This is a genomic window from Arthrobacter sp. R1-13 (assembly GCF_054161475.1).
In genome coordinates, this window is record NZ_CP096420.1 from 2,748,849 (window position 1) to 2,805,362 (window position 56,514).

Annotated in this window: 56 protein-coding genes, 2 pseudogenes and 1 riboswitch (2 of these 59 running past the window's edge); of the genes and pseudogenes, 15 read left to right on the forward strand and 43 right to left on the reverse strand. The window is 62.1% G+C overall.

Features of this window, described 5'->3' with window-relative positions:
* Window positions 1-281: pseudogene (locus M1D88_RS12675) on the reverse strand (DNA-processing protein DprA); its annotated part reaches 199 nt to the left of the window's first position; the annotation flags it as partial.
* Between the two features lie 12 nt (window positions 282-293).
* Here M1D88_RS12675 and M1D88_RS12680 point away from each other — a divergent pair.
* The 5 genes from M1D88_RS12680 to M1D88_RS12700 all read left to right on the forward strand — a co-directional run bounded on the left by M1D88_RS12680 (window position 294) and on the right by M1D88_RS12700 (window position 4,423).
* A complete protein-coding gene (locus M1D88_RS12680; protein WP_458111188.1) occupies window positions 294-1,715 on the forward strand; it encodes a recombinase family protein in 1,422 nt (473 codons plus the stop codon).
* A 17-nt stretch (window positions 1,716-1,732) separates the two neighbouring features.
* A complete protein-coding gene (locus M1D88_RS12685) occupies window positions 1,733-1,885 on the forward strand; it encodes a hypothetical protein (RefSeq protein WP_458111189.1) in 153 nt (50 codons plus the stop codon).
* A gap of 675 nt (window positions 1,886-2,560) precedes the next feature.
* On the forward strand, window positions 2,561-3,388 hold the full coding sequence (locus M1D88_RS12690) for a hypothetical protein (RefSeq protein ID WP_458111190.1): 828 nt from the start codon (window positions 2,561-2,563) through the stop codon (window positions 3,386-3,388).
* A 49-nt stretch (window positions 3,389-3,437) separates the two neighbouring features.
* Window positions 3,438-4,118, forward strand: coding sequence for a hypothetical protein (locus tag M1D88_RS12695; protein WP_458111191.1), 681 nt, complete (start codon window positions 3,438-3,440; stop codon window positions 4,116-4,118).
* Window positions 4,119-4,183: 65 nt separating this feature from the next.
* Window positions 4,184-4,423 carry a hypothetical protein gene (locus tag M1D88_RS12700; protein ID WP_458111192.1) on the forward strand — a complete coding sequence of 80 codons (240 nt, stop codon included), beginning with the start codon at window positions 4,184-4,186 and terminating at the stop codon, window positions 4,421-4,423.
* Between the two features lie 80 nt (window positions 4,424-4,503).
* Here the strand turns inward: M1D88_RS12700 and M1D88_RS12705 are convergent, their stop codons facing one another.
* Complete coding sequence (locus tag M1D88_RS12705; RefSeq protein ID WP_458111193.1) at window positions 4,504-5,406, reverse strand: hypothetical protein; 903 nt, start codon at window positions 5,404-5,406, stop codon at window positions 4,504-4,506.
* Between the two features lie 609 nt (window positions 5,407-6,015).
* Here M1D88_RS12705 and M1D88_RS12710 point away from each other — a divergent pair.
* Window positions 6,016-6,615, forward strand: a complete 600-nt coding sequence (locus tag M1D88_RS12710) for a hypothetical protein (protein WP_458111194.1) — start codon at window positions 6,016-6,018, stop codon at window positions 6,613-6,615.
* A 162-nt stretch (window positions 6,616-6,777) separates the two neighbouring features.
* On the opposite strand, the gene M1D88_RS12715 is transcribed toward M1D88_RS12710, so the two are convergent.
* Entirely contained in the window at window positions 6,778-6,903 is a 126-nt protein-coding gene (locus M1D88_RS12715) for a hypothetical protein (protein ID WP_458111195.1), read from the reverse strand.
* On the opposite strand from M1D88_RS12715, the gene M1D88_RS12720 reads away from it, so the two are divergent.
* Complete coding sequence (locus tag M1D88_RS12720; RefSeq protein WP_458111196.1) at window positions 6,902-7,105, forward strand: hypothetical protein; 204 nt, start codon at window positions 6,902-6,904, stop codon at window positions 7,103-7,105. The two genes, M1D88_RS12715 and M1D88_RS12720, sit on opposite strands and share 2 nt — an antisense overlap.
* Before the next feature lie 549 nt (window positions 7,106-7,654).
* Here the strand turns inward: M1D88_RS12720 and M1D88_RS12725 are convergent.
* From M1D88_RS12725 to M1D88_RS12810, 18 genes and pseudogenes are all read right to left on the reverse strand, one after another.
* A complete protein-coding gene (locus M1D88_RS12725) occupies window positions 7,655-9,070 on the reverse strand; it encodes an ApeA N-terminal domain 1-containing protein (protein WP_458111197.1) in 1,416 nt (471 codons plus the stop codon).
* A gap of 95 nt (window positions 9,071-9,165) precedes the next feature.
* On the reverse strand, window positions 9,166-10,014 hold the full coding sequence (locus tag M1D88_RS12730) for a hypothetical protein (protein ID WP_458111198.1): 849 nt from the start codon (window positions 10,012-10,014) through the stop codon (window positions 9,166-9,168).
* A gap of 2 nt (window positions 10,015-10,016) precedes the next feature.
* A complete protein-coding gene (locus tag M1D88_RS12735) occupies window positions 10,017-10,478 on the reverse strand; it encodes a hypothetical protein (RefSeq protein WP_458111199.1) in 462 nt (153 codons plus the stop codon).
* 85 nt (window positions 10,479-10,563) lie between these two features.
* Window positions 10,564-11,286 (reverse strand): annotated as a pseudogene (locus M1D88_RS12740) (DNA-processing protein DprA); the annotation flags it as partial.
* Window positions 11,287-11,295: 9 nt separating this feature from the next.
* The gene (locus tag M1D88_RS12745; protein ID WP_458111200.1) at window positions 11,296-12,840 is read right to left on the reverse strand and encodes a YifB family Mg chelatase-like AAA ATPase; all 1,545 of its coding nucleotides are present in this window, start codon (window positions 12,838-12,840) and stop codon (window positions 11,296-11,298) included.
* On the reverse strand, window positions 12,841-13,197 hold the full coding sequence (locus M1D88_RS12750; protein ID WP_458111201.1) for a YraN family protein: 357 nt from the start codon (window positions 13,195-13,197) through the stop codon (window positions 12,841-12,843). It abuts the gene before it with no gap.
* A gap of 108 nt (window positions 13,198-13,305) precedes the next feature.
* On the reverse strand, window positions 13,306-13,632 hold the full coding sequence (locus tag M1D88_RS12755) for a DUF2469 domain-containing protein (RefSeq protein WP_458111202.1): 327 nt from the start codon (window positions 13,630-13,632) through the stop codon (window positions 13,306-13,308).
* A gap of 60 nt (window positions 13,633-13,692) precedes the next feature.
* Window positions 13,693-14,424, reverse strand: a complete 732-nt coding sequence (locus M1D88_RS12760) for a ribonuclease HII (protein ID WP_458111203.1) — start codon at window positions 14,422-14,424, stop codon at window positions 13,693-13,695.
* Window positions 14,424-15,311: a signal peptidase I gene (lepB, locus tag M1D88_RS12765; RefSeq protein ID WP_458111204.1), complete on the reverse strand. Its 888-nt coding sequence runs from the start codon at window positions 15,309-15,311 to the stop codon at window positions 14,424-14,426. Before lepB (M1D88_RS12765) ends, M1D88_RS12760 begins: the two co-directional genes overlap by 1 nt.
* Window positions 15,312-15,992 (reverse strand): signal peptidase I, encoded by a 681-nt coding sequence (gene lepB, locus M1D88_RS12770; protein WP_458111205.1) that lies wholly within the window; start codon window positions 15,990-15,992, stop codon window positions 15,312-15,314.
* A gap of 82 nt (window positions 15,993-16,074) precedes the next feature.
* Window positions 16,075-16,434 carry a 50S ribosomal protein L19 gene (gene rplS, locus M1D88_RS12775; RefSeq protein ID WP_458111206.1) on the reverse strand — a complete coding sequence of 120 codons (360 nt, stop codon included), beginning with the start codon at window positions 16,432-16,434 and terminating at the stop codon, window positions 16,075-16,077.
* A 226-nt stretch (window positions 16,435-16,660) separates the two neighbouring features.
* Entirely contained in the window at window positions 16,661-17,470 is an 810-nt protein-coding gene (gene trmD / locus M1D88_RS12780; RefSeq protein WP_458111207.1) for a tRNA (guanosine(37)-N1)-methyltransferase TrmD, read from the reverse strand.
* The gene (rimM, locus tag M1D88_RS12785) at window positions 17,471-18,037 is read right to left on the reverse strand and encodes a ribosome maturation factor RimM (RefSeq protein ID WP_458111208.1); all 567 of its coding nucleotides are present in this window, start codon (window positions 18,035-18,037) and stop codon (window positions 17,471-17,473) included.
* Between the two features lie 142 nt (window positions 18,038-18,179).
* A complete protein-coding gene (locus tag M1D88_RS12790) occupies window positions 18,180-18,422 on the reverse strand; it encodes an RNA-binding protein (protein ID WP_247045668.1) in 243 nt (80 codons plus the stop codon).
* Window position 18,423: 1 nt separating this feature from the next.
* Complete coding sequence (rpsP, locus tag M1D88_RS12795) at window positions 18,424-18,840, reverse strand: 30S ribosomal protein S16 (RefSeq protein ID WP_458114518.1); 417 nt, start codon at window positions 18,838-18,840, stop codon at window positions 18,424-18,426.
* Window positions 18,841-19,039: 199 nt separating this feature from the next.
* Window positions 19,040-19,477: a hypothetical protein gene (locus M1D88_RS12800; RefSeq protein ID WP_458111209.1), complete on the reverse strand. Its 438-nt coding sequence runs from the start codon at window positions 19,475-19,477 to the stop codon at window positions 19,040-19,042.
* A 117-nt stretch (window positions 19,478-19,594) separates the two neighbouring features.
* Complete coding sequence (locus M1D88_RS12805; protein WP_458111210.1) at window positions 19,595-20,470, reverse strand: VOC family protein; 876 nt, start codon at window positions 20,468-20,470, stop codon at window positions 19,595-19,597.
* A gap of 114 nt (window positions 20,471-20,584) precedes the next feature.
* Complete coding sequence (locus M1D88_RS12810) at window positions 20,585-21,667, reverse strand: amidohydrolase family protein (protein ID WP_458111211.1); 1,083 nt, start codon at window positions 21,665-21,667, stop codon at window positions 20,585-20,587.
* Window positions 21,668-21,781: 114 nt separating this feature from the next.
* Window positions 21,782-21,889, forward strand: a riboswitch (TPP riboswitch).
* Between M1D88_RS12810 and thiC the strand changes: the two genes are divergently transcribed.
* Complete coding sequence (gene thiC / locus M1D88_RS12815) at window positions 21,885-23,729, forward strand: phosphomethylpyrimidine synthase ThiC (protein ID WP_458111212.1); 1,845 nt, start codon at window positions 21,885-21,887, stop codon at window positions 23,727-23,729. Its footprint overlaps the riboswitch before it by 5 nt.
* Here the strand turns inward: thiC and M1D88_RS12820 are convergent.
* Both M1D88_RS12820 and ffh read right to left on the reverse strand, forming a co-directional pair.
* Window positions 23,698-24,432: an alpha/beta fold hydrolase gene (locus M1D88_RS12820; RefSeq protein WP_458111213.1), complete on the reverse strand. Its 735-nt coding sequence runs from the start codon at window positions 24,430-24,432 to the stop codon at window positions 23,698-23,700. The two genes, thiC and M1D88_RS12820, sit on opposite strands and share 32 nt — an antisense overlap.
* A gap of 60 nt (window positions 24,433-24,492) precedes the next feature.
* Entirely contained in the window at window positions 24,493-26,079 is a 1,587-nt protein-coding gene (ffh, locus tag M1D88_RS12825; RefSeq protein ID WP_458111214.1) for a signal recognition particle protein, read from the reverse strand.
* Window positions 26,080-26,243: 164 nt separating this feature from the next.
* Between ffh and M1D88_RS12830 the strand changes: the two genes are divergently transcribed.
* Window positions 26,244-27,638, forward strand: coding sequence for a glucose-6-phosphate dehydrogenase (locus M1D88_RS12830; protein WP_458111215.1), 1,395 nt, complete (start codon window positions 26,244-26,246; stop codon window positions 27,636-27,638).
* A 79-nt stretch (window positions 27,639-27,717) separates the two neighbouring features.
* On the opposite strand, the gene M1D88_RS12835 is transcribed toward M1D88_RS12830, so the two are convergent.
* Complete coding sequence (locus M1D88_RS12835; protein ID WP_247045651.1) at window positions 27,718-28,056, reverse strand: P-II family nitrogen regulator; 339 nt, start codon at window positions 28,054-28,056, stop codon at window positions 27,718-27,720.
* Window positions 28,053-29,414: an ammonium transporter gene (locus tag M1D88_RS12840; RefSeq protein ID WP_458111216.1), complete on the reverse strand. Its 1,362-nt coding sequence runs from the start codon at window positions 29,412-29,414 to the stop codon at window positions 28,053-28,055. The genes M1D88_RS12835 and M1D88_RS12840 overlap by 4 nt, the downstream gene beginning before the upstream one ends.
* A gap of 355 nt (window positions 29,415-29,769) precedes the next feature.
* Between M1D88_RS12840 and M1D88_RS12845 the strand changes: the two genes are divergently transcribed.
* Window positions 29,770-30,924, forward strand: a complete 1,155-nt coding sequence (locus M1D88_RS12845) for an MFS transporter (RefSeq protein ID WP_458114519.1) — start codon at window positions 29,770-29,772, stop codon at window positions 30,922-30,924.
* Window positions 30,925-30,933: 9 nt separating this feature from the next.
* Here the strand turns inward: M1D88_RS12845 and ftsY are convergent, their stop codons facing one another.
* The 7 genes from ftsY to coaD all read right to left on the reverse strand — a co-directional run bounded on the left by ftsY (window position 30,934) and on the right by coaD (window position 39,215).
* Window positions 30,934-32,148 carry a signal recognition particle-docking protein FtsY gene (gene ftsY, locus M1D88_RS12850; protein ID WP_458111217.1) on the reverse strand — a complete coding sequence of 405 codons (1,215 nt, stop codon included), beginning with the start codon at window positions 32,146-32,148 and terminating at the stop codon, window positions 30,934-30,936.
* Between the two features lie 44 nt (window positions 32,149-32,192).
* A complete protein-coding gene (smc, locus tag M1D88_RS12855; RefSeq protein ID WP_458111218.1) occupies window positions 32,193-35,858 on the reverse strand; it encodes a chromosome segregation protein SMC in 3,666 nt (1,221 codons plus the stop codon).
* 188 nt (window positions 35,859-36,046) lie between these two features.
* Complete coding sequence (gene mutM / locus M1D88_RS12860) at window positions 36,047-37,030, reverse strand: bifunctional DNA-formamidopyrimidine glycosylase/DNA-(apurinic or apyrimidinic site) lyase (protein WP_458111219.1); 984 nt, start codon at window positions 37,028-37,030, stop codon at window positions 36,047-36,049.
* Window positions 37,031-37,038: 8 nt separating this feature from the next.
* Window positions 37,039-37,758 (reverse strand): ribonuclease III, encoded by a 720-nt coding sequence (gene rnc / locus M1D88_RS12865; protein WP_458111220.1) that lies wholly within the window; start codon window positions 37,756-37,758, stop codon window positions 37,039-37,041.
* 23 nt (window positions 37,759-37,781) lie between these two features.
* Window positions 37,782-37,985, reverse strand: coding sequence for a 50S ribosomal protein L32 (gene rpmF, locus M1D88_RS12870; protein ID WP_247045637.1), 204 nt, complete (start codon window positions 37,983-37,985; stop codon window positions 37,782-37,784).
* 37 nt (window positions 37,986-38,022) lie between these two features.
* On the reverse strand, window positions 38,023-38,547 hold the full coding sequence (locus M1D88_RS12875; protein WP_458111221.1) for a YceD family protein: 525 nt from the start codon (window positions 38,545-38,547) through the stop codon (window positions 38,023-38,025).
* Between the two features lie 167 nt (window positions 38,548-38,714).
* Entirely contained in the window at window positions 38,715-39,215 is a 501-nt protein-coding gene (gene coaD, locus M1D88_RS12880; protein WP_458111222.1) for a pantetheine-phosphate adenylyltransferase, read from the reverse strand.
* 112 nt (window positions 39,216-39,327) lie between these two features.
* Here coaD and M1D88_RS12885 point away from each other — a divergent pair, with 112 nt between their 5' ends.
* Window positions 39,328-40,536 carry an aminotransferase class I/II-fold pyridoxal phosphate-dependent enzyme gene (locus M1D88_RS12885; protein ID WP_458111223.1) on the forward strand — a complete coding sequence of 403 codons (1,209 nt, stop codon included), beginning with the start codon at window positions 39,328-39,330 and terminating at the stop codon, window positions 40,534-40,536.
* On the forward strand, window positions 40,536-41,321 hold the full coding sequence (locus tag M1D88_RS12890; RefSeq protein WP_458111224.1) for a spermidine synthase: 786 nt from the start codon (window positions 40,536-40,538) through the stop codon (window positions 41,319-41,321). The genes M1D88_RS12885 and M1D88_RS12890 overlap by 1 nt, the downstream gene beginning before the upstream one ends.
* 15 nt (window positions 41,322-41,336) lie before the next feature.
* On the opposite strand, the gene rsmD is transcribed toward M1D88_RS12890, so the two are convergent.
* From rsmD to thiL, 4 genes are read right to left on the reverse strand one after another with little or no spacing between them, the layout of a single operon-like run.
* Entirely contained in the window at window positions 41,337-41,912 is a 576-nt protein-coding gene (gene rsmD / locus M1D88_RS12895) for a 16S rRNA (guanine(966)-N(2))-methyltransferase RsmD (RefSeq protein WP_458111225.1), read from the reverse strand.
* A gap of 45 nt (window positions 41,913-41,957) precedes the next feature.
* A complete protein-coding gene (locus M1D88_RS12900) occupies window positions 41,958-44,225 on the reverse strand; it encodes an ATP-dependent DNA helicase RecG (protein WP_458111226.1) in 2,268 nt (755 codons plus the stop codon).
* A complete protein-coding gene (locus tag M1D88_RS12905; RefSeq protein ID WP_458114520.1) occupies window positions 44,215-45,285 on the reverse strand; it encodes a DAK2 domain-containing protein in 1,071 nt (356 codons plus the stop codon). The genes M1D88_RS12900 and M1D88_RS12905 overlap by 11 nt, the downstream gene beginning before the upstream one ends.
* Window positions 45,286-45,307: 22 nt before the next feature.
* Window positions 45,308-46,333, reverse strand: coding sequence for a thiamine-phosphate kinase (gene thiL / locus M1D88_RS12910; RefSeq protein WP_458111227.1), 1,026 nt, complete (start codon window positions 46,331-46,333; stop codon window positions 45,308-45,310).
* Between the two features lie 78 nt (window positions 46,334-46,411).
* Here thiL and M1D88_RS12915 point away from each other — a divergent pair, with 78 nt between their 5' ends.
* Window positions 46,412-46,915, forward strand: coding sequence for a DUF3515 domain-containing protein (locus tag M1D88_RS12915; protein ID WP_458111228.1), 504 nt, complete (start codon window positions 46,412-46,414; stop codon window positions 46,913-46,915).
* A gap of 405 nt (window positions 46,916-47,320) precedes the next feature.
* Here M1D88_RS12915 and M1D88_RS12920 read toward each other — a convergent pair whose 3' ends face one another.
* The 6 genes from M1D88_RS12920 to leuC all read right to left on the reverse strand — a co-directional run bounded on the left by M1D88_RS12920 (window position 47,321) and on the right by leuC (window position 53,851).
* Window positions 47,321-48,466 carry a D-alanine--D-alanine ligase family protein gene (locus M1D88_RS12920; RefSeq protein ID WP_458114521.1) on the reverse strand — a complete coding sequence of 382 codons (1,146 nt, stop codon included), beginning with the start codon at window positions 48,464-48,466 and terminating at the stop codon, window positions 47,321-47,323.
* Window positions 48,463-49,515 carry an NAD(P)H-dependent glycerol-3-phosphate dehydrogenase gene (locus tag M1D88_RS12925; RefSeq protein WP_458111229.1) on the reverse strand — a complete coding sequence of 351 codons (1,053 nt, stop codon included), beginning with the start codon at window positions 49,513-49,515 and terminating at the stop codon, window positions 48,463-48,465. Before M1D88_RS12925 ends, M1D88_RS12920 begins: the two co-directional genes overlap by 4 nt.
* Window positions 49,512-50,339, reverse strand: a complete 828-nt coding sequence (locus tag M1D88_RS12930) for a lysophospholipid acyltransferase family protein (protein ID WP_458111230.1) — start codon at window positions 50,337-50,339, stop codon at window positions 49,512-49,514. The genes M1D88_RS12925 and M1D88_RS12930 overlap by 4 nt, the downstream gene beginning before the upstream one ends.
* Window positions 50,340-50,351: 12 nt before the next feature.
* Window positions 50,352-51,677 (reverse strand): UDP-N-acetylglucosamine 1-carboxyvinyltransferase, encoded by a 1,326-nt coding sequence (murA, locus tag M1D88_RS12935; protein WP_458111231.1) that lies wholly within the window; start codon window positions 51,675-51,677, stop codon window positions 50,352-50,354.
* Between the two features lie 108 nt (window positions 51,678-51,785).
* Window positions 51,786-52,388: a 3-isopropylmalate dehydratase small subunit gene (gene leuD / locus M1D88_RS12940; RefSeq protein WP_458111232.1), complete on the reverse strand. Its 603-nt coding sequence runs from the start codon at window positions 52,386-52,388 to the stop codon at window positions 51,786-51,788.
* Between the two features lie 8 nt (window positions 52,389-52,396).
* On the reverse strand, window positions 52,397-53,851 hold the full coding sequence (gene leuC, locus M1D88_RS12945) for a 3-isopropylmalate dehydratase large subunit (RefSeq protein WP_458111233.1): 1,455 nt from the start codon (window positions 53,849-53,851) through the stop codon (window positions 52,397-52,399).
* A 112-nt stretch (window positions 53,852-53,963) separates the two neighbouring features.
* Between leuC and M1D88_RS12950 the strand changes: the two genes are divergently transcribed.
* Both M1D88_RS12950 and M1D88_RS12955 read left to right on the forward strand, forming a co-directional pair.
* Window positions 53,964-54,683, forward strand: coding sequence for an IclR family transcriptional regulator (locus M1D88_RS12950; RefSeq protein ID WP_309105467.1), 720 nt, complete (start codon window positions 53,964-53,966; stop codon window positions 54,681-54,683).
* Window positions 54,684-54,753: 70 nt separating this feature from the next.
* Window positions 54,754-55,305, forward strand: a complete 552-nt coding sequence (locus M1D88_RS12955) for a DUF1697 domain-containing protein (protein WP_458111234.1) — start codon at window positions 54,754-54,756, stop codon at window positions 55,303-55,305.
* 21 nt (window positions 55,306-55,326) lie between these two features.
* Here M1D88_RS12955 and M1D88_RS12960 read toward each other — a convergent pair whose 3' ends face one another.
* On the reverse strand, window positions 55,327-56,514 hold the 3' portion of the coding sequence (locus tag M1D88_RS12960) for a GTPase (RefSeq protein WP_458111235.1). The gene runs 429 nt beyond the window's last position; 1,188 of the gene's 1,617 nt are visible here — the last part of the coding sequence; its start codon lies beyond the right edge, outside the window — the gene reads right to left on this strand; the stop codon is at window positions 55,327-55,329.

Genomic DNA, 56,514 nt, shown 5'->3' on the forward strand with positions numbered 1-56,514 from the left:
GCCGGTGCGCCACGCTTGTCTTCCGGCAGAGAGCTTCCGCTGGGGCCTGCCAGTTCTGCCACTTCACCGGCGTCCGTGACGCACACAGCACCACCCTCCCTCAGGAGGCGATGGCAGCCAGCAGAGTTTGCACTGTGCACAGAGCCGGGAACGGCTCCGACGACCCTCCCCAGGCTCTCGGCATGGTGGGCTGTATTAAGCGCTCCGGAGCGCCACCTCGCTTCAACCACCACAGTGACGGCGGTCAAAGCGGCGATCAGCCGGTTCCGTTGCCGAAAACGTAGAATAGATGTATGACTACTTCCGCCGCAATCTACGCCCGCCAATCCGAAGACGTCGCCGAGGGCATAGCTAATCAGAAGAAGCGGTGCGCCGCCTTGATCGAGGCACGAGGATGGACCGTAGGCGCGATCTATGAGGACAACGACACGAGCGCTGCCAAGCGTCGAGGCCCCGGCACCGCGTGGCACAAGATGCTCTCCGACCTGAACAACGGCGCCGCCGACGTCGTCGTTTCCGTTGACCTTGACCGGCTCCTCCGCTCTACCCGCGACCTAATCGAGATTACCGACACTGGCGCCCGAGTGCTCACCGTGAATGGCGAGATCGACCTCACAACCGCAGACGGCGAGTTTCGCGCAACCATGCTGGCCGGTATCGCCCGCTTCGAGGTCCGCCGCAAGAGTGAGCGCCAAAAGAGAGCCAATGAGTCCCGCACCGCGGGCGGACGCCCTGTTCCCGGACGTCGGCGCTACGGCTATGAGACGGACGGCACAACTCCCCGAGACTCTGAAGCTGTCGTGGTTCGGCGCCTGTTTACACACGTTGCGGAAGGCGGCTCTCTCCGCTCTGCCGTCGGATGGTTGAAGGCCGAAGGAGTGAGCCCCGCACCGGGAAGGGAATGGAGCGCGCGCCGCCTCGCCGACATTCTCAAGAACCCTCACTATTCCGGAAAACTGCGCCACCTTGGCGAGGTAATCGACTCCGACCTGATTGCACCGATCGTTGAACCTGAGCTCGCCGCCGAAGTAGCCGCTATCCTCAGCGACCCATCCCGGCGCACTTCCCCTGGCCCTAAGCCCCGACATTTACTCTCTGGTCTCGCCCACTGTGGCGAGTGCGGCCATGCCATGACCTATATGCGGTCCTACATTTGTAAGCCGCATCCCGGTCACGTCTCTATCCTGAAGAACATTTTGGAACCTCGCGTCCGGGACGAGATCGCGAAGGCGTTCATCGCCGGTGGGCCTGATCTATTCCCAACGCCTAGCAGCGGGGCCAACATCGGAGCTTTGATCGCCGCCCATGAGAAGAACGCCGCCGCCGTTGCCGCTACTATCGCCGACCGTGACGAAGACTTGGTTCCTGCGAAAGTAGCGCGTGAACGACTGATCGAGCTCAGAGACGCTCGTGAGGCGATCGAGGCCGAACTGGAACGCGCAAGGACTGAGAAAGGCGCAGCTTCGGCACTGCTAGAGATCGCACAAGACCTTCTCGTGAGGCCAGAGGCCACTATGGGCGAGTTCGAAGAGATGAAGCAGACCGTGCTCGATCGCTTCGATGCCCTGGACCTCGATCGGCAACGGGAGATCGTTCGTGCGCTCCTCCACATTGAGGTTCGCTCCGGGCGGGATATCCGTAGGGTCTGGATAGAGCACAAGCTCGCCACGAACCTAAACGTTGACGCTATCGACCCGGCCCACTTCGATGACTGAGATATGTGAGACCAGAAATGAGTGAGGAAGAAGTCCTCGCCGCTGTCCGCAAGCACCCGCGCTGGACCGCGAGGGGCGCCCCGCTGGACCTCCATCCGGCGTCAGCGGCCATTATGGCCGCCGAAGAAATCATTCGGGATGCACTGCTGACAGCCGATGAACCTGAGTAACTAAGGCCCTGCCAATACGGCGGGGCCTTACCTGTTTTGAATGGCTAGCGGACACCGGTACCGAGACCTTATGAACTCCTGCTCCACGTGAGCACGCAATGTGTCGCTGGCCCCCTTCTACTGTGAGTCGCAGTAGGGGAAGCCGCTGGATCGAGCAAGTTAGCCTTGGCGCTCAGCAGCGAAGGTTTTCTGAATCGTCTGCTCTCCATGTGAGCAAGCAAGGGTTCGCTGGCCCTCTCCCACTGTGCCCCCGCAGTGCGGACAAGCCCACGCCGAGAAGGTGGCGGCACGCCTGTTGCCAAAGCATTTCCCACCACGAGCAAACCTTGCTGGAGGGTGAAGAGTTGTGACGCCGTGACGCGTTCCATCACGTTCTATTTGTTTCTTAAGCAACTCTCTCTCTCAGCAGCAATAAGAACGTGACGGAACAGACCACCGCTTCGCAACTCTTCACCCAAACTGCCTCCAGACCGCTCCCGGCGCTCCACGCCAAAGCCGACCCGGCCCCTCATCCCGCACGCCCGCACTGGCGCGCGCCCGCGTCCCCTCCGCTTCCTGGCGGTCCCGGAGGGCGACGCTGGAACGTTTCCGTCCCGAGCCCCGCGCCGATCACGCAACGGGGCGGGAACGTCTCCTCTGAATTCGGACCGCCGTTAATCGAAGGACCGCCCCGCCATGCTCACCCCTGTTCAACTCGCCGCACTTCTACACCGGCGCGCCGCCGACGTCCTAGGAGATACCGACGTAATCGCCCCGCACGCCGTCGCCCGTATCCTGACCGATCATCTCGCGAGGGAGGGTTTTCGCCAGTTCTACGCGGCGTCGGACGACTTCACGCTGGTCTACCGTATCGGCGACGATGCCCCCGCCCGCGTCAGCGTTCGAGACTTCCGCGAGGAGATCCATCCGAGAGTCCTGGAGATTCTCACGTCCGCCGCAGCCGCAGACCACTCCGGCGCTCGTCGCGCACGAGCAACCGTCCAGGCACTGAACGGCCGCCAACGCGGCGCCGAATCCTGGCTCCGTACCGCCGCCCTCCACGCCCGCGAAATGCTCCCGGATCTCACAGACCAGGAGCAAGTGTCACTTGAGCGGCGAAACGTCGATGTGCAACTAAAGCGTCCCTCGGCTGATCGTCTCCACACACAGGCAGCACGCCGCCAAATCCGCAAGGCTACCGACGAAGCAGAAACCCGGGAAGTTCTCGAAGCCTGGCTCGGCGCCCTTCCAGACGGGCCACACCCACTCCCCGACGTCTGGCAGGCGTTCCAACACGCTCGCCAGAAGTCAGAGCAGAAACTCCGCTCGACCAAACCGGGCGCCCTGGCAGTCGGCCGAACAACGTTTTACCGCCTCCTGGCGGAATTTGGAGAGGTCAGAACAGGGCAGGCACGTTCCCGCGTCCTGGCAGTCCCGTACCTGCTCCGCGTTCGCTCCCTGCTAAAGCGGCGACAGTACGTTGCCGCACTCAAACTCCAGCGCGCCCACCACTCGGGGCGCTGACCACCAAACCCGGCCACCATCCGGCGGCCCAAAAAGAAAGGAACAGCACATGGCTGTAATCATTGGAAAAGCCGACGCCAACGGGAACCGCATTTATCCTGAATGGCTCATTGCTCTCACACCCGGCGCCGCAGAAGCGAAAGCGCTCTGGGAATCGGAAAAGGCAAAGCGACTGCCCGAACTGACCGCCGCCCAGCGAACGGCCATCAGAGCAGCGGGAGAGCTCGGATACTGGCAGCGCACCGGATCGGGCGACGCCTTCTACGGCAAACACCCGGAGGTCTCTACGCCAGACTTCGAGGCCGCACAATCGGCCAAAAGGGAAGCCGAGAAGGCAGTCAATGCAGAAGCGCGTCGAATTGACGCCCTCCGCAAGCACTACCTGGATCTGATGCAAGGAGAGATCGCCGACCCGGAAGAACGCAAACGTCTGATCGCAAAGTTCGCCTTGAGGAAGAACAGTGAAATCGCCTCACTTTGGGACCAACTCAACGCGGCTATGGATGCCCGCGAAGAGGCTTATGACGCGGCCGGAGCCCCAGGCCGATCTTGGGAATACGACGGCAACATCACGGACCCTTCCAACGCACTCGCACAAATGAAGCGCACGATGACGTCGTTCATTGAAGGCTTTGACACGTTCTCCATCTCCAGGATGTTGGACGGCGAGGATGTGCCTCACGAATTCACGCCCAAAGGTGACGAGATCTACACCGCCACTAAACGCTAACCAAATCGAGAGCGGTCGGGCCAATCCCGGCCGCTCTTGCTACATCACCGACCCAAAGGAACACCATGACCAATTACGACCTCGTCGCAAGCATCGTCAAGAACATCAGGCGCGAAACACAACTCCCTGAGCGCTACCAGGATCTAGACCAACAGACTCAGGAACGAATCAAACGGCAGGCCGAAGCCGCGGACACCACCCCAGAATCAATCTGGAAAGTTGTCCTGACACAACGCGCCGAGAACCTAAAAGATGACGCCAAATCAGAGGAGGCTCAGGCGATCGCCCTCGCCTCCCGGCGCTAACCCGTGGGCTGGAAGGCGTCGATATGGCGTCTTCCAGCCGACCGGCAAGGGCATCCCGGGAGTCATCGGGAGAAGAACTACTAGGCTCTACGTGCTACGGCCCCAGATGTGAACCATTGGACTAGGGTTGCCGCCGTCATAACCGCGACCTCTGCCGCCTCTTGAGTGATTACAAGCGAGGGGTCAGGATTTCCTCCATGCCTGTCCGCCTGGCCCGCCCAAAGCATCTTCATCATTGACAGCATCGTGGCACTCGCCGTGGCGTGCTCGTCCTCGCGTGCCAGTGGCAGACTCCAATTGCCGGTGTTCCGCATCTGCGAGTTGATCTTTCCCAACGTCGCGGTCGAGTCCTTGGGACAGATAACGGGCACCGCCGCATCTTCAACTGCCTTCACGGCGAGGGAGTATGCATGAGACGGGTTCGGTGCAATCCCAAAAGCGGCGGCCCAAGCACTTGCTAGCCTCGCCCCTGCTTGGCCGCTGGACTGAATGGTCTGCTCAACAGCGTTTTGGACTCCCTCGGGAACGCGTTGCACGAGCCCTAATGCGTTAGCGGTTCGGATGCCTACCTGCCACTTTGATCCGGCCTCCCTGAGTAGAACCTCAAGTTGTCCCAACACTCCGACGCCTTTTTGGATAATCGACTTTACTTCTTCCACTCCTCCGAGCTCGCGAATGGGAACTGTCGACAACAGGTAGTCCGTCAGCACGAGTTCTTGGTAGCGAAACTTCTCGATCACGGCCCTGGAAAGCCCGAGCTTTGACTTGTCAAGCATCAGGGAAATCTGAACACGCATCGCCCGCTCGACCTTGTGAACAACGTCGATGCCCGGTTGCTCATCCATGAGCACATTGCAGAGCATATGCTCAAGCCAAGCAAAGAGGGACTTCTCCATCCAATGCGGCACGTTATCAATCAGAATGTCGTAGTTGACGTCACTTTCTTCGTTATAGCCAAAGGGACGCCATGATTCTTGAGTCATGGATTCAAGATTGCCAGACTTCCAGCGTCTACCGGTCCCACGAGCCTCGTGGCGTCAGGTCGTTTCGGACGTCCAGCCAATGCTCAGGTCATTGGGAAGGCGACTATCGACCGCCGATCAAAGCAGCGCCCCCTGGGGGAGGACTCCCCCTACCCCCTGGCTCCCAGCCCGAAGAGGCATAGCGTCTCCGTGTGCGCGCGAGTCTGGGGGTTTTCACAAAAAGGTTCTTTTAGCTTTTCGTCCAATTCAAGTCCGGCAATTGGACGAGCAATCTACGGAAAATCTTGCACCTAGAAAGCCTTGGCAGTGGCCATGGCAGCACGTCAGGGACCGGTCAGAACGTGGCATGTGCGCATGCTTGGCACACAACCGCCCGCCAGCGCCTTGCATGCGAGTAGGCTACAAGCCATTCCACAGTCCCCGACGGCCACACCTTCGCGGCTATCGACCTCATCGTCGGCGTCGGACACGAGACCACGGACTACTAGCCGCTCCCAGAAGCTCCCCTATCGGTCAACGGAGGGGCTTTTTACGGTTACACGGTGCTCGACTCGCCGACTAGCACGGTGTTCATTCGAATTCAGAAAGGTTCGCGGATAGTCTCGGCTCATGGCAGGGGAAATCGCGCAAGAGGTAGCAATCATGTTGGCGCTCGGCAGTGCAGCTATCGGCGCGGGAGGCTCGATCATCTCTCAAGCTGTCGGCGGCGTAATAGCTAGCAGACGCGAGCAGAAAAAGGCCGAGGCGGACGAAAAACGCTGGCACTTGGAGAATGATGCAAGACGCCGGGACCGGCAACTCGAACACAAAATAGAACTCTTCACCAAGTTCCTATCCACCGTTGAGGGGATCGAACGATCCGAAGCATGGGGACAGTCCATGACGCGGGACGCGTATCTAGGCCACACTGAGCGCCTTGACCAGTTGAGGGACCTTGTCGAGGAGATAGGGCTGCTCGCCCCAGAGGTCTACCGTCATGCCAGGACGACTTATATGAGGGTGCGCTTGATGTTCGTCACAAAGACACACTACGTGACTCAGAAGGACGACAAGGAAGCTGAGGTATCTATAAAGAGAGCCGAAGAAGACGTTGCCTTTTGGATTGGGCAGTCCCGTCACGCTATACGTTCCTACATCAGTCACAAGCCTGTTGAATGGCCCGAGCAAGCCATTGCCGAGCGCATCGCAGAGCGAAAAAAAGAGGCATGAAGCTCTAGACGGGCAGCCCCTGCTGTCCGCCTTCGTGTCTCTGGCCCCGTGAATAAGCTAAACGCACAGGTAGAGTGCACATAACGGCGGATACTCACTTGGGGGAACCATCAATAAGCTCGTCATTCCTGTGGCCGCGGCCGCCCTGCTGCTCACCGGTTGCTACGGCGGCACGTCAGCCTCGCCGTCCACAAAAAGTCCGAGCCCCACGCCGACCGCCAACAAGTACACACAGACGTGGACGAAGACGTACTCAAAGACAACGTGCACTGACTGGCTGAAGGTCATGACGGCAGCCCAGCAGTTCGCCGCCGCCGCCGACATTCTTACCAGCGGCCGGAACAAGATCGACAACGGCACGGGAATGCCTACGGACACGCTTATAAGTGACTTTCAGGCGGCAACTACTGACTACTGCAAGATCCCGAGCATGACGATTACGGACGCCACCTACGCCGTATACATGGACGGAAAGAAGTACCGGCCTTGATCGATCCTCTTTCACGTGCTTTAGCTGAGATTCGACTCCTTCGAGAACTCCACTCTTTGCAGCCTGATCGCCGCTTGTAGCCTCAGCCTGCTCGGCCGGCTCCCTTGACAGTGAGAACGGGCTTTTTGTAGCAGACAGTTTTCCCCCGGTGTTCACCGTTCTCGGCTACAAAAGAAACTGATTCCAACGTCAGGAGTGCCTTCGTGGCACCTCCAATTTCCTTCAGTTGTTCAGCGACTTGATTCGCCGCCAGGTCATGCGCCCAAGACCAAGACACAGACTCAAACGTAAAATTACCGGGCTCCGAGCAGTCGCCGAGGCTGAAAGAGATCTCCGTACGGGGATAACATTTCGGTGGACGAGTGTGGAGAACCATGTACCGACGCAGTGACTGAGGTCCGTCCAAGATGATTTCCACGCCTTCAGGGACACCGCGAAGGCGCTCTTCCAAGTCAGTCACCGTCCATTTTGAACGGAAACTGTCGCTCTGTTGTCCACCGCTCAAGTTTCCCCCTATCGAGTAGGACGGCAGCACCGCCGAGTAAACGCCTATTCTGCCACCAGGATGTCGTCCTGTTCCTGGGGGCGCGAACCAAATTTGCCGTCAGCGTCGACGTAGATGTTCATGTCGACTATCTGCCTCTTGAACTGGACGAACTTCCAGTCCTCGCCGTAGGCCTTGATCAAGGACATAGTCGGATCCATGATTCTCAGCGCAAGCAGCCGCACAAGTAGAAGCGCAACTTTCCCGGCGACGTATGTCTTTTCTGGGGAAGGCATTGGTCCCCGTTTGGCGTGCTTGACGTCGTTGTAGTTAGCCGCGATAGCCTTGGCCAGCGCCATAGGCGAGGCCGCAATATCGGACCAATCGAGCTTGACGGTTGCAAGGCACCGAAAGACGAAGGTGGCAGTTGTTGGGCGTTTCCCATTCAGCGAATCACCCTCGCCTTCTACTGCGCCGATGATGTGACCTGCAGCTTCCAAACTCACAGAGGCGTTCACAATGTGGTCTTCGACGTAGGATTCCGGTCGCCGTAGCGTTCCACTAGCGGGTTGAACGACACGCTCCCACTCGTCGAACGCAGCCATCCAGCGCTCCAGGCCCTCAACTCCAACTATTGACGCTGTCGCTAGTGGATGCTTCAGTTCTCCAGGACGGGATCGCCAGTAGTCCGATACGGTATTCTCGGACACCATCTCAAAAAACGGCACGTCGACAACTTTGCCGGTGAGAACCTTCGAATTGAACCTCGAGTCCCGTATTTCATGCCGCCTAAACACGACCGGCTGACCGTACATGAGCGTCAATAGCGCGATCATCTTACGCTGTTCCTCGAAGTGGTCCGCGCATGGGCGAGACGATTCGTACCTGGTCGTAAGACAGACCCACTCCCTTACGCGAAAACCAGGCTCCTCCTGGTCCGTCGTCCAATTAGTGCTCAACTCGAACGTGACGTCGCCGTGACGCCATGTCAGAGCGGGTGGCGACTCCACCTCTACGTTGATCTTCTGAACGCGGTTGTTCTCGTCTTGCATAAAGGAGTATGAGGTGGCACCCATGTTGGTCCACTCGGTGAGCCCGTCGATATGCGAGCGAAGTTCTGTGACTTCTAGTGCGTCCTCGAAGTCGCCGTCGCGATCTTTGAAGACCACTTCTTGCGGCGTCACCTTCACCGTCGAAAATCCATGGCCCCCAAAGTTAAGCGAAGAGCCTGATGTGCGACAACCGTACAAGGTGAATCGCCCGCTCCCAGTCAGCAACTGTAGGTTGGACGGAGGCCGACCATCACGAACCCAGCCCTTGACCGACGCGAACTGCGGCGTGTTGTTGAGAAAAGGGACCAATAGGTCGATCCCTTTGAGCTCCTCAAAGGTCAGCATCCCTGTCACGTAAGGCGTGTCCTCGACGTTGTCGACAATGAGACCTGGCAGGGTGTCACCCATCGTGAAATGATTCTTGTTCACTTTGCTCCCTTAGATTGAGTCGACCCAAAGTGCCAGCCCTCTACAGCGATCCGCCGTGCCGCCAATGAATCGGCGAGCGCATCGCCCGTTTTCCGTCACCGCAAGAGGCTGGGAGGCATTCTTCGTTGCAAGTTCGAAAGGCGCTCTTCCACACTGTTCAGAAGCACCATTCCCTCTTCCATCTGTCCGCGTGGTACCGACTCCTGATGAGCAACCATGTTGCGAACTGTTATGACTTTTCGAATGTCGGACGAGAGCGCGCGATCGATGATACCGGTTCTCGCCAAGTTCGCCATCAGCACTCCGATCGGCTGATAAGCGAACGACTGCTGACCCGTCTCCTGCGGAAGCATCCTGGCTAATTTGCGGAGACTCTCCTCCACCTTCCCCCATTCGGACAGGAACATTCCTCGCCGCTCGGCGTCATTCGCCCTTCTCTCGCTTGGCGCTGTGTCGTTGAATCGTGCACCTGCGAATTCGTTCTCCACCGTCAGCATCAACCGCTCTCGATAACGTCGGGCACCTGCAATGGATCGGGTCTGCAAAATGATTGCAGCGAAGGCCGTAGCCATCCCTACGACGACTCCAATCACGCCGATGATATCCGGGGCACCAAACGACTGTCCCTGCCCATTGATCCGCACGACCTGGATAAAGGCTGTGATTATGAGAGCAAGGATGCCTATGGAAGCAGCGGCAGTAATTTGCTGGCGGCGTCGCCGTCCACGATCGAACGAGCCAGCCAACTCAAGAAGTGGACGACGTCCACCGGCCGAATAATATGCTCGAACAACGTCTGCGGCGGTAATAACTTCACCGCTCGATGTGCGGACGGCATCGCTCACAATTTCTTTACGCCGCTCTGCGAGGAGCTCGTCTAGCGCACGGGAGGCTGCCTCCGTCAAAATCGCTTCAGTCTCCGAGCCCGTACCATTCGTATTCATCGTCAGCGCTCCTTGTTGAATTCGATGGCCTCGGTAACGATCGTGAGGCATAGTGCGGCTGTCCCGGATACGCAAAAAACGACCAGCCAGCCAGTACTGGTGAGGAACCATGGCTCAGACTGCACCATCAAGTTGCTACTGACTCCGATAAGTACAGCCAAAAGGTACATCAGGGCCTTAGCTACAATGAACCAGCGCGAACGGGCGGGCGGGGCCAGGCCTTTGCTCCGAACTACTTGCTCTGCGATGGCTACCTGGCCAGTCGTGAACTGAGGCACGGTGGACGAATCTGCTCGATGCGCTAACTCGCGTCGGCTGGCTTCATTCAAGAGTTCGGTTGCATAAGACTTGATCGCAGAATCGAAAACGTCCCTTGCCGCTCCGGAAAGAGCGGCAGCGCCACTGACTTCGACTCGCACCTCATCAGCGGACTGAGTCACCTGACCGACTGCTGCGTTCGCCATTACACCCCCGTCGGTAACACTTGATCGTCAGGGGCAACTATATCCCGAATCGAAATCGCCGGTTTGATACATATAATTTGATCTTCTGGTGGAGAAAACGGTACCTGGTGGGGGCGGAGCCGGGCGGAACCTCGGCAAGCACAGCACCTTGATTGGCTACGGCCCTCAGCAGGTCCTCGTTGCCCGATGGATAGAACCGGTCAACGCCTCCGGCCATCACCGCAATGGTGGGAATGGCTGCTGTTCCTCCGCTAAGTGCGGCCCGATGAGCATGGGCGTCGATACCGTATGCCCCGCCTGACACGATGGTGAAACCCCGTTGGGCCAAAGAATAGGCGAGTTCGCCGGTCACGGATGCTCCATAGCTCGTGCTGTCACGGGAACCCACTAGGGCGACGGACTTTGCGGTTGGAGGCAGCGGTTGTTCCAGACCCCGCCACCAAAGACACAACGGCTGATGAATACCCAGATCCTCCAATTGCCTCGGCCAGAGATCATCACCGGGAATGATCAAGCGTCCTCCCAGACGTTGCATGGTAGCAATGTCCCGTTCCGGTGCCAGATCCGGTATCCGAGGGGCCCAGCGTTTCAGGGCAGCTCCCAGCCCTGGCCATTGGCTTCCGCCGCCGCTGTCCGCCAATACCGTTGTGATATCGCGCTCAAGTTCCGGCCCTGCTCCTATCTGGCCAGTGGCAATCAGCAGGGCATCTGTTGCCCCAACTAGGCTTACCAGTGCCATACCAGCCGCATCCTGAGGCTCCATCAGCCTGGACAGTGCCGCCCTGGCTGATCGCTCATTGTCTGTCATGATTTCCTCTCACGCCGCAGCCGGCGTGGCTGCCTGCCGCAAAGCGAGTGCCTGTCCGATGTCATTGGAATCGGGACTGCCGCGTTCTCCGAGATCGGCAAGAGTCCACGCCAAACGGAGAACCCTGTCGTAACCCCTTGCAGTCAAGACACCGCGTTCCAGCGAATGGTCCAGAATCCGCGTTGTGGGCGCAGGCAACCGCAGGATTCCCCGCAGAACGCGGCCCGGCACCTGCGAATTTGTCTCCATCCCAAAGGGCAGGAGCCGCTCCGACTGCCTGTTCCGGGCAGCCCCAACGCGCGCGGCAATGGTCCTGGTGTCTTCTTCTCCTCCGGACTGCCCGAAGTCTGCCAAGGAGACCCGTTCGACCTCCAGTTGGATGTCCACGCGGTCAAGGAGCGGACCTGACATCCTCGCCACATAGCGGCGCCTCATCATCGGCGTGCACGTACAGTCCAGCCCTTTCCCCGAGGCCTTACCGCAGGGGCAGGGATTGGAAGCCAGCACCAACTGGAAACGGGCGGGGTAGGCGGCGGTTCCTGCGGAACGGTGGATGACGAGTTCACCGCTCTCGAGCGGCTGCCGCAGCGCATCCAGGACGCGGCGCTCGTACTCCGGCGCTTCGTCAAGGAAAAGCACTCCGCGATGCGCCCGTGAGGCCGCCCCGGGCCGGGGCAGGCCGGACCCTCCGCCTATGATTGCAGCCGACGTGGCACTGTGATGTGGATTCTCGAACGGCGGCCTGCGGACAAGCTGCACTGAAGCTGAGGGCAGAGAGCACAGCGAGTGGATCGCGGTCACCTCCATCGCCTCCGTGTCCCCGAGATCGGGAAGAAGCCCGGGAAGCCGCTCTGCAAGCATGGTTTTGCCTGCGCCCGGCGGGCCTGTCAGGAGTAAATGGTGAGCGCCTGCCGCGGCGACCTCCAGCGCACGCCGCGCATCCCCTTGTCCGGATACGTCACTCATGTCAGGCACCGGCCGGGCAGCATCCTCGGGGTCGCACGGCTCCTCGTCCGCCGGTTCGAAGTCCAAGGCAAGTTCCTGGGGATCAGCCCCGTAATCGAAGGCAAGACGTGCAAGAGTTCTGTACCCTCTGACACGTGCCCCGGGCACGAGCTCGGCTTCGGCCGCATTTGCCTGCGCCACCACGATATCCGGATAGCCCGCCTGGACAGCGGCCATCACGGCAGGCAGGATTCCGCGAACAGGCCGCAGCCGGCCATCGAGACCCAACTCGGAAATGAACACAGTCCGCTCAGTGCTCTTGATGTCATTGGCTGCCCTGAGGACAGACATTGTGATTGCGAGGTCGAAGCCCGAGCCGCGCTTGGGCAACGAGGCGGGGATCAGATTGGCCGTGATCTTCCGCCTGCTGAGCGGAATACCGGAATTCTGCGCGGCCGAGCGGATCCGCTCCTTAGCCTCGTTAAGGCTCGCGTCCGGCAAGCCCAGGATCACAAACGCCGGAAGGGTCTGGCCGATATCTGCTTCAACTTCCACGACATAGCCGTTCAGCCCCACCAGGGCCACTGAATAGGCCCTGCCCAGCCCCACCTAGCCCACGCCCTTGAGGTGCTCCACCACGGGATCGCCGACGCCGTCGTCCACCACGGCGATAACGTCCACCCGGCGCAACGGCATCCTCAGCTCGTGGTCGCGGCACCAGGCGGCCGCCAGGCGGTGCAGCCGGGCCAGTTTGCTGACGCCGACGGCCTCAAAGGGATGCCCGTAGGACAGTGAGGTCCGTGTCTTGACCTCGGCAACGACCAGTGAGTCGCCGTCGAGCGCGACGATGTCTATTTCGCCTTCAGTGCAGCGCCAGTTGCGGTCCACAATCCGCATACCCTGCAATTCCAGATAGCCCGCAGCAAGATCTTCCCCACGCCGACCAAGTATGTCTTTGGCTTTCATCTCTACCTCCGCCACCAACCCTCGCGGAGCGACGGAAGGCCAGGCAGGGAGACGTTGCGCTATGTGGGTAAGTCAGCCCAAGTTTCTATGTGGAGGAAAAGTGGGAGGCTAGTTGCCCAGATCGACGTCCTTGGGAAGCGCGAGCTCTTCGCTGCGGGGAAGCTCTTCTACGTTGACATCCTTGAACGTGATGACCCGTACGCTTCTCACAAACCTGGCTGAGCGGTAAACGTCCCACACCCAAGCATCCTGCAGGGTCAGATCGAAGTAGACCTCGCCGTCGGCACTCCGGGCCTGAAGGTCGACATGGTTGGCAAGGTAGAACCGCCGCTCAGTTTCGACAACGTAGCTGAACAGGCCGACGACGTCCCGGTACTCACGGTAGAGCTGAAGCTCCATGTCTGTTTCGTAGTTCTCAAGATCCTCGGCACTCATGCTTCCATCTTGCACCATGCAGCAGGCGCTGTGCGCCACGGGAGACGGCAGGTCCCAGGGTCAAACGTCAGGTCCGAACAAGTGCCAACTGACCCGGTGATAGGGGCTGGGCCCGGACAGGCGGAGAGCTTCGCGGTGGGAAGCGGTCCCATAACCCTTGTTCTCGTTCCAGCCGAAAGCCGGGTACTCGCTATGCAGCGAAAGCATGAGGCGGTCACGTTCCACCTTCGCGAGGACGCTGGCCGCGGCTACGCTAAGGCACTGCATGTCGGCCTTCACCAGGGTGTAAACGGGAGCGTCACAACCATGCTCAGGCATTCCAGCCATTAGCGAGGGCTCACCGGACAGGGGAGGATCGTCGAAAAGGCCCGGCTCGTCGAAAAGCGATGGCTGGGGATCCGGCGTCAGCCAGTTGTGGCTGCCGTCGAGCAGCACCGCCTGAGGTGTGATTCCGAGGGCAAGGATCTGGTTCCAGGCGCGGTTGCCGGCAGTCCTCAGCGCGGCGATGATGCCGAGGGAATCAATTTCGTTTGCCGAAGCATGCCCTACCGCCGATGCCACACTCCAGCCCCGCACCAGGGGCTCCAACCGCTCCCGGTCTTCCGCCTTGAGCAGTTTGCTGTCCCGGACGTCCTCAAGGAGTTCCTGCCGGCCAAGGTCCACCACCGTAATTCCCACCGTGACGGGCCCCGCCAAGGCGCCGCGGCCCACCTCGTCGACGCCGGCAAGCAGCTGCACACCGCGGCTTAGGAAGCGGCGCTCGTAGTCAAGGGTGGGTGCTTCGGTAGCCATTACTTTGCCGCGGGAGCAGGGACGTCTTTGAAGACGTCCGGATAATTGTCGAGTATGCCAATCCTATTGAGGGGCCATGCAATGACCGCTGCCTTCCCCTCAACATCAGGCAGGTCGATGAACCCGCCGTTGGTGTCCTGGTGTGCGCGGGAATCGGCGGAGTGGTTCCGGTTATCCCCCATGACCCACACCTTGCCGGCGGGGACCACGACGTCGAAATTCCTGATCTCGGGTACTTCTGCCTTGTTCACGTAGCTCTCGTCCAAAGGATCGCCGTTGACCGTCAGCCGGCCGCCGGCACCGCAACAGACCACGTGGTCTCCAGGGAGCCCGATGACGCGCTTGACCAGGTGCTGTTCCGTATCGTCAGGCAACAGCCCCACAAAGATCACGGCATCTTCGAACCAGGTGAAGGGACCGTCCTCCTGCTGGGGCGTCTGCGGCAGCCAGCCCTTGGTGTCCCTGAATACCACGACGTCGCCGCGCTGCAGGGCAAAGGGCTCCGGAACCAGCAGATTGACGAAAATCCTGTCGCTGATGTCCAGGGTATTGACCATGGATTCGGACGGAATATAGAAGGCGCGGAACAGGAAAGTCTTGATGAGGAAGGACAGGACAATGGCGATGGCCACCACCGTGGCTACTTCCTTCAGCCAAAGGAGAAGCTGGCTGGGGCCCCGGTCGTCTTTCTTCTCCTTGCCCGTTTCCGCACGCCTTTGTGCTGCACGCCCAAGAACGGAAGCTCCGCTGCCTGCCCGTTCGGCAGCGGGCACACCTGTTGCAGGCACACCTGAAGCCGCCGCTGCGGGAGCCGCTCCTGTGAACGGAAGGTGTCCGGACTCGTCCCGCTCGTGCGACCCGGAATCCCGGGGGTCGGTCTCGGGCATCTACTGTCCATCCTTCGTTGTTGTCTCGGCCTTGGAAGGCCGTTCCACTGAGCCAAATCTATCAAGCGGCCAGATGATCTGTACCGGTCGGCCGATAACCCGGTCAAGGGGAACCATCCCGCCGCCCGGGGCGCCCAGCAGACTCCGTGAATCGGCTGACATGGCCCGATGATCACCGAGTAGCCATAACCGTCCGGGGGGCACGATCACACTGAACTTCTGCTTGCTTGGCGCATCGCCGTCATACACATAGGGTTCCTCAAGAAACTGGCCATTCACTGTGAGCCTGCCGTCGGTTCCGCAGCACACCACATGATCGCCGGGGAGCCCGATAACCCGCTTTACGTACGTGGTGTCACTGCCTGTGAGCCCAATCCAGTGTCCTAGGCCCGAGGCGGCATCCAGCAACGGCCCCTGGCCACTGTTCAGGGGAGCAAAGGTACCCCGTCCGTCGAAGAGCACGACGTCCCCACGCCCGATGGGCTGTTTCTGCAAGTCCGTCCGGGACACCAGGATCCGGTCTCCCGTTTCGAACAGAGGCTCCATGGACGCCGAGGGGATGTAGTAAATATCAAGCAACAGCGACCGGAACAACCCGCTGATGACCACTGCGACAACGAGCGCAAGCAAAACAAAACGCCAGCCCGGTCTCCCGTACTGGCGTTTTGTGTTGTTGTCCATGATCCGTATCCTGTGGCGCTGTTGCGGATGGCTCCGGCGCGGCCGGATACGGGTTGCGGACCCGCTTCGAAAGTCCGGAGACTTACTTGGCGGTCTGGAAGTCGCGCTTTTCCTTGATCTTGGCGGCTTTACCGCGCAGTGCGCGCATGTAGTAAAGCTTGGCCCGGCGCACGTCACCCTTGGTAACGAGCTCGATCTTGTCGATGATCGGGGAGTGTACCGGGAAGGTACGCTCTACGCCGACACCGAAGGAAACCTTGCGGACGGTGAAGGTTTCGCGGATACCGTCGCCCTGGCGGCCGAGGACAAAGCCCTGGAACACCTGGATACGGGAGTTTTTGCCTTCGATGATGTTGACGTGAACCTTAAGGGTGTCACCCGCGCGGAACTCAGGAACATCGGTGCGCAGCGAGGCTGCATCTACGGAATCGAGGATATGCATTGATCCACTCCTGGTAAACGCCACAGGTCATTTACTTTGGGTCACGGCGGCCAAGCCCGGGTTTTGAAAGGCCCGGAAATTCCCGCCGAAAGTTGCTATTCCGGTTCCGTCACTGATTGACGGGTCCGGGGCGCCAGGCTGTTGGTTACGCTCCCCCTGTGGCAGGTTCGCACCCAGTAGGCACAAGGACTAATTTTGCCACATGCGGAGCCTTGAGGCGAATCCCTCAGCCCTGATCGTTTCCCGGCTCGTCCGGCCGGCGACGCAGGCGTCCGTCGACGACGTCGTACCCAAGGTCCGCAAATTCCGTACGGTCCGCGCGGGTCAGCTTTGTGGTGTCGAAACCCTCCAGCAGATCCGGGCGACGGGCTGCGGTGCGGCGGTACTGTTCGTGGCGCCGCCACTGGGCGATTTTCCCGTGATTGCCGCTCAAAAGGATGGCCGGCACCTCACGGTCGCGCCAGATGGAAGGCTTCGTATAGACGGGGTACTCCAGCAGTCCGTCCGCGTGAGATTCCTCCACAAGGGATTCCGGATTGCCAACAACGCCTGGCAAAAGCCGGACAATCGCTTCAACCATGGCCAGTACGGCAACTTCGCCTCCGTTAAGGACGTAGTCGCCAAGGCTCATCGGGCGGACAGTAAAGTGCTCCGAAGCCCACTCGATGACCCTCTCATCTATGCCTTCATACCGGCCACAGGCAAAAACGAGCTGCTCTTCTTCAGCCAGTTCGTGGGCCAGCGACTGGTTGAAGCGCTCGCCCGCGGGCGACGGAACGATCAGCACCGGCTTCTTGCCCGCGTGTCCTCCCTCCGCGATGGAGGAGAGTGCCTGCGCCCACGGCTCGGCCTTCATGACCATGCCGGCCCCGCCACCGTACGGAGTGTCATCGACAGTCCTGTGCCGGTCCGTGGTGAATTCGCGGAGGTCGTGCACCTTCAGGTCAAGCAACCCGTCCTGGCGGGCTTTCCCGATGAGGGACAGCTCCAAAGGCGCCAGATATTCCGGAAAGATACTGACGACGTCGATCTGCATTTAGTCGTCGTCCCCGGCTTCGGCGGGTGCGGTTTCGTCGCTGTCCCCGGCGCCGCCTTCTTCATTGATCCCAAAGAGCCCCGGCGGGGGCGTGATCAGCACAAAACCTTCAGCAATGTTGACCTCAGGGACAATCTGTTCCACAAAGGGGACCAGGATTTCCTTGCCGTCAGGTGTCTTTACAGTCAGGAGGTCCTGAACCGGCAGGGTGGTGAGTGCCGCGATGGTGCCTACGACCTCTGACCCCACCCGTGCCTCAAGTCCCACAAGCTCGTGCTCATACCAGCCTTCGTCGTCATCCTCGTCCAGCTCCTCGGTTTCAATGAATAGCTTGGCTCCACGGAGTGTCTCCGCCTCATTGCGGGTCTCGATCTCCTCGAATCCGAGCAGCAGGATGTCCTTGTTCCAGCGGGCGCTCAGAATCGTCAGCGGCCCTGCGGAAGCGGGTTCCACCACGAACTCGGTACCAGGGACAAAGCGATCCCCCGGCGCATCCGTCAACACCTGTACGGTCACCTCACCGCGGATGCCGTGGGGTTTTCCGATTCGTGCCACCTGAAGCTGCATCTGTTCCTCTGTTCCTCTGTTCCGGATTCGGGATGAATAGTTTCGAGCTGCCGCTCTGGGAAGGGTATGGGATCTCAAAAAAGTCCGGCCCCTCCACCATCTGGTGAAGGGGCCGGACCCAAGACAAGTGTTGCTGGCGCGATTACCGGCGGCGGTCGGTGTCGACGACGTCGACCCTGACCTGCTCGCCATTCGCCAATGCCGCCACCACTGTGCGCAATGCACGTGCTGTACGGCCCTGACGGCCGATCACCCTGCCAAGATCGTCCTGATGAACGCGAACCTCGAGGGTATCCCCGCGGCGGTTGTTCTTGGCACTGACCTTGACGTCCTCGGGGCTGTCAACAATCCCGCGGACAAGGTGTTCGAGCGCTTCTGCCAGCAATTTACTCAGCCTCGGTGGTCTCTGCTTCGGCGTCTGCTTCAGCCGGAGCTTCCGCCTTGGCCTTCTTGGTGATGGCTTCCGGGATGATCACGGAGCGCTTTTCCGGAGCAACGAAGGCAACCTTGGGGGCTTTCGTCTTCAAGGTACCTTCCTGGCCGGGAAGACCCTTGAACTTCTGCCAGTCACCGGTGATCTTGAGGATCGCGGCAACCTGCTCTGACGGCTGGGCGCCGACGGACAGCCAGTACTGGGCACGCTCGGAGTCAACCTCGATGTATGAGGGCTCCTCGGTGGGGTGGTACTTGCCGATTTCTTCGATGGCACGACCATCACGCTTGGTGCGTGAGTCTGCAACGACAATGCGGTAGTACGGTGCGCGCATCTTACCGAAGCGCTTAAGGCGAATCTTTACGGCCACTTTTGTGGTCACTCCTGTTTCTGAAACGGGGTCGAACCCGCGTTCTGCACCCGTGGGGCGGGCCATACTAGGGGGTTCTAAAGGACAGGATCCAGACGCGGAGAGAGGGGCCACGCAGATCAAGTACCTACTTATTGTGCCAGATCGACGGCGGGATTTCGACTTGACGCCCGCCCGGCCTTCATCAACCCGTTAGCGCCTACGATGCCCAGACGTACAGGCCGGTCCGATCGTTGTCGTCCACCCCGCTTGCCAGCTCTGCAATCCGCTGGACGTAGCCCTTGGCTTCATCAGCCCCGAAAGGCATGTCATCCTCCGCAGCCCACTGCTCGGCGACATGTTCAAGCACATCGCCTTCGCCTTCGGACTCGTAGCTGAGCAATTCGGCCAGGGCCCGGACCATAGCCGGCGGAACACCAAGAAGAGAGTCGCTTGCCACGTCCACCATTGCCAGTTCATAGTCCGCGCCCGCTGCGTGCACGGCCGCGCCTGCGAGGTCGCCCAACTGCTCGATTTCGAAGTCGCTGATTCCTGGGATGCGCACGGCATCACCGGTGGCCGGCCCGCCGCCGTCGAGCGCTCTGGCCCGCTTCAGCGCGCCGTCGTGGGTGGAAACAAAGATCTCGGTGAACCCCATGGAAATCATCCTCATTCCGTCGCTGCGAGGAAGGTCCTACGATGCGGATTTTGAGCCCCACCGTGGCCGTCCGAATCAGCCTAACGCAGAAGGCAGCCCAACCCGGAAGGCATGACGTCAGCGCACCGCCACTCGGATCCTGTTGCGCCACGGATCCTCAAAGCGGAGTTCCAGGCCGGTGTGGTGGGAAGGTACCCCGGCGACTTTCAGGCGGTCGGCGAGCGCCCCGACGTCGTCCCCTGCGGGAACTTCAATGAGAACTTCCCCCAGCCCCAGCGTGTCCTTGCGTGGTCCGGCGCCGCGGCTGTTCCAGACATTCATGGCCATGTGGTGGTGATAGCCACCGGCGGAGACAAAAAGGGCCTGACCGTGCCAGCCGGCGGTCTTTTCAAAGCCCAGCGTATCCACGTAGAAGTCCTGGGCCGTCTGGACGTCGCCTACCTGGAGGTGGACGTGCCCGACGCCGGCACCCGACTCCCGCTGTTCGGAGACTCTCTCTTCGGTCAGGTGGCGCTGCAGGTAGTGCTGAGGGGGAAGAGGCAAGCTGTCCATTACAACGTTCTTGCCATCCCATGACCACGCCTCACGGGGGCGGTCCCAGTAGAGTTCGATGCCGTTACCTTCGGGATCGTTGAAGTAGAAGGCTTCGCTCACCAGGTGATCGGCGCTTCCCGTGAACAACCGGGGCTCGTAGTGGGCTGCCGTTGCCACGGTGGCCGCAAGGGCCGGCTGGTCTTCGAACAACAAGGCTGTATGGAAGAGCCCTGCTTCGCCACGGGAAGGAACAGCCAGTCGGGGAGCTGCAGCAAGGTGGACCAGGGGCTGGCGGCGCCGGCCCAGGTAGAGCCCGCCATCCTGCTCCGCCACGATCTCCAGTCCGAGGGCGCGCTGGTAGTAATCGGTCATCAGCGTCAGGTCCCGTACCTTGAGCATCACTGTGCCCATGGTGAGGTCGGCGGGAAGCAGATCCTGGCTGCTCGTTTCCGTGGTCATAATTCACTCCTGGTTCGGGGGCCGCCCGGATCGGCGACCTGCACTCATAGAGTTAAATTACTTGAAGGTTCAATTTATTCCCTCATTGAGCATTTCCCCTTGTTAGCACTTCCCCTAACGAAGCACTTCCCCTCTGAGCACGATATGGCGGAGCGTCTTCAGGGTAGTCAGGGATTCGCGGGGGTCTTCGGCGCACACCAGCACATCGGCGCTGGCACCTTCGGTCAAGCCTTCGGCGTCCAGCCAGGAGCGTGCAGCCCAGGCCGCAGAGTCCAGTGCCGCAGCGGCAGGGAGCCCTGCGGCATTCAGGGCGAGGACTTCGTCCACGATCCGTCCGTGGGCTATGACTGTTCCCGCATCTGTGCCGGCAAGGATTCGCACTCCCGCTTCGAATGCCTCCAGGACGCGCTCATTGCGCCGTGCCCACAAGGACCGCATATGGGCGGCGTAGACCGGGAACTTCGCATCTGCCCGTTTGGCGATATCTGGAAAGGTTCCGATGTTGACCAGGGTGGGAACCAAGGCAACACCCTGCTCGATGAAGCGGGGGATGTGGCGCGGAAGGAGGCCGGTTCCGTGTTCGATGCAGTCAATCCCGGCGTCGAGCATGTCATCCAGCGTGTCCTCGGCAAAACAGTGGGCGGTGACCCGGGCACCCTCCTCGTGCGCCGCGAGAACGGCATCCTTCACCGCCCAGGACGGAAAACAAGGGGCGAGATCCCCGGCGTCGCGGTCTATCCAGTCCCCCACAAGTTTGATCCACCCATCACCCGCACGGGCCTGCTTCCTCACGGTTTCCGCCAGATCCCGGGGCTCCACCTCCAGGGCGAGGTTCTTCAGGTAGCGGCGCGTCCTGGCAACATGCCTGCCGGACCTGATGATCCGTGGCATGTCCCTGCGGTGCTGAAGCCATCTGGTATCGCTGGGGGAGCCGGCATCGCGGACCAGCAGGGTGCCGGCATTCCTGTCTTGCAGGGCCTGCGCCTCGGCCACATGGTCAGGCACTTCACCCTCCGGGCCCAGGCCGATGTGGCAATGGGCATCGGCGAGCCCTGGCATCACCCAGCCATCGAGGACGACGCCGGGGTTTCCTGCGGGACGACGAAAGGTCAGCTTCCCGTCTACTGCCCACATTCCGTGTCGCTCCAAGTCAGGTGATGTGAGCACCGTTCCGCTGAATTCAATTATTTTCGGCACGGACAAAAGCCTAACGGCGGACCACCGCAGGATGTTCCCTGGCATGGCGATGCTGCGGCGCCCCGGTTTGTGGGACGCCTCGGGTTGCAGGAGGCATCGGTGTGATAGCTTCATTTACGACCACACGGGTGCCCTTGCAGGGGCTGAGATCGGGCTGACGCAGCCTGCGACCGTTGAACCTGTCCGGGTAATGCCGGCGAAGGAAGTGAGTATTCCCTTGAGTACCCCAGAATCACAGCACAGCCCTGTCCAAATTCCCTCCGGCGAAACGCAGTCCCTGAAGTCACACTCCCTCACCTACGTCTCCGGCGAAGGAAACGGAATCAAGGTGCCGGTGACTGCAATCGCCTTGGAGGACTCCCCCAACGGCGATAGAAACGGTCCTTTCCACGTCTACCGCACGGCCGGTCCCGGCAGCGACCCGGTGGTCGGTCTCAGGCCGTTCCGTTCCGAATGGATAGAAGCCCGCGGGGACACAGAGCCGTACAGCGGACGGGAGCGCACCCTGCTCGACGACGGCCGCTCGGCTGTCCGTCGGGGAGCAGCCTCAGAGGAGTGGAAAGGAGCGCAGCCGGTGCCCCGCCGTGCCGTCGGCGGCAGGACGGTCACCCAGATGCACTACGCGCGTCAGGGAATGATCACCCCGGAAATGCGGTTTGTGGCTCTCCGCGAAAATTGCGATGTTGAGTTGGTCCGCAGCGAGCTGGCGGCAGGCCGGGCCATCATCCCGAACAATATTAACCACCCCGAGTCCGAGCCCATGATCATCGGCAAGGCCTTCTTGGTAAAGATCAACGCGAACATCGGAAACTCGGCCGTGACAAGCTCTATCGCCGAAGAGGTGGACAAGCTGCAGTGGGCTACCCAGTGGGGAGCCGACACAGTGATGGACCTCTCTACCGGCGATGACATCCACACCACCCGCGAGTGGATCATCCGCAACTCTCCCGTGCCCATCGGCACCGTCCCCATCTACCAGGCACTGGAGAAGGTCAATGGAGAAGCCAACGCCCTGACCTGGGAGATCTTCCGCGACACCGTCATTGAACAGTGCGAGCAGGGCGTGGACTACATGACCATCCACGCCGGCGTCCTGCTCCGCTACGTGCCGCTCACAGCCAACCGCGTCACAGGCATCGTGTCACGGGGCGGCTCCATCATGGCCGGCTGGTGCCTCGCCCACCACGAGGAGAACTTCCTTTACACCCACTTCGACGAGCTGTGCGATATTTTCGCGATGTACGACGTCGCGTTTTCGCTGGGTGACGGGTTACGGCCCGGTGCCACAGCAGACGCCAACGACGCCGCACAGTTCGCCGAGCTCGACACGCTTGCCGAGCTCACCCAGCGGGCCTGGGATTTTGATGTCCAGGTGATGGTGGAGGGTCCCGGCCACATCCCGTTCCACCTGGTGCGGGAGAACGTGGAGCGCCAGCAGGAGCTCTGCAAGGGCGCGCCGTTCTACACCCTGGGCCCGCTCGTCACCGATGTCGCCCCGGGGTATGACCACATTACGTCGGCTATTGGGGCCACCGAGATCGCCCGCTATGGCACCGCCATGCTCTGCTACGTCACCCCCAAGGAACACCTGGGCCTGCCGAACAAAGACGACGTGAAGACTGGTGTGATCACCTACAAGATCGCCGCCCACGCCGCAGACCTTGCGAAAGGGCATCCCGGAGCGCACGAGCGGGACGATGCACTTTCCAAGGCGCGGTTCGAATTCCGCTGGCGGGACCAGTTCGCACTCTCACTCGATCCGGTAACCGCCGAGGCTTTCCATGACGAAACACTCCCGGCCGAACCAGCCAAGACTGCCCATTTCTGCTCCATGTGCGGTCCCAAGTTCTGCTCCATGCGGATCAGCCAGGACATTCGGAACGAGTTCGGGTCTGCGGAGGCCCAGGCGCAGGTTGCAGAAATAGCTGCGTTGACGGCCGGCATGCGGGAGAAAAGCGAGGAATTCCTCGCCGCCGGCGGAAAGGTGTATCTGCCCGAATTGCTGGTGCCGGCAAATGATGGCACCAGGATCAGGAAGCCCGGGACTGCTGACGCCGGCTGACGTCAGCCAGGAATGACCGGATAATGCGGTCTCCCTCTACGGAATCGTGAGGCCGGTGCCCTCCCGCCGCAGTCCGGTGAAGGGCACCGGTTTCGCGCAGATAAGCAGCGATCTCCTCATAGAGCGGCTCCCACCCGCCAGTGAGGACCAGGGTTGGTACCCCCGGCACAATGTGGAGCGGCGCTTCCCACGGCGGAGCCTGGAGCCGGAGCCGCCTGGCGGCCTTGCGAGCCTCGGGGGTGGTTGGCCCGGGCGCTTCGGCCGAAAAAGCACGGCGGACGAATTCCCGCTGGAAGTCTTCGTCCCCAAGCTGGTGCCTGATGTCGAAGAGCGGCTCCATGAGGGACCTGTGGGCCGCGGTCGCGGGAAGTTCAGCCGTCAAGGAGAGGCAGGCGGGCTCCACCAGTGTCAGGGAGTACACCAGATCCGGGCGTTCCACTGCTGCCATCATTGCCGAGATGGCGCCCTGGGAATGCGCCACCACATGACCACCGGCGGCTCCGCGCCCCTCATCGCTCAACGCCCCCAGAATGATGGCAGTATCAGCGGCGAAGTCGGTCTCAAGTGGCTCCGACTGGGGGTCGAATCCGTACCGCCGCAGGAAGAGGGCATCATAGGCCAGTGCCATGCCGTGCTGTTTGGGCCAGGCAGCCGATCCAAAGCTGCCTGAGCCGTGGACGAACACTACCCGCTGCTTGAACATGACCCAACCCTAAGGCAAGGCCCGGGCAATGTGCCCGGGCGACATCGATGCCTTGGTTACTTACTTGTTTCCGCCGAGGAACTTATCGAAGCCCTTGGGCAGGTTCAGCTGGGCGGGATCGAAGTCGCCGCTCTGTTGGCCGAAGGCGGCACCGGTGGGAAGAGCTTTGGCAGCCTGCGAGCGCCGGGTCTCGGCGTCGCGCAGTTCCTGGGCCGCCTTGGCAGGGTTACCCGACCTTGCCTTCTTCTTCGGGGCGTTCTTCGCACCCTTGCGGGCTCCCCCACCGTTTCCTGCTCCGGGCATGCCGGGCATGCCGGGCATGCCGCCGCCCTGGGCCATCTTCTTCATCATCTTCTGGGCCTGGGCGAAGCGTTCAAGCAGTCCATTCACCTCAGAGACGTGCACACCGGAACCACGGGCAATACGCGCCCGGCGTGAGCCGTTGATGATTTTCGGCGCAACGCGTTCGTGGGGCGTCATGGACCGGACAATGGCTTCAACCCGGTCGATCTCCCGCTCGTCGAACTGCTCCAGCTGCTGGCGGATGTTTTGGGCGCCCGGCATCATCATGAGCATTTTCTTCATGGAACCCATGTTGCGGATCTGCTGCATCTGGGCCAGGAAATCGTCAAGGGTGAAGTCTTCCTGGTCGGCGAATTTCTTCGCCATCCGGGCAGCTTCGTCCTTGTCCCAGGACTTCTCGGCCTGCTCAATAAGGGTGAGGACGTCACCCATATCGAGGATGCGGGAGGCCATGCGGTCGGGGTGGAAGAGTTCGAAGTCATCCAGGCTTTCACCGGTGGACGCGAACATGACGGGCTTCCCCGTGACGGAGGCAATCGAGAGCGCAGCACCACCGCGGGCGTCGCCGTCGAGCTTGGAGAGCACAATGCCCGTGAAGTTCACACCTTCATCGAAGGCCAGCGCCGTGTTGACAGCGTCCTGGCCGATCATGGCGTCGACGACGAACAGCACTTCGTTGGGGACGATGGCCCGGCGGATGTTCCGTGCCTGATCCATCATGTCGGTGTCCACACCGAGACGTCCGGCGGTATCGACGATGACGACGTCATGCAGTTTCTGCCGCGCTTCCTCCACTCCTGCCTTGGCAACGGCAACAGGATCGCCGGCCGGGTGCTCAAGCTCGGAGGTGGCGCCGGGGTGCGGTGCGAAGACGGGAACACCCGCCCGCTTGCCCACCACCTGCAGCTGGGTCACGGCATTGGGCCGCTGGAGGTCGCAGGCAACGAGGATGGGACTGTGGCCCTGGGACTTCATCCATTTGGAGAGCTTGCCGGCGAGCGTCGTCTTTCCTGCACCCTGCAGACCCGCCAACATGATGATGGTGGGGCCGGTCTTGGCGAGGCGGATACGTCGGGTTTCACCGCCAAGGATCTCGACGAGTTCCTCATTGACGATCTTCACGATCTGCTGACTCGGGTTCAGGGCCCCTGAAACCTCAGCCCCCAGCGCGCGCTCGCGCACCCGTGCGGTGAATTCACGCACCACAGGTACGGCAACGTCGGCATCCAGGAGTGCACGACGTATTTCACGGACCGTGGCATCAACATCCGCCTCGGTGAGGCGGCCCTTGCCGCGGAGATTCTTGAAGGTTGCTGCCAACCGGTCAGAGAGTGAATTGAACACGCGCCGTGCACTTCTTTCAGTTGTTCTCGGATGACGGCCAATCAGGCGCGCCAACGTCGTGGACTGGTGTTCGTCCGGACTGCTCGTCCGGACGGACTGCCTCGACAACGGGACTCGACTATCTAGGGTACCAAGAGCAACCTTCAAGATGGCATGCTGGCAGGGTGACCAGCCAATCAAGTGTAAAAACCCTCCTCATTCTGGGCGCTTCCGGTGATCTCACCGGGCGGCTCCTGCTGCCCGGGCTCGCCAGATTGGCCGCAAAGGGCCGTGCAGGCAGCCTCAGGCTCGTGGGCGCAGGCTCGGACCCGTGGACGCCGGAACAGTGGCTTGAGCGGGTGGAGACCTCCTTCGCGGATGCGCTTGGCGAGGCGGATCCTGCCGGAAAGCCGGAACTGGAGAGGATCGCGGGGTCCACGGGCTACCATCAGCTGGACGTGACGGCTGGCGGGGAGCTGGGAGCCCTGCTGAAAGAGCTGGAGGGCCCGGTGGCCGTCTACTTTGCGCTCCCACCGCAGGTCAGCCAGAAAGCCTGTGAAGTCCTTACCCCGGAGGAGGTTCCGCGGGGGACGCGGCTGGTGATGGAAAAGCCGTTCGGATCCAGCGAGGCCACGGCCCGGGAGCTGAACAACACTCTGGTGGGCCTTGTTCCGGAGGACCACATCCATCGTGTGGACCACTTCCTGGGAAAAGCGACGGTGCTGAACATCCTTGGACTGCGTTTCGCTAACACCTTCCTGGAACCGGTCTGGAACCGGAACTACATTGAGAAGGTCGAGGTCATCTTCGAAGAGGACCTCGCCTTGGAAGGGCGAGCGCGGTATTACGACGGAGCTGGCGCGTTACGGGACATGATCCAGAGCCACCTGCTCCAGATCATGGCACTCATGGCCATCGAACCGCCCGCAACGGTTGGCGAACGCGATCTCAGAGATGCCATCAGTACCGTCCTGCGTGCCAGCAGCATCAAACCGCCCTTCAGCAACACCTCGCGCCGGGCCCGATACACAGCCGGTTCCATTGCGGGCAGGAGCATCCCTGACTACGTCCAGGAACAGGGTGTTGATGCGTCCAGGAACACGGAGACCCTTGCAGAGGTCCGGGTTGAAGTCGACAACTGGCGCTGGCAAGGAGTCCCGTTCATCCTCCGCTCCGGAAAAGCCATGGGAAATAAGCGCAAGGAGGCGGTCATCACCTTCCGCCCTGTACCGCACCTTCCGGCGGGCTTCACAGGGGTGGACTCCCCCAACCAGCTCCGGATCGGATTCGGGCCTGACACGCTACAGTTCGACGTCGATGTCAATGGCCCGGGCAACATCCTGAGCCTTGACCGGGCAACGCTGAATGCGGTGTTAAGTGCCTCCGACCTCCTGCCCTATGGCGAAGTCCTGGAAGGGGTGCTCACCGGAGATCCTTTGCTGTCCGTGCGCGGCGATGCCGCGGAAGACTGCTGGCGCATCGTGGACCCTGTCCTGCGCGCCTGGTCAAACGGTGAGGTACCTCTGGAGGAATACGACGCCGGAACTACAGGGCCGGCTTCCTGGCCAGGCTCGCCATAACAAGCAAAAGCGGGCCGGATACCTTTTCAGGTGCCCGGCCCGCTTTGTGTTTCAGCTGTGGAAGCCTCTAATCCTTGAACTAGATTGCTGCGGAACCGCGTTCGCCGGTGCGGACCCGGACGGCTTCAAAAACGTCCACTGTCCATACCTTGCCGTCACCGGCTCGCCCCGTGTTGGAGCTGGCGATAATGACATCGAGGATGTCGTCCGCCTGCTCGTCCGTGGCCAGAACCTCCACGCGGATCTTCGGCAGAAGGTCCACGTTGTACTCAGCACCGCGGTAAACCTCGGTGTAGCCGCGCTGCCGGCCGTAGCCGCTGGCTGCGCTGACCGTCAGGCCCTGTACTCCGTATGCTTCAAGCCCTTCTCGGATGGACTCAAGCTTTTCCGGCCTAACGATTGCTGTAATCAGTTTCATGCGCCCACGCTTTCCTTACCTGCTGCTGCATCAGTCTTTGTGCTGTCTGCGGGTGCTGCGGCGGCTTCGCCCTGGGGCTTGCCGGTGATCAGTTCGTGCAGCGGCTGGAAGCTTCCGCCGTGGCCGCCGACGCCGAACTCGTAAGCGGTCTCTGCGTGCAGGCTGAGGTCTACGCCCACAGTTTCCTGTTCCTGGGAGACCCGGAAGCCCATGGTCTTGTGGATTGCCAGGCCGATCACAGCGGTGAGGATCGCGGAGTAGGCTATGGCGATACCGGCTACTGCAAGCTGCGCCCAGAGCTGGGTGAAGCCGCCGCCGTAGAAGAGCCCGCCGCCGACGCCCTCTTCCGGAAGGGCGATGAAGCCAAGGGCCACGGTGCCGATGATGCCGGAGACAAGGTGGACACCCACAACGTCCAGGGAGTCATCGAAGCCCCAGCGGAACTTCAGGCCAACAGCCAGGGCAGATGCGATACCAGCGATGAGGCCGAGACCCAGTGCACCGACCGGGCTGACGTTTGCACAGGCCGGGGTGATGGCCACGAGGCCTGCAACAACACCGGATGCTGCGCCCAGGGAGGTGGGGTGTCCGTCGCGGATGCGCTCAATGATGAGCCAGCCGATCATGGCTGCGGCAGGTGCTGCGAGCGTGTTTACCCAGATCAGGCCACCCTGCTCAGCGGAAGAGGCGAGGCCGCCGTTGAAGCCAAACCAACCGAACCACAGGATCGCAGCGCCGAGCATGACGAAGGGGATGTTGTGCGGGCGGTGGTTGGGATCCTTGCCGAAGCCCTTGCGGTTGCCGATGATCAGAACGAGGATCAGAGCCGCCACACCGGCGTTGATGTGGACAACGGTACCTCCGGCGAAGTCGATAGCCGTGCCGAGGGCCTGGCCGATTGCGCCGTCCGCACCGAAGAGGCCGCCACCCCAGACCATGTAGGCCAGCGGGCAGTAAACGAGCGTTACCCATACCGGCACGAAGACAGTCCAGGCGCCGAACTTGGCGCGGTCTGCAATGGCTCCGCTGATCAGCGCCACGGTGATGATGGCGAAGGTAGCTCCGTAGCCGGCGAGGATGAGGCCGTTTGGCGACTCCGCCGAGTTGACGCCCTCAAGACCGAAGCTGGTGAACGGGTTTCCGACAATCTGCAGGAAGCCTTCACCGCCCGTCATGGAGTAGCCCCAGAGGACCCAGACAACGCCCACGATGCCGATGGAGATGAAACTCATCATCATCATGTTCAGCGCCGCCTTGGCGCGCGTCATGCCGCCGTAAAAAAATGCCAGCCCTGGTGTCATGAACAGCACGAGTGCCGCCGCAACCATGAGCCATACGTGACCTGCGGTAAGTTCCATGGTGCACGTCCTCCCTTGCCTAATGCTTGATAGATGCCTATTGATGCTGCGAAGTGATCCGCTTGCCAACGCCTTGTTTGCGTTGCCTTGTTTGCGTTCTTAGAAGATTTTGGCTGGGCTGTGTTTCACTCGCGGAGGATTTAGATTGCCGGGTTGTTACAAGAATCTCCCGGAAGTAAATGGTGCATATCCTGCTTGTTACGGATATGTTTCACGAGTCCAAAACCCCATCCCTCTCTTCAATCGCTAGGATCCAAGCGCCATGACCGAACGATCCCCTTCCGGTAACGGGACCAAGGGAATTTCCGCGGCTACCGCATCGCCGGGCAGGGGGCTCCCCCGCGATATCAAGGTGATGTTGGTTGCAGCATTCCTTATTGCCTTGGGATTCGGCCTTGTAGCACCGGTGCTCCCTCAGTTCGCCACCACTTTCGACGTCGGCGCGACTGCTGCTGCCGTGATCGTTAGTATTTTCGCCTTGATGAGGCTGGTCTTCGCTCCGGCCGGTGGCGCCCTGATTGTCAGGTTCGGTGAGCGGCCCATCTATGTAGGCGGGCTGCTGATCGTTGCTGCTTCTACGGCAGCCTGCGCTTTTGCCCAGGACTATTGGCAGTTGCTCATTTTCCGGGGGCTCGGCGGAGCAGGCTCAGTGATGTTTACGGTTGCGTCAATGGCACTGGTGGTCAGGCTCGCTCCCCCTGAGAGCCGCGGCCGGGTTTCCGGAGCGTATGCTTCCGCGTTCCTGATCGGCAACGTCTGCGGGCCAATCGTGGGAGGGCTGCTGGCAGGTTATGGGCTCCGCGTTCCCTTCCTGGCCTACGCCGGTGCCCTCGTGTTGGCTGCCTTGGTGATCCAGACACAGCTCACCCATGTGACGGGGTCGCGCCAAGCGGGTAAAGCCAATCCGCCGATGGAGCTCCGCCAGGCGCTGGGAGACAGCGCCTACCGTGCAGGCCTTGTCTCCAGCTTCGCCAACGGCTGGGCAACTTTTGGCGTAAGGATGGCCACCGTACCCCTGTTCGCGGTGGCCGCGATAGGCGCGGGCACTGAAGCCGCAGGGTGGGCTTTGGCGGTGTTCGCCGCGGGAAACGCCGCTTCGCTCTCCTTCTCGGGACGGCTGGCAGATTCTTTGGGCCGCCGGCCAATGATGATTACCGGCCTGCTGCTGACCGGATTGGCTACGGGTGCGATTGGATTTACGACCGACATGGTCTGGTTCCTCGTGGCATCAGCCGCAGCCGGCATCGGCTCAGGGATTCTGGGGCCCGCGCAGCAGGCAGCCATTGCCGATGTGATCGGCAATGAGCGGTCCGGAGGGCGTGTTTTGGCGGTGTTCCAGATGACGGCCGATACCGGGGCGATCGCCGGGCCCGTGCTCGCCGGCGTCCTGGCGGACCAGCTTGGGTACGGCTGGGCGTTCGGCGTCACTGGCGGTGTGCTGGTGGCCGCTGCCGTCGGCTGGCTGCTGGCCAGGGAGTCCCTGCAGCGCCCGTCCGGTCAGCCAGCCTAGTTAGTGGCGCTAGTTCAGTAGGGCGTCCACGAAGCCTTCAGCTTCGAACGGTGCCAGATCGTCAGCGCCTTCACCGAGGCCGATGAGTTTGACGGGCACTCCAAGGGATTTCTGGATGGCGACGACGATCCCGCCCTTCGCGGTGCCGTCCAGCTTGGTGAGGACGATGCCGGTGATGTTTACTACCTCGGCAAAGACGCGGGCCTGGTTCAGCCCGTTCTGGCCGGTGGTTGCGTCCAGGACCAGGAGGACCTCGTCCACCTCTGCGAGCTTCTCGATGACCCGCTTGACCTTGCCGAGTTCGTCCATCAGCCCGGTCTTGTTCTGAAGCCTTCCGGCGGTGTCAATCATCACCACGTCGACTTCCTGGTCGATCCCGGCCTTGACCGCCTCGTAGGCGACAGAGGCAGGATCCGCACCCTCGACGTCGGACTTAACGGTGGGTACGCCCACACGCTGGCCCCAAGTGGCCAACTGCTCAGCGGCGGCTGCGCGGAAAGTATCGGCAGCGCCGAGCAGCACGTCCTTGTCCTCGGCCACCAGTACCCGGGCGAGCTTGCCCACAGTGGTGGTCTTGCCGACGCCGTTGACGCCAACTACCAGCATCACGGCAGGAGTATCAGCGTGCCGTTCGACGCGCAGGCTCCGGTCCATAGAGGGATCCACCAGCTTAATCAGCTCTTCGCGCAGGAGTGCCTTGACCTGTTCGGGCGAGCGTGTGCCAAGTACCTTGACCCGTTCGCGGAGTGCGTCCATCAACTGCATGGTGGGCCCGGTGCCAAGATCGGCCAGCAGGAGGGTCTCTTCGACCTGATCCCAGACGTCCTCATCGATTTTGTCGCTGGACAGCAGGACCAATAGCCCCTTGCCCAGGATGTTGTTGGACTTGACGAGCCGTTCCCGAAGCCTGTTCAGGCGGCCGGCCACCGGGAGTGGTGTTTCAACCGCAATGGTCTCCAGCCCGGCAACGTTGTCCGGCACCTCTGTGATTTCAAGGTCTTCGAGGTCGACGCCGGCAGGAGCGTTGCGCTCCTTACCAGCCACAGGCCTGTCCTCAACCAGGGTGCCGCGGGATCCTTGCTGTGGCTCCTCGGGATCGTTCAGGTCACGTGTTCCGGGGTAGCGGTTGATGTTCTTCCGGGTCTTCATGAAAACCGGAATCAGGCCGCCGATAACCACCAGGGCAGCAAGAATGGGCAGAAGAATAGGGAGGATGTCGTTCACTCCCCTAGCTTCTCACAATCGGGAATGGTGTTTTTTGAAGGCCCTCAAACTTCAGCGGCGAGGCGTTGGCTGATGACAGTGGAAACGCCATCTCCCCGCATTGTCACTCCGTAAAGAGCGTCCGCCACTTCCATGGTCCGCTTTTGGTGGGTGATGACGATGAGCTGGCTGGATTCGCGCAGTTCCTCGAAGATGGTGATGAGGCGGCCCAGGTTGGTGTCATCAAGTGCTGCCTCCACTTCATCCATGACGTAAAACGGCGACGGCCGGGCTTTGAAAATGGCAACAAGGAGAGCCACTGCCGTGAGGGACCTCTCCCCGCCTGACAAAAGTGACAGACGCTTTATCTTCTTTCCGGCCGGACGGGCTTCCACCTCGATGCCGGTGGTCAGCATGTCCGCGGGATCAGTTAGCACCAGCCTGCCTTCGCCGCCCGGAAACAGTCGGGCAAAGACCCGCACGAACTGGGCTGAAGTGTCGGCGAAAGCCTCCGCAAACACCTTCTGCACGCGTTCGTCAACTTCCTTGATGATGTCCAGGAGGTCCTTTCGGCTGGACTTGAGATCTTCCAATTGCGTGCTGAGGAACTGGTGCCGTTCTTCGAGGGCTGCGAATTCTTCCAAGGCAAGCGGGTTGACGCGGCCCAGAGAGGAGAGGTCCCGCTCAGCCCTTTTCAGGCGTTTTTCCTGTTCCTCCCTGACATAGGGCTTGCCCTCGAGTGCAGGGTTTCCGTCCTCATCGACAGGGGCGCGCAGGGACGCCCATTTATCGGTTGTCTCCCCTGCAGGCACCGGAACGGGCAAATGGGGACCATAGTCAGCTATGAGCTGCTCAGGGGTAAGCCCGAGTTCTTCCACGGACCGGAGCTCGAGCGCCTCGATCCGAAGTTGCTGCTGGGCGCGGGCCAACTCATCCCGGTGCACAGAATCGGTAAGGTCAGCCAGTTCCCGGGCAAGGGCATCGTTGCCTGACCTCACTTCCACGAGTTCGCGGTCCCTTGCTTCCTTCTGTTCCTCGGCCTCATCCCGTTCCTGGCGGGCAAGTTCAACCGATACGTCGACGAAAGCGGCGGCCTGCTCCACAGCTGCGGCGACAGCGGCGGCCCGGGCAGCCTGGAGCCGGCGCCTGGCCGCCCGGTGCGCCGCTTCCTCCCGTGCGCGGCGCTCGGTGGCGGCCGCCCTTTCAAGGGAGGAGGCCCGGTTCCGGGTGGCTGTCAGTTGTTCTTCTGCACTCCTCAGCGCGAGCCGGGCATCCATTTCGGCAGCCCTCGCCAGCGACGCCGCCAACGCCAGGGCGTCGCGGTGCTCTGAGGACGGTTCCTGGTCTACGGGCACCTCCTCAGCGGCGGCGAGGCGGGCCGCCACGTGCTTCAAACCCTCCCGCTCGGTGAGGATGTTTGCTTCTGCCGCCGTCAACGAGGCAGCCAGCCTTTCGCTCTCCCCCACAGCGCTGCGCAGCACTGAATTAAGATTGCCAAGGCGTTCGGCGACAGCGGCGAGCCTGGCATCGGAATCGTGCAGTTTTTCGAGCGCCGCTTCCGTCCTGTCCTCGGCCTCCGCCCTTTTTGACTCTGCAGCGGCCAATGCAAACCGCGTGCGCTCCAGGTCAGCCACAATGCCTTTTATCCGGGTATCGGCGTCGTCGACGGCGGCTTGCACTTCAAGCAGGGACGGAACCGAAGCGGAACCACCGCTGACGGTCAGAGCCGTGAAGACATCCCCGGCACGCGTCACGGCGGTCAGCTCGGGGCTCCCGGCGACGACTCCTGCTGCGGACTCCAGGTCTTCAACGACGACGACGCCGGCAAGCAGCTCCGCCAAGGCTGCTTCGCCGGGCCGGGAAGTTTCGCCCCGGTTCGAAGTTACGCCCTGGTTCGAGGATTGGATGAGTTCCGAGGACTGAACAAGAGTCAAGGCCCACCGGGCACCTGCAGGGAGCTCTGGGGCAACTGCCGGAGCCCGCTCCCCACGGGTGGCTGATGCGCGGGTGCCCGACCCGGCGCCTGCGAGCAGCAGCGACGCACGTCCGGCGTCGTCGTCCTTCAACAGCTGGACTGCTTCAAGGGCGGTGCCGGCATCCCTTACCACCACGGCGTCTGAGCACGAACCCAGGGCCGCGGCGATGGCCGCTTCGTAACCGGCCTCGACCTTCAGGGTTGAGGCCAGTGTGCCCATTGCTCCCGGAAGCCTGGCATCAACGATGTGGCTGGTGCCGTCCTTCCGGTTCAGGCCCATTTGCAGGGCATCCCGCCGGGCCACCAAAGCGTCCCGCTCGCGTTCGGCCTCGCGCTCTGCGGCTCTCAGCTTCTCTATCCCGGCGAGGATTTCCTCGAGCGCGGCGCTGGCGTTTTCGTAGTCGGCGTCGAGGCTTTCCTCGCCATCTTCAACCCCTGCCACCTGGGATTCCAAAGCGGTGAACTCGGACTGCGCCAGACGGCGCCGTTCGTCACCGGCGGCTTTTGATTCCCGGAGGCGGCCCAGTTCAGCTTCCGCTGACTCCACGCGGGATCTCGCCGCGGCAACCTGCCCTGCCAAACGTGCCAGCCCTTCCCGCCGGTCTGCCGCTGCCCGGAGTACGGCGGCGAGTCGCCTGTCCTCGGCGACGGCTGCCTCTTCGGCCTCTTTCTTTCCTGCTGTCGCAGCTTCCAACTCAATGCTCTTGACCCCAATGAGGTGCTCCAGCTCAGCCTGTTCGGCCCGCACCCTGGCTGCCTGCTGTTCCAGCTGTTCAGGATCCCGCCCTGAGTCAGGAAGGGGGTCGGAGGCGCCAAGCAGCCGGCGCCTCTCCGTGGCCAAGTAGCCCAGCGAGCGGAGACGCTCCCTGTGGGCGGTCAGCTGGTACCACGTATCGCGGGCCGCGCTGAGCCTCGGCGTGGCTTCGGCTGCCAGCTGCTCCAAAGCTGCCTGCCGCCGTCGACCGCCTTCAAGCTCCAGCTCCACCACACCACGGCGCTCTTTGAGGGCAGACTCGTCGGCAACATCCTGTTCGAAGGCCGACTGCAGCTGGACAAGGTCGTCGGCAAGGAGCCTCGCACGCGCGTCACGGACCTCGAACTGGACGGTCTGGGCACGCCGGGCGATTTCAGCCTGCTTACCCAAGGGCGTCAGCTGGCGGCGGATTTCCGATGTCAGGTCACTCAGCCGCTGGAGGTTGGCCTGCATGGCCTCGAGCTTGCGGACTGTCTTTTCCTTGCGGCGGCGGTGCTTGAGAATTCCGGCGGCCTCTTCAATAAAGCCCCGGCGGTCCTCGGGTGTGGCGTGCAGCACCTTGTCCAGCTGCCCCTGGCCGACGATCACATGCATTTCACGGCCGAGTCCCGAATCGGAGAGCAACTCCTGGATATCCAACAACCGGCAACCGGCACCGTTGATGGCGTACTCGGAGCCGCCGGTCCGGAACAGGGTCCGGGAGATGGTGACCTCGCTGTATTCGATCGGCAGTGCGCCGTCTGTGTTATCGATGGTCAGCGACACGTGGGCCCGGCCAAGGGGCGGGCGGCCAGAGGTTCCGGCAAAAATGACGTCCTCCATCTTGCCGCCGCGCAGGGTTTTGGCTCCCTGTTCACCCATGACCCAGGCCAGGGCGTCCACCACATTGGACTTACCCGAGCCATTGGGACCCACCACAGCAGTGACGCCCGGCTCAAAATCGAAGGTCGTGGCCGACGCAAACGACTTGAATCCCCGGACAGTCAGGCTTTTAAGGTGCAAGGTGGTTCGGATCTCCTGAATAGCTGCAGTGCTGGTTGACGCGGACAAGGTTCACATGCAAGGTGACGAAGCAGCGGTAGCTTTCCTGCCCAAATCTACTGCGTGGCAGCGACATTCAGCGGATTTCCGGCGCTTTGACCCTCAGTTTTGCTATCGGCCACGGGCCTGAACCGGGGCGGCAGGAACGGTTACCAGCGTCCGTTTCGTGGTCTGGGCTGGCACACGGGACACGTGTAGGAGGAGCGGTTCATGAACTGCTCCCGCTTCATCAGACTGACCAGGCCGACGCCGGCGCACCGCTTGCACTCCAGGCCTTCCCTGCCATAGGCGTTCAGGGAGCGGTCGAAGTAGCCGGAGGCTCCATTGACGTTGACATAGAGGGAGTCGAAACTTGTGCCGCCTGCAGCCAGGGCGTCCAGCATCACTTCGCGGACGGACTCGATCACACGGTGCGCTTCAGCCTTTCGAAGCGTTTCTGTGGGACGGGCGTAGTGCAGCCGGGCTTTCCATAACGCCTCGTCCGCATAGATGTTGCCGATGCCCGAAACAAGACCCTGATCCAGGAGTGCGCGCTTCAGACCTGTCTTGCGAAGACGCAGCCGGCGATAGAAAACATCGAAGGAGAAATGTGGATCCAAGGGGTCACGGGCAATGTGGGAGGCTTCTTCGGCGATTATCGGCAGAGGCTCCTCTGCGAGCCCGCCGGGCCCGCCGTCGTCTGTTGGAACGAGCGACGTAACAAAAAGCCCGCCAAAAATGCGCTGGTCCACAAAACGCAACTCTTCGGGCATGCCGTTGCTGGGACTCAGCCGCAGCCGCACCTTGAGGTGTTTTTCGTCAGGTTCGGCGGCATCCTCGACGAGCAGTTGGCCGCTCATGCCCAGGTGGGCCATCACCGCTACGGCCGGCTGCGTATTCTGACCCGTGGCTGAAGCCGGGGCCGGATCTGCCGGGGCAGCTTGTGCTTCCGCCAACGGCATCCAGAGGAATTTGCCGCGGCGGACGACGTCGAGGACTGTGGCGCCCTCGAGGTTCCCCGCAAAGTCCTCAGGACCCAGCAGATGCCTGCGGACGGAACGGGGATCGAGAACGTCCACCGAGATGATGGTGCGTCCGCGGACCCAGTTCACCAGGCCGCGGCGTACGACTTCTACTTCAGGCAGCTCGGGCAAGGAACCGCCTAAACGCCCGCCTGTGTACCGGATGCTGCGCTGGCGTCCTGGGGTGAGGAGAGCTTGCGCCACGCGTCCGCGGCAGCTTCCTGCTCCGCTTCCTTCTTGGAGTGCCCTGCGCCCTTGCCATAGTCGATCCCGCCGATGCGAAGCACGGCCTGGAAAGTACGGGCATGGTCGGGGCCTGAGCCCTCAACAGCATAGTAGATACTGCCCAGTTGCCGACTGGCGGCCAGCTCCTGGATGCTGGTCTTCCAGTCGGTTCCGGCGCCAAGGGCGGCGGCGTCCTTCAGCAGCGGACCGATGAGGCGCATCACCAGCTGACGGGCTGTCTCGATGTCGTTTGAGACATAGGTGGCCCCGATCAGGGCCTCCATGGTGTCCGCGAGGATGGAGGCCTTGTTCTTGCCCTCGGTGAGTTTTTCACCCTGGCCAAGATAGATGTACTCCCCGATGCCGAGGCTTCGCCCTATTCCTGCCAACGCCCTTGTACTGACGACGGCGGAGCGCCGCTTGGCAAGGTCACCCTCCGGAAGGGAAGGGTTGTCCCGGTACAGGGCGTCAGTGACGGAGAAGCCCAGGATGGAATCACCCAGAAACTCAAGACGCTCGTTGGTGGGTATGCCCCCGTTTTCGTAGGCATAGGAGCGGTGTGTGAGCGCAAGACGAAGCGTCCCGGCGTCAATAGAGACACCGAGACGCTTCAGAAGCTCTTCAGTTGAAGACATCTTGTTCAGCCTTGTATGGCCGATTAGACGTCCGCGACCCTGCGGCCCTTGTACTCAAGGAACAGCGCAGTGCCAGCCGAGTCGGTAACGACCTTTGCCTGGTGCGGCAGGCTGTAGGTAACCTGGCCGTTCTCAATGGTCTTCACCAGGTGGGGGGCGGTCGCCTTCCACTGGGAACGGCGGGCGCGGGTATTCGAGCGAGACATTTTCCGCTTGGGAACAGCCACGGCTAACTCATTTCTCTCTTAGTCCAACACTTACAAATCAATTTTGCCGGTCAGGCTTAGCCAGATCAGCTAGGGCAGCCCAGCGAGGATCTACGACCTCGTGGTGGTGCCCCGGCTCGTCTTCCAGGCGCGCTCCGCATTCGGAACAAAGGCCCTGGCAGTCTTCCCGGCACACCGGCTGGAACGGCAGCATGGTAATCACTGCGTCCCGCAACACCGGTTCAAGATCGATCAGATCGTGCTCGACTCGACGTTGCTCTTCATCGTCTTCTCCGTCAGAGAACTGAACGTCCTCGTAGAAGAAAAGTTCCTGCACATTGACCTCAAGGTCATACGCAAGGGGATCCAGGCATCGGCCGCATTCACCGGAAACTTCGGCGATTACATTTCCTGATACCAGAATTCCTTCGTGTACGGCCTCAAGCCTCAGGTCCAGTTCGATATCCGAACCTTGCTGAACGCCAATGAGTGCTACACCAAGATCACTTGGTGCAGGTACATGCTCCGTCAGTGTCCGCATGCTTCCCGGACTGCGTCCGAGGTCCTTGACGTCAAACACCAAGGGCGAACTAGCATCTCGTTTAATGAGAACTCCTGTTGAACATATGACCGACGTACCATCTTAGCCTGATGGGCGGTGCGGACTCAAACTGAGGGCTGAACCGCTGCATGCAGCGGTTGCCGTTCGGATGAATGCCACAGTCGTCCGGCGATGTGTACCGATAGAGCTTACCCTCTGGGCGGTCCTTCTGCTGAAGACTCGCCAGCAAGCATCCGTTTCAGGACCGATCTGGGGACAAATTCCGAGATGTTCCCTCCCAGGGAGGCGACTTCCTTGATCAGGGTCGAGGACAGGTGGAGGTAGTGTCCCTCAGCGGGAAGGAAGACAGTTTCCACACCGCTTAGCTGCCGGTTCATCGTGGCCATGGGCAGCTCGTAGTCAAAGTCCGAGGAGGACCTCAGGCCCTTGACGATGGCGGACACACCGCGCTTGCGGCAGTACTCAGCCAACAGGCCGTCCCCTACCGGCTCAACCACGATCCCGCGCAGTGACGCGAGTGTCTCCCGTGCCATATCGATGCGTTCTTCGAGCGTGAAACGGTACTTTTTCGCATAGTTCGTGGACACGGCCACGATGACTTCGTCAAAGAGCCCGGCCGCCCTGGCGATGACCTCCAGGTGACCGTTATGGATGGGATCAAAGGAACCTGGGCATACTGCACGTCGCATATTCCGAACCTACCCCATGGGCGGAGCGGGATACCATGACAGCACCGCACGGACGCGCGATTCAGCCGGGGATAAGCCCGGGATAGCCGGGACAAGCACAGACAGGAAGCACGTGACCCGAACAACTCCTTCCCCTTGGCAGCGGGCCGCGTCGGGAGCCAATCTGCTGGCCGCCGACGGTTCCCTTGGCGTCACGATCTTCGAAGAGATGACCACCCTCGCGGTGAAGACCGGCGCCATCAATCTCGGCCAAGGGTTTCCGGACGAGGATGGGCCTGCCGAGATCAAGGCCGCGGCGCAGGCTGCCATCGCCGCAGGTGCCAACCAATATGCCCCGGGTAAGGGAACAGTGGAGTTGCGGGAAGCCGTTGCCGTCCACCAGGAGCGGTTTTATGGGCTTCGGCCTGATCCCCAAACTGAGATAATCGTCACCACCGGAGCCACGGAGGGTATAGCCGCCACCCTGCTTGCGCTGGTGGAACCGGGGGACGAGGTCCTCACGTTCGAGCCGTTCTATGACTCCTACGGCGCAATAATCGGCCTCTCCGGAGCCACGCATACGACCGTGCCCCTCCTCGCGCCGGACTTCATGCCCGATGCTGCGCTGATTGAGGAAGCCTTCACCGAGCGGACCAAGGTGGTGCTGATCAACAATCCCCACAACCCTACTGGCGCTGTGTTTCCCCGTGAAGTACTTCAGCGCGTCGTCGAACTGTCAGCCCGGCACAATGCCGTCATCGTCACGGATGAGGTGTACGAGCACCTGACCTTCGGTGTCCCCCATATTCCCGTCGCCACCCTTCCCGGTGCCGCGGAGCGCACCATCACCATCTCCTCTGCCGGCAAGACTTTTTCGTTCACCGGTTGGAAGATCGGCTGGCTCAGCGGCCCCGAACACCTGGTGGCCGCCATCCGGACCGTAAAGCAGTTCCTCAGCTACAGCTCCGGCACTCCGTTCCAGGGCGCCATTGCTGTAGGGCTGGGCCTTCCCGATGACTTCTACACGGGGATCGCCAAAAGCCTGGAGCGCAAGCGTGACATCCTGAGCCAGGGATTGCGGGCCGCAGGCCTGGACGTGTTTACACCGCGGGGCACATACTTCGTGAATGTCGACACCTCACCGCTGGGAATCTCCGACGCCGTGGATCTCGCCCGGAGGCTTCCGGCGCTGGTAGGCGTTGCTGCCATACCCGTTCCGGTGTTCTGCCATCCGGACGGTGCAGAGCGCACCCGGAGCCTCCTGCGCTTCGCCTTCTGCAAAAAAACGGCAGTGCTCGAAGAAGCTGCCGCTCGCCTGGCAACGCTGCGGGACAGGCTTTGATGATCAGCCGCAGCGGCCCGCCAGCCGCGCGCTTCCTCCAAGGCATCGGAAAACACGCAAGCATAGAGCCCGATGCCTATACTCAGGGCGGCTACGTCCTCAGCATCGGGGGTGCGGAGCAGTCCCACGTTAACCTCGCCGACCCTCATGAGGTCTTTTATGAGTACCTGCGGAGGATCGCCAACGTCGTGGATCTCGCCGCCCCTCCCGGCCAGCCCATCCACGCGCTGCACCTTGGCGCAGGTGCCCTCACCCTGGCCCGCTACATCCAGGCCACCCGGCCCGGTTCCCGCCAGTATGCAGTGGAGCTGGAACGGGAGCTGCTGGACTTTGTGCTCCAGCAACTGCCTTTGCCCGAGGGGACTGAGCTCACTGCCGTCATTGGGGACGCCCGCGAGTCCCTTGCCGACCTTCCGGCCGAACTCAGTTTCGACGTGATCATCCTGGACATATTCTCCGGCCCGGAAGCCCCCGCCCATATTGCCTGCAGCGAGTTCTACGAAGAGGCTGCTGATCGGCTGGCTCAGGGAGGAGCCCTGATCGTCAACGTGGGTGACGAACCCGGACTCACCCTCGTCCGGAGCCAGGTTGCAGCCATGCGGAGGGTATTCCAGGCGGTCGCAGCAACGGCTGAGACAGGGATGTTCGCAGGGCGCTACCCCGGAAACATTGTCCTGGTGGGAACGCAGCACCCGTGGCCGGAGGAGTGGACGGCGTCCCTCAACTCCCGTGGTCCTCATCCGGCGAACGTACTGGCCGGGGTGGAGCTGGACGCGCTCAACTAAGCGGATAAGCCCGTTCTATTCCCGGGCCGAGGGTTCAGCAAACCACAGCTTGGTTTCGCCGTATTTTCGTTCCGCAAATCGTTCCATGGAGGCAGGCCATTGCGGTTCGGGGGTCCGTGACGATCGTTCGACCACCACCACGGCAGCGTCGGCGAGATGTCCCGACAGTTTCTCCAGCACAGCCGCGAGGGCAGGCTCATCCAGCGGATAGGGCGGATCCAGGAACACCAGATCCCACAGGATTCCCGCCTCTGCCCGTTCAAGAAACGGCTCCACCTTTGACCTGTGAACCGAGACGTTCTTGCCGCCCAGCGCTGTGTTGATCATGTCCGCATTCCGCTGGCAGACGGCGCTTGCCTTCGCATCGGATTCCACGAGGTCCACCGCTTCGGCACCACGGCTGGCGCTTTCTACGCCCAACGATCCGGAACCCGCATAGAGATCCAGAACCCTGGCCCCGGCAATGACGTCGAAGGCCTCCAGCCGGGAAAACAATGCCTCCTTCACCCGGTCCGTGGTGGGCCGTGTCAACGAACCAGGGACGCTGACCAGAGGTGTCCCGCCGGCCACGCCGGCAATGACCCGGCTCAAGCCGGTCCCCCGGAGCGCACGCCGCATTCCATGGCGGCATTTGGTTTAGCCTCGCTCAAGGAAGGCCTCCTTTTCGGGGTTCAGGTATTCGTCGATGGCGGCGGCCAGGACAGGATGGGCCAACAGCTGCGGATCCCGGCCAACGATGCGCTGGGCATCCTGCCGGGCGCGTGCAATGACATCCTCATGTTCCAACACCCTCAACAGCCTCAACGTGGAGCGGCCACCAGACTGCGAGGCTCCTAGGATGTCGCCTTCGCGGCGGAGTTTGAGATCCTCCTGCGACAGCTCAAAGCCATCGGTGGTCGCTGCGACGGCGTCCAGCCTGCGGCGGCTCGGATGCCCGGGTTCCAGGGCAGTCACCAGCAGACAGGTACCAGGCAGTCCGCCGCGGCCAACGCGCCCGCGGAGCTGGTGGAGCTGGGAAATACCGAACCTGTCGGCATCAAGGATCACCATCAGTGTTGCGTTATGGACATCCACTCCTACCTCGATGACCGTGGTGGATACGAGGAGCTTGACCTGGTTCGCGGTGAAAGACGCCATCGTTTCGGACTTCACAGCGGGATCCTGCCTGCCATGAAGGGGCGCCAGAGGCACCCCTGCGAGAGCGGGTTCCTCCTTGAGATGTTCGACGACGGCGGTCACCGAGGCCAGTTCGCGCCCGGTCGAGTCACCTTCCGGTTCCGCCCCGGACGGCTCCGCCTCACCGGGACTGAAGTCGCCGTCGTCGTCAGTGCCGATCTTGGGGCACACCACATATACCTGATAGCCGGCGTCGATCTCTTCGCGGGAGCGGGACCAGATTCTTGCTGCCCAGGCGGGGTTTTCGGCGAGGCCGACGATGTGCGTGGAGATCGGGGCACGCCCGGCTGGCAGCTCGTCGAGGACGGACGTTTCCAAGTCTCCGAAAACGGTCATCGCCACGGTCCGCGGAATGGGGGTGGCGGTCATGACCAGTAGGTGTGGCGGCTTGCGGGCTTTGGCCCGGAGGGCATCGCGCTGCTCGACTCCGAAGCGGTGCTGCTCGTCCACCACAATCAGGCCCAGGTCGTAAAAGGAGACGTTCTCGCTAAGCAGTGCGTGGGTGCCGATGACGATGCCCGCTGTTCCGGAGGCCGCATCGAGCATTGCCTGCTTTCGCGCCGCAGTGGGCATTGATCCCGTCAGCAGGGTGACCTGGACCTCGTCGATGCCGGTGGCCGCCTCCGCACCGCCAAGAAGACCGTCGCGGACCAACGGCCCGAGGGTACGGCGGATGGACTCGAAGTGCTGGGCGGCGAGAACTTCAGTAGGTGCGAGCAAAGCCGCCTGTCCCCCGGAGTCAACCACCTGCAGCATGGCGCGTAAGGCCACGATGGTCTTTCCCGAGCCGACTTCTCCCTGCAGGAGTCGGTTCATCGGACTGTCCTGTGAAAGCTCACCGGACAGGGTTTTTCCGACGGCGGCCTGGCCTGCGGTGAGGGTAAAGGGCAACTGCCGGTCGAAGGCGGCCAGCAGTCCATTTGGTACCGGCCTTCGTGCCGTAGCTTCCTCGGCGGCGAGCTGAGCGCGGCGCCGGGCGAGCGCCGATTGAAGGACCAGTGCTTCTTGGAACCGGAAGCGGTCTCTGGCTCGTTGCCAGTCCGGCTGCGTCTCCGGGGCATGGATCAGACGGTAGGCCTCGCCGATCGGAAGGAAATGTTCCCTGGCCGCGATCTCGGCGGGTAGCGGGTCCTTAAGATCGCCCAGCTCAACAGTATCGAGCAGCGTGGAGATTACTTTCTGGATGGACCAACTGGTCAGTTTGGCAGTGGCCGGATAGACGGGAATGGGCATAGCCGCGAGCTTCTCCGGGTCCATGCCTGGAGCTTCGGGGTCCTCGTCCAGCAGGAGGAAGTCTGGATTGGTGAGCCCCAGCGTGCCGCCGAACATGGTGACTTTGCCGGAGAACATGGCCCGCCGGCCCGGAAGGAGCTCAGCCTTGGCTCTGTACCCGTTAAAGAAGCTGATCTTGAGCGTTCCCGCCTTGGCGGCGGAACCTCCGCCTGTCCCGGTGGTGGCCCCGGCGTCATCGGTAATGACGACGTCGGTCAAGGAACCACGGCGGGCCCTCATGGCCCGCGTGCTGCTGGAGACGACACGCGCAATCAGCGTGACGTCCTCATCCAGCGGCACTTCACTGATAGGTGTCAGCTCTCCCCTGCTCAGATAGCGGCGGGGGAAGTAGTTGAGGAGTTCACCAACAGTGGTAATGCCGAGGTGCTTCTCGATGACAGCCGCGGAGCGCTTTCCTATGCGGCGCTCCAGGGCAAGGTCCAGCTCAGCGCTCATACCCGTTATAGTCTCCGACCTCAACATTCCGCGCCTGTGCCAGCTCGCTGATGGAGATTTCAGCGGGCTCACCCAGTGCGCGGATTAGGGCCACGGCGGGCGCCTCTTCTTTCACATGAACGTGGACACGCCAACGGTACTTGCCGTCCGGGTCTGCAGAATTGCCCAGTTGGCTCATGATGACGGAGTCCCCCATCTGGTCCAGGCGCTGCCGCAGAGTGGCGGCATCCAGCGGCGAAAGGTTGATGGTACACATGACTTCCACGCCGTCGTCATCAGGCATGGCCGCGTGGATATGGGGGTCCTGCACGTCGTAGCCGTGCAAGCCATCCAGAAGTTCACTTTGCAGCTCTTCCCCGAGGACAGCCGAGCGCAGGCAGTCCAGGATCAGGAGCATGCCGACTCCTCCGGCATCTACGACCTTGGCTGCTTGCAAGGCGTCCAGTTGTGATTCAGTACGGATCACGGCTTCCAGTGCAGCCTGCACGGCGGCGTCGAGGGCGAGGCCAAGGGCATGATTGCTGTCGTCCCCGTCCAATGCCGAGTCGACGGCGGAGACTGCACGGGAAGCGGCTTCGATCACCGACAGCATGGTGCCGGGCACCGGATCACTGAGCGCCGTCCACGCCCTGATCTGTGCCCTGTTCAAGGCAGCTGCAAGCAGAGGGGAACTGAGCCGTGTGTGCCCGGCCAGTGGTTCGGCGGCGGCGCAAAGGAACACCGAAAAAAGGGTTCCGGAGTTGCCGCGTGCTTTCTCCATAGCCGCCTGGCCTGCCACTGCGAGCACGGCACCCACATCATTTTGTCCGGCAGCTCCGTGAACGGCTGTTCCGTGGATCGCAGTTCTGTGGACTGGAGCTCGTGAGTCGTCCGAGACAGCCTGGGATGGACCAGCTTCGGCTGGGTTGCCTCGTCCGCCCAGAGCTTCAGTCGCGGCACGGACGGTGAGATACAGGTTGGTGCCGGTGTCCCCGTCTGCGACCGGAAAGATGTTGATCGCGTTGAGTCGGTCGCTGTGGTTTCCAAGGGCCGTTTCTGCCTTGCTCAACCACCGCTTCATCGCTTGCGCGTTCGCGGCAATCTTAGTCTGCAAAGTGATCCCATCCCACAAGGTCAGCGGGCCTGCCCGCGATATTGACACCCGTACTGTTGTTTCCTGCAAGGGCCTGCACTGAGCCTATCGCAGCAAAGCCTCTGGGCAACTGAACTCCAACGGGGAAGGTTGCAAGCAGGCCATGGTCCTCGCCACCGCCCAGGATCCACTCAAGCGGCTCCGTTCCGAGCAGCCTGCCTGCAGGCGCCAACGGGGCGGCCAGGAGCTTCAAAGACTCCGGATCAAGCTCCACGACCACCTTGCTGGCTTCCGCCATCCGGCCTGCATCCCTGACCAGCCCGTCAGAGATGTCAAGCATGGCCGAGGCCCCTGCCTCCAGTGCCAACGGCCCCGAAGCCAGAGGCGGGAAGGGGCGGCACTGGGCGTCCACCAGCTGACGCAGCCCGGGAGTCAGTGACGCCACGCTGTGTCCTGACTCCAGGATGGCAAGGCCTGCCGCTGCCCGCCCGACAGTGCCTGCCAGAGCCAGTACATCGCCCGGGGCGGCACCGGACCGCAGCACAGGTTCCCTGCCATCCAGGGTCCCAAGAATGGCCACGGTCACGGCAAGTTCACGCCCGCGGCCTAGGTCCCCGCCCGCAACCGAGCAGCGGAGTGCTCCCAGTTCACGGATGCTGGCAGACAATCCATCCGCAAAATCCTCGACCCAGGACACGGGGGTTCCGCTGGGCAGGGTCAGGCTCACCACCATGGAGGTTGCCTGGGCTCCCATCGCGTTGATGTCACTGAGGTTCTGGGCAGCAGCCTTCCAGCCGACGTCGTACCCTGTGCTCGCATGCCCGTTGGGCCACTGGAGGCGAAAGTCCTGATCCTGGACCTGGGTGTCGATGCTCAGGACTGTCCGCCCGTCCGGGGCGCCGACGATTGCGGCGTCGTCGCCTGGACCGAGCAGCAGCAGGGCGCGGGCTTCGGGAGCGCTTTTGAGGCGGGGGAAGATCCTGGCAAGCAGCCCGGATTCGGTTAGGTCAGCAACTGTCAACGGAGTTTCAAGCACGGCACTACGCTATCGCGGGGGGAGGACATCATGGTCAGCCGACATCACTGGGCGGGCGCCGCAGGATAGGCTTGTCTGATGCTTCGGCCCAACCCACCGGTCACTTCCCCCGGAATCCGCCTCCTCGCCATTCTGGCCGCAGGCGCGCTTTCGCTCACAGCCTGCTCTCCCGTCGTCGATGTTGCCCCGGCGAAGGATGCCGCAAATCCAGCCTGTGCACCCATGATGGTGGCCCTTCCCGAGGCAATCGGGGACGCCCCGTTGCGCAAGACGAACAGCCAGGCGACAGCAGCATGGGGAGACCCCTCGCGTGTCATCCTCCGGTGCGGTGTCAACCCGCCGGGACCCACCACTGACAGATGTGTCAGCGTCAACGGCATCGACTGGGTCATCAAGGAAGGGGACCCGGTCTATACGCTCACCACGTTCGGCCGGGAACCCGCGACAGAGATCCTGATGGATCCCGAAAAAATCTCCTCGGCAACGGTGTTGGCTGATCTTGCCAGCGCTGCAGGAAAGATCCCGGCAAGCCGCAACTGCGTGGGCAAGGAAGATTTGCAGAACCTGCCACCAACCAGTTAGAGCGCCGCCTGGGCCCACGCCGGCAGGGTTCCCTGGCCGAAGCGGAGCGAGGTTAGGTGCTGCCTGGGCCCACGCCGGCAGGGTTCCCTGGCCGAAGCGGAGCGAGGTTAGGGTGCTGCCTGGGCCCACGCCGGCAGGGTTCCCTGGCCGAAGCGGAGCGAGGTTAGGGTGCTGCCTGGGCCCACGCCGGCAGGGTTCCCTGGCCGAAGCGGAGCGAGGTTAGGGTGCTGCCTGGGCCCACGCCGGCAGGGTTCCCTGGCCGAAGCGGAGCGAGGTTAGGGTGCCGCCTGGGCCCACGCCGGCAGGGTTCCCTGGCCGAAGCGGAGCGAGGTTAGGGTGCTGCCTGGGCCCACGCCGGCAGGGTTCCCTGGCCGAAGCGGAGCGAGGTTAGGGTGCCGGTGGGGATTAGCGGAGCCCTGTTTTCCGGTGGAGGGCCAAGTAGATCAGTTCGTCAATGAGGGCCGGATAGCTCAACCCTGACGCGGCCCACATTTGCGGGTACATGCTCTTGGGGGTGAAGCCGGGCATCGTGTTGATCTCATTGATGATGATGTCGCCGTCAGGAGTGTAGAAGAAGTCCACGCGGCTCAGCCCTTCGGCACCTACGGCATCAAACGCTGCGGCGGCGAGTTCACGGACACGGGCGATTGCTTCTTCCGGGATGTCTGCCGGGCAACTCAGCTGTGCAGCATCATCCTCCACGTACTTGGCATTGAAGTCGTAGAATTCGTGACTGCCCCCGGCAACCGAGATTTCGCCAGGCATGGAGGTGCGCGGCGGCTGGGTTCCACGGCCCTCAAGCACGGCGCACTCGATCTCCCGCCCGGCGATTCCTGCTTCAATAACAAGCTTGAGATCGTGGAGACGTGCCTCCTCGATGGCGGCATCCAGGCCCTCGAGGGAGTCCACTTTGGAAATGCCCATGGAGGAGCCTGCCCGGGCCGGCTTCACAAAGACGGGGAATCCGAGCAGGTCGACGCGTTTACGCACTGATTCCGGATCAGTGAGCCACTGGCGGTCTGTCACGGCCACGTACGGTCCCACCTGAAGCCCGGCGGCCTCAAAAACTACCTTCATGAAGTGCTTGTCCATGCCTACAGCGGAAGCCAGCACCCCGGCTCCGACGTAGCGGGTATCAGAAAGCTCCAACAGCCCCTGGATGGTCCCGTCCTCGCCGAACGGCCCATGCAGGACGGGGAACACGACGTCGACAGTCCCGAGTTCCTGGGGGATCTGGTTGGGTGCGGCGACAATGAGCTGATGCTCCCCGCCGATCTCCGCCAGCGTAACGGTACTGGATGACGGCTCGACCTCGGGCAACGATGTCGAGGACAGCGACCATTGCCTTGTATCTGCAGACGTCAGCACCCATTGCCCTGTCTTCGCGATCCCGATGGGAATGACGTCGTATTTGTCCTTGTCAATGGCCCCCAGCACGCCTGCGGCAGTGACGCAGCTGACGGCATGCTCGCTGGAGCGTCCACCGAACAGCACAACAACCCGGGGGCGCGGCTTGCCCGCGACTTCTACATTCTCATCCGACACAGTCAGTAATCGCCTTCGGGTTTCAGTTCCCGGGCCAGCAGTCGCGGGCCCAGTTCGTCAACGGACATCTTTCCGGCAAGGACGGCCACCACGGCCGCAGTAATGGGCATATCAACGCCAAGCTTTCCTGCCAGTTCATGGACAGCCTGGCCGGATTTGATCCCTTCGGCCGTCTGCGTCATTTTCTCAGTTACCTGGCCGAGGGAAAGACCCTCCCCCAGCAGCCGTCCGGCGGTATGGTTTCTCGACAGCGGCGAGGAACATGTTGCCACGAGGTCACCCAAACCTGCCAGGCCGGCCATTGTCTTGGCCTCGCCGCCAAGGGCAAGCGCCAGACGGGAAGTCTCGGCCAGTCCCCGGGTGATAACCGAAGCTTTGGTGTTGTCACCCATCTGTTTGCCTTCGCAGATGCCTACGGCCAAGGCGATCACGTTCTTCACAATGCCGCCGATTTCGACGCCGACGACATCCCCGGTGGTGTAGGGACGGAAATACGGGGCAGTGCAAGTGCGCGCAATCCACCCGGCAGCCGCAGCGTTGGAACAAGCCACAACCGAGGCGGTGGGCTCTTCCCGGGCGATCTCCATCGCAAGGTTGGGACCTGAAACCACTGCTATCCGATTGACCGGAATGCCCAGTTCCTCGCAAATGACTTCACTCATGCGGGCGTCGGTACTCAACTCGAGGCCCTTCATGAGGGAGACCACCATCGCATCAGCACTGACAAGGTGTTTCCAGCTCCTCAGCTGTGGCCGCAGTGTCTGCGCAGGCACAGCCAGCACCACCAGGTCAGCGCCGGCCAGAACCTCATCCACGTCCATGGAAGCGGTGATGCTTGCCGGTAATTCGATGTCCTTGAGGTACTGCGGATTGCGGTGGCTTGCGTTGATCTGCTCCACGACCTCACGGCGGCGGCCCCAGATACGGATGCTGCGGGCGACGCCGGAAGCAGTGGCGGCATCAGCCAGGATCTTCGCGAAGGTGGTGCCCCAGGAGCCTGCGCCCAGGACGGCCACGGTGAGTGCCGAACCGGGTTTGGTGTCCTGCTCGGTCATTCCACACCCCGGGAAGGATCCGTCAGGTTGCTCTCTGTCGGGCTGCCCTGGGGAGCGGTGCTGCCGTCGGCGATCGTTTCCGGGGAGCTCTTTTGCATCTTCCGGCCATGCTTGGACTGGTTATGGGCCGAGGGGTCCCAGCGCTCGGCCGGCGGCTCCTCGCCGCGTAGCCCCGCCAGCAAGACTGTGATGTCCTGCATGATCGCTTCGGTAGCCGCGGTCAATGTTGCCTTGTCCAGGGGGCGGCCTTCGAAGGCGCTGAGGTCAACCGGCGGCCCCACCACAAGCCGCGAACGCTTCCGCGGAAAAAGGTGGAAGCTTTTGGCGTAGCGCGGAAAAACCTCATGGGCGCCCCAGTGGGCTATGGGAACAACGGGGATCCCGCCCTCCAGAGCCAGGCGGGCGGCACCGGTGTGGCCTTTCATGGGCCAGAACGACGGGTCCCGGGTCAGGGTTCCTTCGGGGTAGATGACAATAGCTCCGCCTTCGGCCACAATCTCCTGGGCGAGCTGCAGCGAACGGTTCGCCCCCGCCGTCGAGCGTTCCACCGGGATCTGCTTCGTTGCCCGCAGGATCCAGCCCAGGACGGGGACCTTAAAAAGGCTCGCCTTGGCAAGGAAGTGCGGGGCCCGCTTCTGGTTGTAGAGCATGTGCCCCACGATGAGGGGGTCGATTTCGGTGCAGTGGTTGGGCGCCGCGATGAAGCCCCCCGCGGGAAGCTTCTCCGTGCCCTCCCATTTCTTGGCCATCATGACGTTCAGCAGGCTCCGTGCGATGCCGGCGATAATCACGAACGTGACATGGCTCTTGGCCGTTTCCTTCAAAGGGAGCCCCCGCTACTTAACTGCAGTGATGTCGAAATCGGCGCCCAGGCCCGCGAGCTTCTCGGTGAACCGTTCGTAGCCCCGGTTAATGATGTCGATGCCGGTGACGCGCGACGTTCCGGTCGCCGCCAGGGCTGCGATGAGGTGGCTGAAGCCGCCGCGAAGATCGGGAACATCAATGTCGGTTCCCTTGAGTTGCGTGGAACCGGAAATAACGGCCGAGTGCAGGAAGTTGCGTTGCCCGAAGCGGCAGGGGACGCTGCCCAGGCACTCCCGGTGCACCTGGATGTTGGCCCCCATGCGGAGGAGTGCATCCGTGAAGCCGAAGCGGTTTTCGTACACGGTCTCGTGGACGATGGACACGCCCTCGGCCTGGGTAAGGGCCACAACCAGCGGCTGCTGCCAGTCAGTCATGAAGCCGGGATGCACGTCGGTCTCCAGCACCAGGGGACTCAGCTTGCCACCGTGGTGATAGAAACGGATGCCGTCCTCGCCGATATCCATTCCTCCGCCCACCTTGCGGTAGGTGTTGAGGAACGTCATCATGTCCCGCTGGGTGGCACCTTCGACGAAGATATCGCCTCGTGTCACCAGTGCGGCCGAGGCCCACGACGCCGACTCGTTGCGGTCCGAGAGAGCGCGGTGGTTGTAACCGCCGAGGTCACGGACGCCCTCGATGCGGATGGTCCGGTCCGTCTGAACGCTGATGATGGCGCCCATTTTTTGGAGCACGGCGATGAGGTCCACAATCTCCGGTTCGGTAGCCGCACCCGAGAGTTCGGTGATGCCTTCCGCACGTGTGGCGCTGAGCAGAACCTGCTCTGTGGCGCCTACCGAGGGATAAGGCAGGGAAATCTTTGCTCCCTGCAAGCCCCGGGGGGCAGAGATGTGGATGCCACCAGGCCGCTTCTCCACCACAGCGCCGAACTGCCGCAGCACATCGAGGTGGTAGTCGATGGGCCGGTCGCCAATCTTGCAGCCCCCGAGGTCGGGGATGAACGCCTCGCCAATCGCGTGGATCAGCGGTCCGCAGAGAAGGATGGGAATGCGGGAGTCTCCCGCGTGGGCATCGATTGCCGTGCTGGAGGCCGTCTTGGCATCCTTGGGGTCCAGGGTGAGATCGCCGGTGATGGGATCCTTCTCCACGGTGACGCCATGCAGCTGCAGGAGGCTGGTAACTACCTCGACGTCCTTAATTTCAGGAACGTTCCGCAGCAGGGACGGCTCGTTGCCCAGCAAGGCCGCAACCATCGCCTTGGGGACGAGGTTCTTGGCCCCACGGACGGTGACGCGACCTGTAAGCGGGACGCCTCCGCGGATTGTCAGAACACTACTCATATACCGGTTTCCTCACGATTACTCGCCCCCCAATACTTCCAAAGGCTCCCGCTAAGCATATGAGTTGGCTGTTCCGAACCGAAATGCAGGCGCAGTCCGGAGGACGTCTCAGGACAGCCGTGCAGGCAGGGTCTTGGGTTTGAACGAGGGCCGGGTGGCTTCGTAGGCGGTGATGTCTTCCTCGTATTTGAGGGTCAGTCCGATGTCATCGAGACCCTCCAGGAGCCGCCAGCGGGTGTAGTCATCAATCTCGAAGGGGGCAACGACGTTACCGCAGGTGACTGTCTTGGAAACGAGGTCAACAGTTACCTCCGTGCCCGGGGCGTTCTCGAGGATCTTCCAGATGAGTTCGATGTCATCCTGGGCCAGTTCGGCCGCGAGCAGACCCTGCTTGCCGGAGTTGCCACGGAAGATGTCAGCGAAGCGTGAAGAGAGAACTGTCTTAAAGCCGTAATCCTTCAGGGCCCACACTGCATGCTCGCGCGAGGAACCCGTCCCGAAGTCCGGGCCGGCAACAAGGACAGATCCCGCATTGAACGGAGCCTGGTTCAGGATGAACGACGGGTCCTTGCGCCAGGCTGAGAACAAGGCGTCCTCGAAACCGGTCCTGGTGATGCGCTTGAGGTAGACCGCGGGGATGATCTGGTCGGTGTCCACATTGCTCTGTCGCAGCGGGACGCCAATTCCGGTGTGGGTGGTGAACTTTTCCATAGATGCTCCTAGGCGGCGTCGGTGCGGGTGGCTGCGGTGTCCGGAGCGGGGTCCAGATCCGACGGGGAACTGAGGGTTCCGCGGACAGCGGTAGCGGCGGCCACAACGGGCGAAACGAGGTGTGTCCTGCCACCCTTGCCCTGCCGGCCCTCAAAGTTCCGGTTGGAGGTCGAAGCGCAGCGCTCCCCCACTTCCAGTTGGTCGGGGTTCATGCCCAGGCACATGGAGCATCCGGCGAAGCGCCACTCTGCACCGAAGTCCTTGAAGATCTTGTCCAGGCCCTCAGCCTCGGCTTCAAGCCGCACCCGGGCGGATCCCGGCACGACGAGCATGCGGATGTTGGGGTCCTTCTGGCGCCCGCGGACGATGTCCGCAGCGGCCCGGAGATCCTCCATGCGTGAATTGGTGCAGGAACCGAGGAACACGGTGTCCACCCGGATTTCCTTCATCGGTGTTCCGGCTTTCAGTCCCATGTACTGCAGGGCACGTTCGGCCGCCGCTTTGGCGTTTTCGTCACCGAAATCCTCGGGCGAGGGGACCTTGGAGGACAAGGACACACCTTGGCCCGGGTTCGTGCCCCAGGTGACAAACGGCTCAAGAGTATCGGCGTCGAGGTCCACTTCCGCGTCGAACGTCGCGTCGTCTTCCGTCAGCAGGGTGTTCCAGTACTCGACGGCGGCATCCCACTCGGCGCCCTGGGGCGCGTGCGGGCGGCCCTTCATGTAGGCGTACGTGGTTTCGTCCGGAGCCACCAGGCCGGCGCGGGCGCCGGCTTCGATAGACATGTTGCAGATGGTCATCCGGGCTTCCATCGAGAGCGCCCGGATGGCGGATCCGCGGTACTCCAGGACATAGCCCTGGCCGCCGCCCGTACCGATTTTCGCGATTACCGCCAGGATTATGTCCTTGGCGGAAACGCCTGGCTTCAGGGTGCCTTCGACGTTGATAGCCATGGTCTTGAACGGCTTCAGGGACAGGGTCTGGGTAGCCATAACGTGCTCCACCTCGGACGTGCCGATACCCATTGCGAGTGCGCCGAATGCCCCGTGGGTGGAGGTGTGCGAGTCCCCGCAGACAACTGTCATCCCGGGCTGGGTCAGGCCGAGCTGCGGGCCAACGACGTGCACGATTCCCTGTTCAGCGTCACCGAGGGAATGCAGCCTGACGCCGAATTCCTTGCAGTTGTTCCGCAAGGTCTGGATCTGGGTCCGGCTGGTGAGGTCGGCAATGGGCTTGTCGATGTCCAGTGTCGGCGTGTTGTGGTCTTCGGTGGCAATAGTGAGGTCGGGGCGGCGCAGCTTGCGGCCGGCCAACCGGAGGCCTTCGAAGGCCTGCGGTGACGTCACTTCGTGGACCAGGTGAAGGTCGATGTAAAGAAGGTCCGGCTGAGCGTTGGCGCCGTCGCCGTCGCCTTTGCGCACCACGTGCGCGTCCCAGACTTTCTCGGCCAATGTATTTGCCATGGCCATCTCCCTTCACTGCTGTTGGCTGTTAACATCCACTGAATCAGCAGACCTCTGTAATAAGCCAGTCCAAAGATTTGCATCTCAGATAATGAGACGGCAATATCAGTACATGGACAATTCTAGCGGAGTCGGTGTCATCGATAAAGCGGCCCATGTGCTTGACGCACTGGAGGCCGGACCCACCACCCTGGCGCAGCTTGTGGCGGCTACGGGGCTGGCGCGGCCAACGGTGCATCGGCTCGCTCTTGCCCTTGTCCATCACAGGCTCGTGAGCCGGGATATCCAGGGAAGGTTTGTCCTGGGCAGCCGCCTGGTTGAGCTCGCATCCGCTGCAGGCGAGGACCGCCTGATAGCTTCCGCCGGCCCCGTACTCATGCAATTGCGCGATGCCACCGGCGAAAGCGCCCAGATCTTCCGCCGACAGGGCGACTGGCGCGTCTGCGTCGCCTCCGCCGAACGCCCCATCGGGCTCCGCGACACAATCCCGGTTGGCACGCAACTGTCCATGAAAGCCGGATCTGCTGCCCAGGTGCTGTTGGCTTGGGAGGACCATGACCGCCTTCTTGAAGGTCTCCAGTCAGCCCGCTTCACCCCCACGGTCCTCGCAGGAGTACGACGGCGGGGCTGGGGTCAGAGCCTGGGTGAACGTGAGCCTGGTGTCGCCTCAGTTTCGGCTCCCGTCCGCGGACCGTCCGGACGAGTGATTGCCGCGGTTTCCATCTCCGGCCCGATCGAGCGTCTAACGCGCCAGCCAGGAAGGCTCCATGCCGAAGTGGTCTGCAATGCTGCCCGCCTCCTGACTGATGCCCTCCGCAAGACCAACGACTGACGGCAAACCGGCTGCCTGGTGTATTCCGGCGCAGCTGAGATACCGCCGACGCCGGCAGTAGGCTGGCAACATGACCAGCTACGCAGTGTTTCTCCGCGGCGTCAATGTGGGCGGCATCAATATCAGAATGGCCGATCTCCAAAAGGCCCTTAAGCAGTGTTCGTTCAATAACGTGAAGACTCTCCTGGCCAGCGGAAACGTTGTGCTGACCAGCGATTTGGACCCGGCTGCAGTAAAGAAGCAATTTGAGACCTGCCTGCGTGAGTCCTTCGGTTATGACGCCTGGGTGGTGGTTTTGACTTGCGAACGGGTGGCGGATCTTGTGGAAGCCTGCCCGTATCCGGCAGACGATAAAAGCACCCACAGCTACGTCACACTGTCATCGGATCCGGCAATGCTTGACGACATGGTCGCAGCCGCCGTCTCTCTTGAAGGCGGGGAGCCCGAAGCAAACGGCGTCCAGCGGCTGGGCCCGGAGGCCGTGGCCTGGCTGGCTCCCGCAGGGGGAACCCTCGAAAGCCCGGTCAGCAAGGTGTCTGCCAAGCCGCGCTACAAATCGACCACCACCACACGCAACCTTCGCACGTTGATCAAGGTGCGGGATGCTGCAAAGGCTCTTTGAGAGGTGTGACGCCAGCCGGCGTCACTTGGCGCGGGCGGCCTTGAGCGCGGCACTGAATGATCGCAATCGGCTGATCTGCGCCTCCACTGGCTCCACCACCCTCCGCTCAGCTACTGCAGTTACGGCACTTTTCAGCCTCCTCCTTGCCGAAGCAGCGCGCACCCTGGCCGCAGCAGCCGCTATGACCCTCCCGGTGATCGCAAGGAATATCCCCAGCACCACTCCACCGAGGACCATCAGCGTGGGCAACGGCCACCCTTCCACCCTGGGCGCCTGCGGAACCGGCAACTGCAAGTAGCCGAGGACCGCGAGGCCAGCCAGCCAACCGAGTCCGCCAAGGACCGTCAGCAGCGCCAGCCACTGGACAAGGTTGAAGACAGGCCACCACCAGGACTTTTTTCCGGCCGATAACTCAGTCCCTGCAACTGCCTGGTCAAGGGCATCGGGCAATTGGTCCCGGGCATCCCGGGCGGCGCTGCGGATCACCGCGCGCCAGGGACCGGGAGCACCTTCGCTTGCAGCGTCGGCAAATTCGCGGACGGCGGCATCCGTCCTTGCACGTTCCGGAGCTCCGGCCGGGGGCAGCGAGGTCCTGTTGACGGCCGACGGTTCGTTCCTGCGCAGATTGAGCCTGCGCAACGGATCCGGGCGGAAACGCACCAGCCAGCGCGTTACCGGCCAGCCCGTCCGTCGTGTGGATTCAATGGTGTACGACTTGGCGACAGCTTCCACCACGAGCGGAACATTTGCGGCGGAGGCCAGCTCATCAGCGAGGCGTGCCCGTGCGGCTGAAGACACTCCGGCGGCTTCCCCATCACCCGATTCCGCAGCCAGCCGGGAAGACTCACGCGCCACGTCTGCAGCCAGCCGCTTGGACGATGCCTCGCGCTGCAACACCACGCGCCGGACCGCAGCCCTGACCTCATCAACGCCTTCCCCTGTTACCGCCGAAGTGCCAAGTACCTGTACCCGCCCCAGCCCGTCACGGGCAAGAATTTCCCGCAGGGACTCCAGTACCGGACTAACCTCGGATTTTGGCAGCCTGTCGATCTGGTTCAGGACCACCAGGGTCACGGCTGCATGCGAGGCCAGAGGAGTCAGAAAATCGTTGTGGACAGCTGCGTCGGCGTATTTTTGCGGATCAAGTACCCAGACCAGGACATCCACCAGACCAACCATCCGCTGCACAATTTCACGGTTGGCAGTCCG

Bases quoted from the DNA above. Each gene is read 5' to 3' on its own strand.
- M1D88_RS12680 (WP_458111188.1), top strand. From the start codon at position 294: ATGACTACTTCCGCCGCAATCTACGCCCGCCAATCCGAAGACGTCGCC.
- M1D88_RS12685 (WP_458111189.1), top strand. From the start codon at position 1,733: ATGAGTGAGGAAGAAGTCCTCGCCGCTGTCCGCAAGCACCCGCGCTGG.
- M1D88_RS12690 (WP_458111190.1), top strand. From the start codon at position 2,561: ATGCTCACCCCTGTTCAACTCGCCGCACTTCTACACCGGCGCGCCGCC.
- M1D88_RS12695 (WP_458111191.1), top strand. From the start codon at position 3,438: ATGGCTGTAATCATTGGAAAAGCCGACGCCAACGGGAACCGCATTTAT.
- M1D88_RS12700 (WP_458111192.1), top strand. From the start codon at position 4,184: ATGACCAATTACGACCTCGTCGCAAGCATCGTCAAGAACATCAGGCGC.
- M1D88_RS12705 (WP_458111193.1), bottom strand. From the start codon at position 5,406: ATGACTCAAGAATCATGGCGTCCCTTTGGCTATAACGAAGAAAGTGAC.
- M1D88_RS12710 (WP_458111194.1), top strand. From the start codon at position 6,016: ATGGCAGGGGAAATCGCGCAAGAGGTAGCAATCATGTTGGCGCTCGGC.
- M1D88_RS12720 (WP_458111196.1), top strand. From the start codon at position 6,902: ATGACGGCAGCCCAGCAGTTCGCCGCCGCCGCCGACATTCTTACCAGC.
- M1D88_RS12715 (WP_458111195.1), bottom strand. From the start codon at position 6,903: ATGACCTTCAGCCAGTCAGTGCACGTTGTCTTTGAGTACGTCTTCGTC.
- M1D88_RS12730 (WP_458111198.1), bottom strand. From the start codon at position 10,014: ATGAATACGAATGGTACGGGCTCGGAGACTGAAGCGATTTTGACGGAG.
- M1D88_RS12735 (WP_458111199.1), bottom strand. From the start codon at position 10,478: ATGGCGAACGCAGCAGTCGGTCAGGTGACTCAGTCCGCTGATGAGGTG.
- M1D88_RS12750 (WP_458111201.1), bottom strand. From the start codon at position 13,197: ATGAAAGCCAAAGACATACTTGGTCGGCGTGGGGAAGATCTTGCTGCG.
- M1D88_RS12755 (WP_458111202.1), bottom strand. From the start codon at position 13,632: ATGAGTGCCGAGGATCTTGAGAACTACGAAACAGACATGGAGCTTCAG.
- M1D88_RS12760 (WP_458111203.1), bottom strand. From the start codon at position 14,424: ATGGCTACCGAAGCACCCACCCTTGACTACGAGCGCCGCTTCCTAAGC.
- lepB (WP_458111204.1), bottom strand. From the start codon at position 15,311: ATGCCCGAGACCGACCCCCGGGATTCCGGGTCGCACGAGCGGGACGAG.
- lepB (WP_458111205.1), bottom strand. From the start codon at position 15,992: ATGGACAACAACACAAAACGCCAGTACGGGAGACCGGGCTGGCGTTTT.
- rplS (WP_458111206.1), bottom strand. From the start codon at position 16,434: ATGCATATCCTCGATTCCGTAGATGCAGCCTCGCTGCGCACCGATGTT.
- trmD (WP_458111207.1), bottom strand. From the start codon at position 17,470: ATGCAGATCGACGTCGTCAGTATCTTTCCGGAATATCTGGCGCCTTTG.
- rimM (WP_458111208.1), bottom strand. From the start codon at position 18,037: ATGCAGCTTCAGGTGGCACGAATCGGAAAACCCCACGGCATCCGCGGT.
- M1D88_RS12800 (WP_458111209.1), bottom strand. From the start codon at position 19,477: ATGGGGTTCACCGAGATCTTTGTTTCCACCCACGACGGCGCGCTGAAG.
- M1D88_RS12805 (WP_458111210.1), bottom strand. From the start codon at position 20,470: ATGACCACGGAAACGAGCAGCCAGGATCTGCTTCCCGCCGACCTCACC.
- M1D88_RS12820 (WP_458111213.1), bottom strand. From the start codon at position 24,432: ATGTTCAAGCAGCGGGTAGTGTTCGTCCACGGCTCAGGCAGCTTTGGA.
- M1D88_RS12835 (WP_247045651.1), bottom strand. From the start codon at position 28,056: ATGAAACTGATTACAGCAATCGTTAGGCCGGAAAAGCTTGAGTCCATC.
- M1D88_RS12840 (WP_458111216.1), bottom strand. From the start codon at position 29,414: ATGGAACTTACCGCAGGTCACGTATGGCTCATGGTTGCGGCGGCACTC.
- M1D88_RS12845 (WP_458114519.1), top strand. From the start codon at position 29,770: ATGTTGGTTGCAGCATTCCTTATTGCCTTGGGATTCGGCCTTGTAGCA.
- rnc (WP_458111220.1), bottom strand. From the start codon at position 37,758: ATGTCTTCAACTGAAGAGCTTCTGAAGCGTCTCGGTGTCTCTATTGAC.
- coaD (WP_458111222.1), bottom strand. From the start codon at position 39,215: ATGCGACGTGCAGTATGCCCAGGTTCCTTTGATCCCATCCATAACGGT.
- M1D88_RS12890 (WP_458111224.1), top strand. From the start codon at position 40,536: ATGATCAGCCGCAGCGGCCCGCCAGCCGCGCGCTTCCTCCAAGGCATC.
- M1D88_RS12900 (WP_458111226.1), bottom strand. From the start codon at position 44,225: ATGAGCGCTGAGCTGGACCTTGCCCTGGAGCGCCGCATAGGAAAGCGC.
- M1D88_RS12905 (WP_458114520.1), bottom strand. From the start codon at position 45,285: ATGAAGCGGTGGTTGAGCAAGGCAGAAACGGCCCTTGGAAACCACAGC.
- M1D88_RS12915 (WP_458111228.1), top strand. From the start codon at position 46,412: ATGCTTCGGCCCAACCCACCGGTCACTTCCCCCGGAATCCGCCTCCTC.
- M1D88_RS12925 (WP_458111229.1), bottom strand. From the start codon at position 49,515: ATGACCGAGCAGGACACCAAACCCGGTTCGGCACTCACCGTGGCCGTC.
- murA (WP_458111231.1), bottom strand. From the start codon at position 51,677: ATGAGTAGTGTTCTGACAATCCGCGGAGGCGTCCCGCTTACAGGTCGC.
- leuD (WP_458111232.1), bottom strand. From the start codon at position 52,388: ATGGAAAAGTTCACCACCCACACCGGAATTGGCGTCCCGCTGCGACAG.
- leuC (WP_458111233.1), bottom strand. From the start codon at position 53,851: ATGGCAAATACATTGGCCGAGAAAGTCTGGGACGCGCACGTGGTGCGC.
- M1D88_RS12950 (WP_309105467.1), top strand. From the start codon at position 53,964: ATGGACAATTCTAGCGGAGTCGGTGTCATCGATAAAGCGGCCCATGTG.
- M1D88_RS12955 (WP_458111234.1), top strand. From the start codon at position 54,754: ATGACCAGCTACGCAGTGTTTCTCCGCGGCGTCAATGTGGGCGGCATC.